Annotated in this window: 64 protein-coding genes, 2 tRNA genes and 3 pseudogenes (2 of these 69 running past the window's edge); 30 read left to right on the forward strand and 39 right to left on the reverse strand. The window is 47.9% G+C overall.

The window, feature by feature from the left end; all coding sequences use genetic code 11:
- From sppA to pncA, 3 genes are all read left to right on the forward strand, one after another.
- On the forward strand, positions 1-1,601 hold the 3' portion of the coding sequence (gene sppA / locus NAZ64_RS03110) for a signal peptide peptidase SppA (protein WP_001259874.1). It extends 256 nt beyond the left edge of the window; 1,601 of the gene's 1,857 nt are visible here — the last part of the coding sequence; the start codon falls outside the window, past its left edge; its stop codon occupies positions 1,599-1,601.
- A 95-nt stretch (positions 1,602-1,696) separates the two neighbouring features.
- The gene (ansA, locus tag NAZ64_RS03115) at positions 1,697-2,713 is read left to right on the forward strand and encodes an asparaginase (protein WP_001170136.1); all 1,017 of its coding nucleotides are present in this window, start codon (positions 1,697-1,699) and stop codon (positions 2,711-2,713) included.
- Between the two features lie 26 nt (positions 2,714-2,739).
- On the forward strand, positions 2,740-3,396 hold the full coding sequence (pncA, locus tag NAZ64_RS03120) for a bifunctional nicotinamidase/pyrazinamidase (RefSeq protein ID WP_000184705.1): 657 nt from the start codon (positions 2,740-2,742) through the stop codon (positions 3,394-3,396).
- A 350-nt stretch (positions 3,397-3,746) separates the two neighbouring features.
- Here the strand turns inward: pncA and NAZ64_RS03125 are convergent, their stop codons facing one another.
- Together NAZ64_RS03125 and msrB are read right to left on the reverse strand one after the other, a co-directional pair.
- A complete protein-coding gene (locus tag NAZ64_RS03125; protein ID WP_001046864.1) occupies positions 3,747-4,025 on the reverse strand; it encodes a YeaC family protein in 279 nt (92 codons plus the stop codon).
- A gap of 41 nt (positions 4,026-4,066) precedes the next feature.
- On the reverse strand, positions 4,067-4,480 hold the full coding sequence (gene msrB, locus NAZ64_RS03130; RefSeq protein ID WP_001519539.1) for a peptide-methionine (R)-S-oxide reductase MsrB: 414 nt from the start codon (positions 4,478-4,480) through the stop codon (positions 4,067-4,069).
- A gap of 341 nt (positions 4,481-4,821) precedes the next feature.
- On the opposite strand from msrB, the gene gapA reads away from it, so the two are divergent.
- Together gapA and NAZ64_RS03140 are read left to right on the forward strand one after the other, a co-directional pair.
- A complete protein-coding gene (gapA, locus tag NAZ64_RS03135) occupies positions 4,822-5,817 on the forward strand; it encodes a glyceraldehyde-3-phosphate dehydrogenase (RefSeq protein WP_000153505.1) in 996 nt (331 codons plus the stop codon).
- Positions 5,818-6,151: 334 nt separating this feature from the next.
- Positions 6,152-7,036 carry a D-hexose-6-phosphate mutarotase gene (locus NAZ64_RS03140; RefSeq protein WP_220569248.1) on the forward strand — a complete coding sequence of 295 codons (885 nt, stop codon included), beginning with the start codon at positions 6,152-6,154 and terminating at the stop codon, positions 7,034-7,036.
- Positions 7,037-7,134: 98 nt separating this feature from the next.
- On the opposite strand, the gene NAZ64_RS03145 is transcribed toward NAZ64_RS03140, so the two are convergent.
- From NAZ64_RS03145 to NAZ64_RS03155, 3 genes are all read right to left on the reverse strand, one after another.
- Positions 7,135-7,992 (reverse strand): aldo/keto reductase, encoded by an 858-nt coding sequence (locus tag NAZ64_RS03145; RefSeq protein ID WP_000843751.1) that lies wholly within the window; start codon positions 7,990-7,992, stop codon positions 7,135-7,137.
- A gap of 96 nt (positions 7,993-8,088) precedes the next feature.
- Entirely contained in the window at positions 8,089-9,285 is a 1,197-nt protein-coding gene (locus NAZ64_RS03150) for an anaerobic sulfatase maturase (RefSeq protein WP_000029247.1), read from the reverse strand.
- Between the two features lie 289 nt (positions 9,286-9,574).
- Positions 9,575-10,321: a MipA/OmpV family protein gene (locus NAZ64_RS03155; RefSeq protein ID WP_000163762.1), complete on the reverse strand. Its 747-nt coding sequence runs from the start codon at positions 10,319-10,321 to the stop codon at positions 9,575-9,577.
- 425 nt (positions 10,322-10,746) lie between these two features.
- On the opposite strand from NAZ64_RS03155, the gene yeaG reads away from it, so the two are divergent.
- Positions 10,747-12,681 (forward strand): protein kinase YeaG, encoded by a 1,935-nt coding sequence (gene yeaG / locus NAZ64_RS03160; protein ID WP_001518010.1) that lies wholly within the window; start codon positions 10,747-10,749, stop codon positions 12,679-12,681.
- Positions 12,682-12,803: 122 nt separating this feature from the next.
- Positions 12,804-14,090, forward strand: a complete 1,287-nt coding sequence (locus NAZ64_RS03165; RefSeq protein WP_220569250.1) for a YeaH/YhbH family protein — start codon at positions 12,804-12,806, stop codon at positions 14,088-14,090.
- A gap of 153 nt (positions 14,091-14,243) precedes the next feature.
- On the opposite strand, the gene NAZ64_RS03170 is transcribed toward NAZ64_RS03165, so the two are convergent.
- Positions 14,244-14,459 (reverse strand): hypothetical protein, encoded by a 216-nt coding sequence (locus tag NAZ64_RS03170; RefSeq protein WP_001542634.1) that lies wholly within the window; start codon positions 14,457-14,459, stop codon positions 14,244-14,246.
- A gap of 302 nt (positions 14,460-14,761) precedes the next feature.
- Between NAZ64_RS03170 and dgcJ the strand changes: the two genes are divergently transcribed.
- Together dgcJ and NAZ64_RS03180 are read left to right on the forward strand one after the other, a co-directional pair.
- Positions 14,762-16,255 (forward strand): diguanylate cyclase DgcJ, encoded by a 1,494-nt coding sequence (dgcJ, locus tag NAZ64_RS03175; RefSeq protein ID WP_001527766.1) that lies wholly within the window; start codon positions 14,762-14,764, stop codon positions 16,253-16,255.
- A 49-nt stretch (positions 16,256-16,304) separates the two neighbouring features.
- Positions 16,305-16,823 (forward strand): YbaK/prolyl-tRNA synthetase associated domain-containing protein, encoded by a 519-nt coding sequence (locus NAZ64_RS03180; RefSeq protein WP_023893413.1) that lies wholly within the window; start codon positions 16,305-16,307, stop codon positions 16,821-16,823.
- On the opposite strand, the gene yoaI is transcribed toward NAZ64_RS03180, so the two are convergent.
- On the reverse strand, positions 16,820-16,927 hold the full coding sequence (gene yoaI / locus NAZ64_RS03185; RefSeq protein ID WP_000272239.1) for a small membrane protein YoaI: 108 nt from the start codon (positions 16,925-16,927) through the stop codon (positions 16,820-16,822). The genes NAZ64_RS03180 and yoaI overlap by 4 nt on opposite strands.
- A 205-nt stretch (positions 16,928-17,132) precedes the next feature.
- Here yoaI and NAZ64_RS03190 point away from each other — a divergent pair, with 205 nt between their 5' ends.
- On the forward strand, positions 17,133-17,579 hold the full coding sequence (locus NAZ64_RS03190; protein WP_000460698.1) for a DUF441 domain-containing protein: 447 nt from the start codon (positions 17,133-17,135) through the stop codon (positions 17,577-17,579).
- Here the strand turns inward: NAZ64_RS03190 and NAZ64_RS03195 are convergent.
- A complete protein-coding gene (locus NAZ64_RS03195) occupies positions 17,559-18,353 on the reverse strand; it encodes an AraC family transcriptional regulator (protein ID WP_000579798.1) in 795 nt (264 codons plus the stop codon). The two genes, NAZ64_RS03190 and NAZ64_RS03195, sit on opposite strands and share 21 nt — an antisense overlap.
- Before the next feature lie 100 nt (positions 18,354-18,453).
- On the opposite strand from NAZ64_RS03195, the gene NAZ64_RS03200 reads away from it, so the two are divergent.
- The gene (locus NAZ64_RS03200; RefSeq protein WP_220569252.1) at positions 18,454-19,638 is read left to right on the forward strand and encodes a CynX/NimT family MFS transporter; all 1,185 of its coding nucleotides are present in this window, start codon (positions 18,454-18,456) and stop codon (positions 19,636-19,638) included.
- A gap of 118 nt (positions 19,639-19,756) precedes the next feature.
- On the forward strand, positions 19,757-20,104 hold the full coding sequence (locus NAZ64_RS03205; RefSeq protein ID WP_001222532.1) for a DUF488 domain-containing protein: 348 nt from the start codon (positions 19,757-19,759) through the stop codon (positions 20,102-20,104).
- Here the strand turns inward: NAZ64_RS03205 and NAZ64_RS03210 are convergent.
- Together NAZ64_RS03210 and NAZ64_RS03215 are read right to left on the reverse strand one after the other, a co-directional pair.
- Positions 20,090-20,401 (reverse strand): hypothetical protein, encoded by a 312-nt coding sequence (locus NAZ64_RS03210; protein ID WP_000487126.1) that lies wholly within the window; start codon positions 20,399-20,401, stop codon positions 20,090-20,092. The two genes, NAZ64_RS03205 and NAZ64_RS03210, sit on opposite strands and share 15 nt — an antisense overlap.
- 68 nt (positions 20,402-20,469) lie before the next feature.
- A complete protein-coding gene (locus tag NAZ64_RS03215; RefSeq protein ID WP_000673492.1) occupies positions 20,470-20,721 on the reverse strand; it encodes a putative hemolysin in 252 nt (83 codons plus the stop codon).
- 195 nt (positions 20,722-20,916) lie between these two features.
- Here NAZ64_RS03215 and NAZ64_RS03220 point away from each other — a divergent pair, with 195 nt between their 5' ends.
- Entirely contained in the window at positions 20,917-21,015 is a 99-nt protein-coding gene (locus tag NAZ64_RS03220) for a YoaK family small membrane protein (protein ID WP_001589065.1), read from the forward strand.
- A gap of 138 nt (positions 21,016-21,153) precedes the next feature.
- On the opposite strand, the gene NAZ64_RS03225 is transcribed toward NAZ64_RS03220, so the two are convergent.
- From NAZ64_RS03225 to NAZ64_RS03250, 6 genes are all read right to left on the reverse strand, one after another.
- A complete protein-coding gene (locus NAZ64_RS03225) occupies positions 21,154-21,402 on the reverse strand; it encodes a GlsB/YeaQ/YmgE family stress response membrane protein (RefSeq protein ID WP_000512149.1) in 249 nt (82 codons plus the stop codon).
- A gap of 313 nt (positions 21,403-21,715) precedes the next feature.
- Positions 21,716-22,357: a hypothetical protein gene (locus tag NAZ64_RS03230; protein WP_024798440.1), complete on the reverse strand. Its 642-nt coding sequence runs from the start codon at positions 22,355-22,357 to the stop codon at positions 21,716-21,718.
- Between the two features lie 229 nt (positions 22,358-22,586).
- Complete coding sequence (locus tag NAZ64_RS03235; protein WP_000513733.1) at positions 22,587-22,769, reverse strand: DUF1869 domain-containing protein; 183 nt, start codon at positions 22,767-22,769, stop codon at positions 22,587-22,589.
- Between the two features lie 2 nt (positions 22,770-22,771).
- On the reverse strand, positions 22,772-23,134 hold the full coding sequence (gene yeaR / locus NAZ64_RS03240; RefSeq protein WP_001248993.1) for a DUF1971 domain-containing protein YeaR: 363 nt from the start codon (positions 23,132-23,134) through the stop codon (positions 22,772-22,774).
- Between the two features lie 172 nt (positions 23,135-23,306).
- The gene (gene leuE, locus NAZ64_RS03245) at positions 23,307-23,945 is read right to left on the reverse strand and encodes a leucine efflux protein LeuE (RefSeq protein ID WP_000457190.1); all 639 of its coding nucleotides are present in this window, start codon (positions 23,943-23,945) and stop codon (positions 23,307-23,309) included.
- 196 nt (positions 23,946-24,141) lie between these two features.
- Entirely contained in the window at positions 24,142-24,687 is a 546-nt protein-coding gene (locus NAZ64_RS03250; protein WP_000617988.1) for a chorismate mutase, read from the reverse strand.
- Positions 24,688-24,769: 82 nt separating this feature from the next.
- On the opposite strand from NAZ64_RS03250, the pseudogene NAZ64_RS03255 reads away from it, so the two are divergent.
- Positions 24,770-24,924 (forward strand): annotated as a pseudogene (locus NAZ64_RS03255) (hypothetical protein).
- A gap of 78 nt (positions 24,925-25,002) precedes the next feature.
- Complete coding sequence (locus NAZ64_RS03260; RefSeq protein WP_000208086.1) at positions 25,003-25,251, forward strand: biofilm/acid-resistance regulator YmgB/AriR; 249 nt, start codon at positions 25,003-25,005, stop codon at positions 25,249-25,251.
- 254 nt (positions 25,252-25,505) lie between these two features.
- Here the strand turns inward: NAZ64_RS03260 and NAZ64_RS03265 are convergent, their stop codons facing one another.
- From NAZ64_RS03265 to NAZ64_RS03290, 6 genes are all read right to left on the reverse strand, one after another.
- Positions 25,506-26,354: a MerR family transcriptional regulator gene (locus NAZ64_RS03265; RefSeq protein WP_000190260.1), complete on the reverse strand. Its 849-nt coding sequence runs from the start codon at positions 26,352-26,354 to the stop codon at positions 25,506-25,508.
- A 68-nt stretch (positions 26,355-26,422) separates the two neighbouring features.
- Positions 26,423-27,016, reverse strand: a complete 594-nt coding sequence (locus NAZ64_RS03270; RefSeq protein ID WP_001534706.1) for a helix-turn-helix domain-containing protein — start codon at positions 27,014-27,016, stop codon at positions 26,423-26,425.
- A gap of 144 nt (positions 27,017-27,160) precedes the next feature.
- Positions 27,161-27,949: a cryptic aminoglycoside nucleotidyltransferase ANT(3'')/ANT(9) gene (aadA, locus tag NAZ64_RS03275; protein ID WP_079973460.1), complete on the reverse strand. Its 789-nt coding sequence runs from the start codon at positions 27,947-27,949 to the stop codon at positions 27,161-27,163.
- A gap of 108 nt (positions 27,950-28,057) precedes the next feature.
- Positions 28,058-28,705, reverse strand: coding sequence for a metal-binding protein ZinT (zinT, locus tag NAZ64_RS03280; RefSeq protein ID WP_171816095.1), 648 nt, complete (start codon positions 28,703-28,705; stop codon positions 28,058-28,060).
- A 111-nt stretch (positions 28,706-28,816) separates the two neighbouring features.
- Positions 28,817-28,893, reverse strand: a tRNA-Arg gene (locus NAZ64_RS03285).
- Between the two features lie 8 nt (positions 28,894-28,901).
- Positions 28,902-29,228 carry a four-helix bundle copper-binding protein gene (locus tag NAZ64_RS03290; RefSeq protein WP_220569254.1) on the reverse strand — a complete coding sequence of 109 codons (327 nt, stop codon included), beginning with the start codon at positions 29,226-29,228 and terminating at the stop codon, positions 28,902-28,904.
- A gap of 193 nt (positions 29,229-29,421) precedes the next feature.
- Here NAZ64_RS03290 and NAZ64_RS03295 point away from each other — a divergent pair, with 193 nt between their 5' ends.
- Entirely contained in the window at positions 29,422-30,555 is a 1,134-nt protein-coding gene (locus NAZ64_RS03295; protein WP_076935142.1) for a mechanosensitive ion channel family protein, read from the forward strand.
- A gap of 81 nt (positions 30,556-30,636) precedes the next feature.
- Here NAZ64_RS03295 and NAZ64_RS03300 read toward each other — a convergent pair whose 3' ends face one another.
- From NAZ64_RS03300 to NAZ64_RS03320, 5 genes are read right to left on the reverse strand one after another with little or no spacing between them, the layout of a single operon-like run.
- A complete protein-coding gene (locus tag NAZ64_RS03300) occupies positions 30,637-31,227 on the reverse strand; it encodes an ATP-binding cassette domain-containing protein (protein ID WP_000947460.1) in 591 nt (196 codons plus the stop codon).
- Entirely contained in the window at positions 31,221-32,018 is a 798-nt protein-coding gene (locus NAZ64_RS03305; RefSeq protein WP_061377377.1) for an ATP-binding cassette domain-containing protein, read from the reverse strand. The genes NAZ64_RS03300 and NAZ64_RS03305 overlap by 7 nt, the downstream gene beginning before the upstream one ends.
- Positions 32,012-32,824, reverse strand: coding sequence for an ABC transporter permease (locus tag NAZ64_RS03310; protein ID WP_000966647.1), 813 nt, complete (start codon positions 32,822-32,824; stop codon positions 32,012-32,014). The genes NAZ64_RS03305 and NAZ64_RS03310 overlap by 7 nt, the downstream gene beginning before the upstream one ends.
- Positions 32,814-33,788 carry an ABC transporter permease gene (locus tag NAZ64_RS03315; RefSeq protein WP_001529169.1) on the reverse strand — a complete coding sequence of 325 codons (975 nt, stop codon included), beginning with the start codon at positions 33,786-33,788 and terminating at the stop codon, positions 32,814-32,816. The genes NAZ64_RS03310 and NAZ64_RS03315 overlap by 11 nt, the downstream gene beginning before the upstream one ends.
- The gene (locus tag NAZ64_RS03320; RefSeq protein ID WP_079946272.1) at positions 33,788-35,422 is read right to left on the reverse strand and encodes an ABC transporter substrate-binding protein; all 1,635 of its coding nucleotides are present in this window, start codon (positions 35,420-35,422) and stop codon (positions 33,788-33,790) included. The genes NAZ64_RS03315 and NAZ64_RS03320 overlap by 1 nt, the downstream gene beginning before the upstream one ends.
- 681 nt (positions 35,423-36,103) lie before the next feature.
- Here NAZ64_RS03320 and NAZ64_RS03325 point away from each other — a divergent pair.
- Both NAZ64_RS03325 and NAZ64_RS03330 read left to right on the forward strand, forming a co-directional pair.
- Entirely contained in the window at positions 36,104-36,418 is a 315-nt protein-coding gene (locus NAZ64_RS03325; protein WP_000182479.1) for a TRL-like family protein, read from the forward strand.
- A 148-nt stretch (positions 36,419-36,566) separates the two neighbouring features.
- Positions 36,567-37,097: a cytochrome b gene (locus NAZ64_RS03330; RefSeq protein ID WP_000929974.1), complete on the forward strand. Its 531-nt coding sequence runs from the start codon at positions 36,567-36,569 to the stop codon at positions 37,095-37,097.
- A gap of 81 nt (positions 37,098-37,178) precedes the next feature.
- On the opposite strand, the gene NAZ64_RS03335 is transcribed toward NAZ64_RS03330, so the two are convergent.
- From NAZ64_RS03335 to NAZ64_RS03345, 3 genes are all read right to left on the reverse strand, one after another.
- Positions 37,179-38,222 carry a sialidase family protein gene (locus NAZ64_RS03335; RefSeq protein WP_131046388.1) on the reverse strand — a complete coding sequence of 348 codons (1,044 nt, stop codon included), beginning with the start codon at positions 38,220-38,222 and terminating at the stop codon, positions 37,179-37,181.
- 338 nt (positions 38,223-38,560) lie between these two features.
- Positions 38,561-39,028 (reverse strand): Hsp20 family protein, encoded by a 468-nt coding sequence (locus NAZ64_RS03340; RefSeq protein ID WP_001218118.1) that lies wholly within the window; start codon positions 39,026-39,028, stop codon positions 38,561-38,563.
- Positions 39,029-39,225: 197 nt separating this feature from the next.
- On the reverse strand, positions 39,226-39,453 hold the full coding sequence (locus NAZ64_RS03345) for a hypothetical protein (RefSeq protein WP_079841410.1): 228 nt from the start codon (positions 39,451-39,453) through the stop codon (positions 39,226-39,228).
- A gap of 702 nt (positions 39,454-40,155) precedes the next feature.
- On the opposite strand from NAZ64_RS03345, the gene NAZ64_RS03350 reads away from it, so the two are divergent.
- Positions 40,156-40,500 (forward strand): c-type lysozyme inhibitor, encoded by a 345-nt coding sequence (locus tag NAZ64_RS03350; protein ID WP_000977721.1) that lies wholly within the window; start codon positions 40,156-40,158, stop codon positions 40,498-40,500.
- 754 nt (positions 40,501-41,254) lie between these two features.
- Here the strand turns inward: NAZ64_RS03350 and NAZ64_RS03355 are convergent.
- Positions 41,255-41,331: transfer RNA gene (locus NAZ64_RS03355), tRNA-Arg, on the reverse strand.
- A gap of 405 nt (positions 41,332-41,736) precedes the next feature.
- On the reverse strand, positions 41,737-42,294 hold the full coding sequence (pagC, locus tag NAZ64_RS03360; RefSeq protein ID WP_131046389.1) for a virulence membrane protein PagC: 558 nt from the start codon (positions 42,292-42,294) through the stop codon (positions 41,737-41,739).
- Positions 42,295-43,097: 803 nt separating this feature from the next.
- On the opposite strand from pagC, the gene pagD reads away from it, so the two are divergent.
- The 4 genes from pagD (at position 43,098) to msgA (ending at position 45,062) form a co-directional block, all read left to right on the forward strand.
- Positions 43,098-43,361, forward strand: coding sequence for a virulence protein PagD (gene pagD, locus NAZ64_RS03365; protein WP_024146543.1), 264 nt, complete (start codon positions 43,098-43,100; stop codon positions 43,359-43,361).
- A gap of 131 nt (positions 43,362-43,492) precedes the next feature.
- Entirely contained in the window at positions 43,493-43,705 is a 213-nt protein-coding gene (gene cspF, locus NAZ64_RS03370) for a cold shock-like protein CspF (RefSeq protein WP_001537306.1), read from the forward strand.
- Between the two features lie 415 nt (positions 43,706-44,120).
- Positions 44,121-44,642 carry an RICIN domain-containing protein gene (locus NAZ64_RS03375; RefSeq protein ID WP_131046390.1) on the forward strand — a complete coding sequence of 174 codons (522 nt, stop codon included), beginning with the start codon at positions 44,121-44,123 and terminating at the stop codon, positions 44,640-44,642.
- 180 nt (positions 44,643-44,822) lie between these two features.
- Positions 44,823-45,062, forward strand: coding sequence for a virulence protein MsgA (gene msgA, locus NAZ64_RS03380; protein ID WP_483640872.1), 240 nt, complete (start codon positions 44,823-44,825; stop codon positions 45,060-45,062).
- A 144-nt stretch (positions 45,063-45,206) separates the two neighbouring features.
- Here the strand turns inward: msgA and NAZ64_RS03385 are convergent.
- Both NAZ64_RS03385 and NAZ64_RS03390 read right to left on the reverse strand, forming a co-directional pair.
- Positions 45,207-45,305 (reverse strand): annotated as a pseudogene (locus NAZ64_RS03385) (hypothetical protein); the annotation flags it as partial.
- Positions 45,280-45,444, reverse strand: a complete 165-nt coding sequence (locus NAZ64_RS03390; protein ID WP_220569927.1) for a hypothetical protein — start codon at positions 45,442-45,444, stop codon at positions 45,280-45,282. The pseudogene NAZ64_RS03385 and the gene NAZ64_RS03390, both read right to left, overlap by 26 nt.
- A 497-nt stretch (positions 45,445-45,941) precedes the next feature.
- On the opposite strand from NAZ64_RS03390, the gene cdtB reads away from it, so the two are divergent.
- Complete coding sequence (cdtB, locus tag NAZ64_RS03395) at positions 45,942-46,751, forward strand: cytolethal distending toxin S-CDT (RefSeq protein ID WP_220569255.1); 810 nt, start codon at positions 45,942-45,944, stop codon at positions 46,749-46,751.
- Between the two features lie 72 nt (positions 46,752-46,823).
- Entirely contained in the window at positions 46,824-47,201 is a 378-nt protein-coding gene (locus tag NAZ64_RS03400; RefSeq protein WP_001277616.1) for a DUF1353 domain-containing protein, read from the forward strand.
- A gap of 147 nt (positions 47,202-47,348) precedes the next feature.
- Here the strand turns inward: NAZ64_RS03400 and NAZ64_RS03405 are convergent, their stop codons facing one another.
- The 3 genes from NAZ64_RS03405 to pltB form a co-directional block, all read right to left on the reverse strand.
- Positions 47,349-47,891 carry a glycoside hydrolase family 108 protein gene (locus NAZ64_RS03405; RefSeq protein WP_000158843.1) on the reverse strand — a complete coding sequence of 181 codons (543 nt, stop codon included), beginning with the start codon at positions 47,889-47,891 and terminating at the stop codon, positions 47,349-47,351.
- A 190-nt stretch (positions 47,892-48,081) separates the two neighbouring features.
- Positions 48,082-48,810: a typhoid-like toxin S-CDT ADP-ribosylating subunit PltA gene (gene pltA / locus NAZ64_RS03410; protein WP_000733630.1), complete on the reverse strand. Its 729-nt coding sequence runs from the start codon at positions 48,808-48,810 to the stop codon at positions 48,082-48,084.
- Positions 48,811-48,826: 16 nt separating this feature from the next.
- Positions 48,827-49,240: a typhoid-like toxin S-CDT binding subunit PltB gene (gene pltB / locus NAZ64_RS03415; protein ID WP_000275700.1), complete on the reverse strand. Its 414-nt coding sequence runs from the start codon at positions 49,238-49,240 to the stop codon at positions 48,827-48,829.
- A gap of 612 nt (positions 49,241-49,852) precedes the next feature.
- On the opposite strand from pltB, the pseudogene NAZ64_RS03420 reads away from it, so the two are divergent.
- Positions 49,853-49,999: pseudogene (locus NAZ64_RS03420) on the forward strand (hypothetical protein); the annotation flags it as partial.
- Positions 50,000-50,190: 191 nt separating this feature from the next.
- Here NAZ64_RS03420 and sopF read toward each other — a convergent pair.
- The gene (gene sopF, locus NAZ64_RS03425) at positions 50,191-51,315 is read right to left on the reverse strand and encodes a type III secretion system effector SopF (RefSeq protein WP_220569256.1); all 1,125 of its coding nucleotides are present in this window, start codon (positions 51,313-51,315) and stop codon (positions 50,191-50,193) included.
- Between the two features lie 458 nt (positions 51,316-51,773).
- On the reverse strand, positions 51,774-53,024 hold the full coding sequence (gene icd, locus NAZ64_RS03430; protein ID WP_000444508.1) for an NADP-dependent isocitrate dehydrogenase: 1,251 nt from the start codon (positions 53,022-53,024) through the stop codon (positions 51,774-51,776).
- A gap of 171 nt (positions 53,025-53,195) precedes the next feature.
- On the opposite strand from icd, the gene rluE reads away from it, so the two are divergent.
- The 4 genes in view from rluE to mnmA are tightly spaced (at most 53 nt apart) and all read left to right on the forward strand, a layout consistent with a single transcriptional unit that may run on beyond the window.
- Positions 53,196-53,861, forward strand: a complete 666-nt coding sequence (rluE, locus tag NAZ64_RS03435; RefSeq protein ID WP_001249415.1) for a 23S rRNA pseudouridine(2457) synthase RluE — start codon at positions 53,196-53,198, stop codon at positions 53,859-53,861.
- On the forward strand, positions 53,858-54,187 hold the full coding sequence (locus tag NAZ64_RS03440) for a lysozyme inhibitor LprI family protein (protein WP_000825956.1): 330 nt from the start codon (positions 53,858-53,860) through the stop codon (positions 54,185-54,187). The genes rluE and NAZ64_RS03440 overlap by 4 nt, the downstream gene beginning before the upstream one ends.
- Before the next feature lie 11 nt (positions 54,188-54,198).
- Positions 54,199-54,660 carry an NUDIX hydrolase gene (locus NAZ64_RS03445; protein WP_000476070.1) on the forward strand — a complete coding sequence of 154 codons (462 nt, stop codon included), beginning with the start codon at positions 54,199-54,201 and terminating at the stop codon, positions 54,658-54,660.
- Positions 54,661-54,713: 53 nt separating this feature from the next.
- Positions 54,714-55,109, forward strand: partial view of a tRNA 2-thiouridine(34) synthase MnmA gene (gene mnmA, locus NAZ64_RS03450; protein WP_000004540.1) — the 5' end (the start) only. Its footprint extends 711 nt past the window's final position; only the first 396 of its 1,107 coding nucleotides appear in the window; the start codon lies at positions 54,714-54,716; the stop codon falls past the right edge of the window.

The raw sequence follows: 55,109 nt of genomic DNA on the forward strand, positions 1-55,109 counted from the left end.
GCGCCAGCTCCGACCGTCTGCAGGAAAACTCCCTGTTTGACATCGTCAACGCTATTCGTCAGGCGAAAGATGACCGTAACATCACTGGTATCGTTCTGGATCTGAAAAACTTCACCGGCGCCGATCAGCCGTCAATGCGCTATATTGGTAAAGCGCTGCGCGAATTCCGCGACAGCGGCAAACCGGTTTTCGCTGTGGGTGAAAACTACAGCCAGGGTCAGTATTACCTCGCCAGTTTCGCCAATAAAATTTGGCTTTCCCCACAGGGTCAGGTAGACCTTCACGGCTTCGCTACGAATGGCCTGTACTACAAAACGCTGCTGGATAAACTGAAAGTCTCTACCCACGTTTTCCGGGTCGGCACCTATAAATCCGCCGTCGAGCCGTTTATCCGCGACGATATGTCGCCCGCCGCCCGCGAGGCCGACAGCCGCTGGATAGGCGAACTGTGGCAGAACTACCTGCATACCGTTTCCGCCAATCGCCAGATTTCGCCGCAACAACTCTTCCCCGGCGCCCAGGCTATTATCGACGGGTTAACCAGCGTGGGCGGCGACACCGCCAAATATGCGCTCGACCATAAACTGGTGGACGCCCTCGCCTCCAGCGCAGATGTTGAAAAAGCGCTGACGAAGCAGTTTGGCTGGAGCAAAACCGAAAATAACTATCGCGCGATCAGCTATTACGATTATTCGCTGAAAACTCCTGCGGATACCGGCGGTACTATTGCGGTTATTTTCGCCAATGGCGCGATTATGGATGGCGAAGAAACGCCAGGGAATGTCGGCGGCGACACTACGGCATCGCAGATCCGCGACGCACGCCTTGATCCTAAAGTGAAAGCGATTGTGCTGCGCGTCAATAGCCCAGGCGGTAGCGTCAACGCCTCCGAAGTTATCCGCGCCGAACTGGCGGCAGCAAGAGCGGCTGGCAAACCGGTGGTGGTCTCAATGGGCGGTATGGCGGCCTCCGGCGGTTACTGGATCTCTACGCCGGCAAACTATATCGTGGCCAGCCCCAGCACGCTGACGGGTTCAATTGGCATCTTCGGCGTCATCAATACGGTAGAAAACAGCCTGTCGTCGATTGGCGTACACAGCGACGGCGTTTCCACCTCGCCACTGGCGGATATTTCGATGACCAAAGCGCTGTCACCGGAAGTGCAGCAGATGATGCAACTCAGTATTGAGTACGGCTACAAACGCTTTATCACACTGGTGGCAGACGCGCGTAAGCGTACGCCGGAGCAGATTGATAAAATCGCACAAGGCCATGTCTGGACCGGAGAAGACGCGAAAGCCAATGGTCTGGTGGACAGTCTCGGCGACTTTGACGACGCCGTCGCCAAAGCGGCGGAGCTGGCGAAACTGAAACAGTGGCATCTTGATTACTATCAGGACGAACCGACGGTCCTTGATATGGTCATGGACAGTATGACCGGATCAGTACGCGCCATGCTGCCGGAGGCCATTCAGGCGATGCTCCCGGCGCCGCTCGTTTCTGCCGCCAACACGGTGAAGGCCGAGGGGGATAAACTGGCGGCATTTAACGATCCGCAAAACCGTTATGCGTTCTGTTTGACTTGCGCGAACGTTCGCTAATGCTTCATCAATAGCCATACCGGATGGCGGCGTCTGCTCATAGCCGCCATCCGATAATCATTAATACGTCCTTCGCGACACGACTGAACATTATCATGCAAAAGAAATCAATTTACGTTGCCTATACCGGCGGCACTATCGGTATGCAGCGCTCAGATAAAGGGTATATCCCGGTGTCCGGGCACCTTCAGCGTCAGCTGGCGCTGATGCCGGAATTCCACCGCCCGGAGATGCCGGATTTTACCATCCATGAATATGCCCCGCTGATGGATTCATCAGATATGACGCCGGAAGACTGGCAGCATATCGCTGCAGATATCAAAGCGCACTACGATGAGTATGACGGTTTTGTTATTCTGCACGGCACCGACACGATGGCGTTTACCGCATCGGCGCTCTCTTTCATGCTGGAAAATCTGGGTAAACCAGTTATTGTGACAGGGTCACAAATTCCGCTGGCTGAGCTGCGCTCCGACGGGCAAATTAATTTGCTGAATGCGCTTTATGTCGCCGCCAACTATCCTGTTAATGAAGTAACGCTGTTTTTTAATAATCGTCTGTTCCGCGGCAATCGCACGACCAAAGCCCATGCGGATGGGTTTGACGCTTTTGCCTCTCCTAATCTGCCGCCCTTGCTGGAAGCAGGAATTCACATTCGCCGTTTAAATACGCCTCCCGCGCCCTACGGTTCTGGTGAATTAATCGTTCACCCTATTACACCGCAACCGATAGGCGTAGTGACCATTTATCCGGGGATTTCCGCCGAGGTAGTACGTAACTTTCTGCGTCAGCCGGTAAAAGCGCTGATTCTGCGCTCTTATGGCGTAGGCAACGCGCCGCAAAATAAAGCGTTTTTACAGGAGCTGAAAGAGGCCAGTTCGCGCGGCATCGTGGTGGTTAACCTGACGCAATGCATGTCAGGGCGAGTCAATATGGGCGGGTACGCTACCGGTAATGCACTGGCGCACGCTGGCGTGATTGGCGGTGCCGATATGACCGTCGAAGCCACCTTAACCAAACTGCATTATTTGTTAAGCCAGGGTCTGGACACTCAGGCGATTCGTAGCGCGATGGCGCAAAACTTGCGTGGTGAATTGACGCCGGATGATTAAAAAATCCCGACGACAAGGAGAAGATAATGACAAACCGGGCCTTATTACTGGTCGACTTGCAAAATGACTTTTGCGCCGGCGGCGCGCTGGCTGTAGCGGAAGGCGACAGCACCATCGACATCGCCAACGCTCTTATTGACTGGTGCCAGCCCCGGCAGATTCCGGTGCTGGCCAGCCAGGACTGGCATCCCGCGCAGCATGGCAGCTTCGCCAGCCAGCATCAGGCGGAACCCTATAGTCAGGGAAAGCTGGATGGGCTGCCGCAAACGCTCTGGCCGGATCACTGCGTTCAACATACCGACGGCGCGGCGTTACATCCCCTGCTTAACCAACATGCGATTGACGCCTGCATCTTTAAGGGTGAAAACCCGCTGATTGATAGCTACAGCGCGTTTTTTGACAACGAACATCGGCAGAAAACTACCCTTGATACCTGGCTTCGCGAGCATGACGTTACCGAGCTTATCGTGATGGGGTTGGCGACCGATTACTGCGTAAAATTTACGGTGCTGGATGCGCTAGAGTTGGGCTATGCCGTTAACGTTATCACCGATGGCTGTCGCGGCGTGAATATTCACCCGCAGGATAGCGCACACGCGTTTATGGAGATGGCGGCGGCAGGCGCGACGCTGTATACGCTGGCAGACTGGGAAGAGACGCAGGGCCAGGCTGTCGCCAGGTAGCGGAGCAGGTATCGTATCCGGTCAATACATCACGCAACGGTGAGACCATTGCATAGATCTTTGGGCCGGATACGTCACGCCAGCATCGCTACCAGGCAAAGCTCAACGCAGGCTGGAGAGCGCTTCTAACGAAACAGATTACAAAGCGCGGGCTGGCCGGCGCAATGTTCTGGGAATAAGGCACCGATGACAATAACCAGTTAGCAACACAGTTGGCGGACTCGCTGGACATTAAGCGTTATTCGTAAAAATATGGCGGGCCTGTATCTGGCAGCAATGAGCAGGCCCGGTAAGCACAACGCATTGGCAATTAAACCACCGGATGGCGACTACCTCTTATCCGGCTGCCGTTACTGCATTTTCAATGTCGCAATCGGCTTTGACGTAATACCGAAATCCGCTTTGAGCTGCTGCTTGCTTTTCATCACCATCTGACCGTGAGTATCGATCGTCATATGTTGCGCTTCGGTATTGTGCCGCGCCTGCCATAGCATCACCAGCTGTAGGCTGTTTTCTTTCTGTTCCGGCGTCAACGCCACGCCATCCGGCCATTTACCCAGCTCAACGGCGGTGGATAAACGTTGATACACTTCCGGCGTCATGCTGTTAATGATCTCATCAAGATTCATGATGTGTCCGCTCCTGTGGAATAATTTGCTGAATCGTTTTTTCAGCCTTTCAGTTGATCGCCGTTTTTCTCGTCAGAAAAGGCCAGCGAGGCCGAGTTAACGCAATAGCGCTCACCGGTTGGCTGCGGACCATCCGGGAAAACGTGTCCGAGATGCGCATCACAGTTTCCGCAACGAATTTCGACACGCTGCATGCCATGAGAAAAATCGTCTATGTAACGAATCGCCTCTTCGCTGACAGGCTGGTAAAAGCTAGGCCAGCCGCAGCCTGAATCGTATTTGGTGTGGGAGTGAAAAAGCGGCGTATCACAGACCAGGCAGTGATAAACCCCATCGCGTTTATTATGTAGCAGGCGTCCGGTAAATGGCGGTTCTGTGCCACGATCCTGCGTCACATAGAATTGCATTTCGGACAATTTTTTCTTGAGTTCTTCTGCTGAAGGTTGGTTAGCCATTTGCTCACATCTCACTTTAAACGTGCTCACATTGCCTGACCGATTCTAACAAAACATTAACACCTCAGTACCAACTTTTGTTCTAAACTTGATCATTGCGAAATGGCGGCTCACGAATCGTGACTGATGTCACATTATTATCTCGGTTGCCCTTTAAAATTCGGGGCGGCGCCCCCATGTGGTTTCAAGCCGAAAGGAAGAGTGAGGCGAATCAGCCGCGCAAAGGTTGTGCAGAGGATTGATTTGTCGCAATGATTGACACGATTCCGCTTGACGCTGCGTAAGGTTTTTGTAATTTTACAGGCAACCTTTTATTCACTAACAAATAGCTGGTGGAATATATGACTATCAAAGTAGGTATCAACGGTTTTGGCCGTATCGGTCGCATTGTTTTCCGTGCTGCTCAGAAACGTTCTGACATCGAGATCGTTGCAATCAACGACCTGTTAGACGCAGAGTACATGGCATACATGCTGAAATATGACTCCACTCACGGCCGTTTCGACGGTACTGTTGAAGTGAAAGACGGTCATCTGATCGTTAACGGTAAAAAAATCCGTGTTACCGCTGAACGCGATCCGGCTAACCTGAAATGGGACGAAGTTGGTGTTGACGTAGTGGCTGAAGCTACCGGTATCTTCCTGACTGACGAAACCGCGCGTAAACACATCACCGCTGGCGCGAAAAAAGTGGTTCTGACGGGTCCGTCTAAAGACAACACCCCAATGTTTGTTAAAGGCGCTAACTTTGACAAATACGAAGGCCAGGACATCGTTTCCAACGCTTCCTGCACCACCAACTGCCTGGCGCCGCTGGCTAAAGTTATCAACGACAACTTCGGCATCATCGAAGGTCTGATGACTACTGTTCACGCGACTACCGCAACCCAGAAAACCGTTGACGGCCCGTCTCACAAAGACTGGCGCGGCGGCCGCGGTGCATCTCAGAACATCATCCCGTCCTCTACTGGCGCTGCTAAAGCGGTAGGTAAAGTACTGCCAGAACTGAATGGCAAACTGACTGGTATGGCGTTCCGCGTTCCGACTCCGAACGTATCCGTTGTTGACCTGACCGTTCGTCTGGAAAAAGCGGCTACCTACGAGCAGATCAAAGCTGCTGTTAAAGCTGCTGCCGAAGGCGAAATGAAAGGCGTTCTGGGTTACACCGAAGACGACGTTGTATCTACCGATTTCAACGGCGAAGTATGCACTTCCGTGTTCGATGCTAAAGCAGGCATCGCGCTGAACGACAACTTCGTGAAACTGGTCTCCTGGTACGATAACGAAACCGGTTACTCCAACAAAGTACTGGACCTGATTGCTCACATCTCCAAATAAGTTGAGATGACACAGTCATTGGTAAGAGCGACTCAGGTCGCTCTTTTTTTTGCTTAAAGATATACCCGTCATACTTCAAGTTGCAGGTGTGTTGGCTATGCTTTCTCACCCGAATCACTGACGGAAGTCGAACTTATCGGGATGAATCAGGGATGTCCATGTCCCTGGCCGGAGATGACCTACGGTTGTTCAAATTCGTTCCCGATGAATTTGTCGTTCACTTGCTGCGTTACTCGGCCTGCGGCCTCGCTTCTACGGGCCAGCGCAAGCACTGATCAAGGCACAAGCGCCTTGTCATGCAACTCGAATTATTTAGGGTTAAGAGGATTGCGTAATGATTAATAAAATTTTTGCCCTCCCGGTTATCGAACAGCTTACCCCTGTCCTTTCCCGTCGTCAGCTTGATGACCTGGATCTGATCGTCGTTGACCATCCGCAGGTTAAAGCCTCTTTTGCATTACAGGGCGCGCACCTTCTCTCCTGGAAACCCGTTGGCGAGGAAGAGGTATTGTGGCTCAGTAATAATACGCCTTTCAAAACCGGCGTGGCGCTACGCGGCGGCGTACCGATCTGCTGGCCCTGGTTTGGACCTGCGGCTCAACAGGGTCTACCGTCACACGGCTTTGCGCGTAATCTACCGTGGGCGCTAAAAGCGCATAATGAAGATGATAATGGCGTAATGCTGACATTTGAGCTGAAAAGCAGTGAGGCCACCCGGAAATACTGGCCGCACGATTTCACGCTGCTGGCACGTTTTAAAGTGGGCAAAACCTGTGAAATTGAACTGGAAGCGCATGGCGAGTTTGCAACCACATCCGCGCTCCACAGCTATTTTAACGTTGGCGACATCGCCAACGTTAAGGTCAGCGGACTCGGCGATCGGTTTATTGATAAAGTTAACGACGCTAAAGAAGGTGTCCTGACCGACGGTATGCAAACCTTTCCGGACCGTACCGATCGCGTTTACCTCAATCCTGAAGCATGTAGCGTGATCCACGATGCGACATTAAACCGCACGATTGATGTGGTCCACCACCATCATCTTAACGTCGTAGGCTGGAACCCTGGCCCGGCGTTATCCGTCAGCATGGGCGACATGCCGGATGACGGCTATAAAACGTTTGTCTGCGTTGAAACGGCTTATGCTACTGCGCCGCAACAAGCCACAGAAGAAAACCCCTCTCGTCTGGCGCAGACTATATGCGTCGCAAAACGCTAAAAGTGAATGGATAACGGCGTTGCTATAGGCTCTGGAAGGCGTCAGCCGCCATCAGGCATGACCTGCCGGATGGCGGCGCTTACACATTTTATCCGGCGTCACACCATATCCAACGCGGTTTTCCCTTTTGGCGCAGGCCAGGCGTTGTCCAGTAAGGCAAGTTCGTTTGCTGACAAGGCGATCTCAAGCGCCGCCGCATTTTGCTTCACGTGTTCTGTACTTCCGGCTTTCGGGATCGCCATCACGCCCGGATGCGCAATCACCCACGTCAGTAAGATTTGCGCCGCCGTAGCGTTATGCGCTTGCGCAATTTCATTCACCACCGGATGATTCAGTAAACCGCTACGTAACCGGCCAGCCTGCGCCAGCGGGCTATAGGCCATCACTGGCATTCGCTGTTGTTGACACCACGGCAATAAATCATACTCAATACCGCGTGACGCCAGATGATAGAGCACCTGATTTGTCGCGCATTGCTGTCCCCCAGGGATGCGCCACAGCGCCTGCATATCGTCATAATCAAGATTAGAGACTCCCCAACGGCGAATTTTTCCCTGCGCGATTAGCCGCTCCATACCTTCAACGGTCTCTTCGAATGAAAAGCTTCCGGCCCAGTGCAATAGATAGAGATCGAGATAATCTGTTTTCAGACGACGCAGGCTTTCCTCACAGGCGGCAACTATCTTCTGGCCGCCAGCGTTCCACGGGTACACTTTTGACACCAGAAATGCCTCATCGCGTCGCCCTGCTAACGCCTCGCCCACGACCTTTTCCGCCCCGCCGTCGGCATACATTTCCGCCGTATCAATAAGGCGTAACCCCAAATCCAGCCCCGCGCGCAGCGCCGAAACCTCGCGCTGACGTTGATCCGCGCGCTCGCCCATATACCATGTTCCCTGTCCGATGGCAGGAAGCGTCACCTGCCCGCAAAACGTTACGTTTTTCACTGATTTCATTTCCTTTTCAATGTCACTCGACGGTAAAACAATACCGGACTCTTAGCCCCTACGGTAATGTCCGGCATCATACCGCGCAAGGGGGCGATTTTCTTGTCACTGACGAACGTCATCCGCAATCATGTCGACGATGCGGGTAATATGCGCGGCGGGTCGCTGATTCAGTAATAATTGACGCATCACATTCATATAGGGCGTCACATGTTGAAAGAACTCCAGATATCCTTTACAGAGATAATTTTGCCGTTCGCCGCCGTCCATGCAAATTCGATGTTTCGGACAACCGCCGTGACAGGCAAAGCGCCACGTACAGTTCTGGCAGCGTGAGGAAAGGTTTGCTTTAGCCGCGCCAAACTGCTGCTGAAAAGGAGAAGCCGCCATTTCTTCTAAAGAGTGTTGCTGCAGATTGCCCAGTTTATAGGCGGGAAAAACAAAATGGTCGCAGCTAAACACGTCGCCATTCTGCTCCACCAGCAAACTTTGCCCGCAGGTCGACTGCATCGTACAAAGCGTGGCGGGCTCCCCCATCCAGACGCCAAGTAAGTTGTCAAAAAGCTGTACGAATATGCGTCCGACATCGTGACGTATCCATTGATCAAAAACATCGCACATAAAGGCGCCCCACCCTTCAGGCGTGACGGAAAAGGGCATCAGCGAAGGTGAATCCTCATTGTCAGATAACGTCAAAGAACGCTGTGCTTTTTGCGCGAGCGGCTCAACAATGGGAATAAATTGCAGGTGTTTACTTTCCAGTTCCTGGGTCAAAAAATGATAAATAGCATTGCCATGACGGCATGATGCATCATTCACGACAGTGAGCGTATTGAACTCGACATCATTTGCCTGCAGAAGGCGGATAGCATTCACGACCCGGGAAAAAGACGCCCGCCCTGACGGCGTTTTCCGGTAATTATCATGAACGACTTGCGGCCCATCAATCGATATACCAATCAGGAACTGATGCTGCGCAAAGAATGCCGCCCACTCTTCATTGATTAATACGCCATTGGTTTGCAGACTGTTGTAGATAGTTTTGCCGTTGGCATAGCGTTGCTGCAAGCGCACCACTTTTTGGTAAAAAGAAAGACCGCATAGCGTCGGCTCTCCCCCCTGCCAACAAAACGAGACCTCTGAGGATGGCGTATCATCAATTACCCGGCGGATATACGTCTCCAGCACATCGTCAGACATGACGCGCTGTCCCCGGGGTTTATCAAGATAGAAACAGTACTTGCAGGATAAGTTACACAGACTGCCGCTGGGCTTGGCTACGGTATTGAATACTATGCTCATTCGTCTTACTCGCTGTGAAGAATGGGTATAGCATAAGCGGGACGTGACAGGGCGATATCAGCCAGCATTGCAACAATTATTACGCTAATTGTTAGCGCAGTTGTAATCACCTGGATTTTTCATATAAAAGGCTAGTTTTTTAAATTGATGTAACAAAGTATAAATCACATAAGGCTGCGCCATACCCGGTCAACAGCGCATTTATGCAAGCCGCCATGTTCGCGTTTCAGTCAGCACAAAGCCTGCATAACGCAGGCTTTGTCATGGTTTTTCCGGCAAATTCAATCAATCAGAATCTATAGGTCACGCCAGTAGAAAGGATACCGGTCCAGGATTTATCCACCATCGGGCTATCAGTAATTTCATCCGACAGACGGGTGTAGCGCGCAGTACCATATACGCTCCAGTTACCGGCGAAATTATAGTTAGCGCTCAGTTCAAGATACGGGTTCCAGCTATCGTTCGGATTATAGCCGCGCAGGCCGCTACGCGAAGATTCTTTACGTGATACGCCGTAATAGTAATCGTTCTGGTTCTCGCTATTCCATTCAACCCCGATACCTGGCGTTAAGGTCAGCCCGCCATTGGTATACCGATACAGCCAGGCCAGATCCCAGACAATACCGTTACTGTTATCCAACGTATCCCCTGCCAGTGAGGTACGCAGGAATCCATACTGGGTGTGATGCGCGTAAGAAACGCCCGCCATCATAGTACTTTTACGCCTGTCCAGACGACGCAACTGATGATCATCGCTGTCGCCCGGTTTGAAGTACATCGGGGACCAGTATGCCATGATTGACAACTTATCGGCATTGTCATTCCACAAGTAATACCCGCCGCCCAGACCACGGAACCAGAAGTTTTCGCTTTCATAAGCGATGACCGGTATCGGATAAACATCGCTATCGTAATCTTTATAAGGGTGTTCAACCACACCAACGCCTGCGCCCAACGTCAGGTTGCTTTCAGCGTGCGCGACGCTGGCGGATGTTGCAATAAACACGCCAAGAGCCAGAAGTTTAAGTTTGGTCACAATCCATAATTCCTTATTCAAATGTTCTGCGGCAAAAGTGTAACCGCCAATACCTGTAAGCCCAACTATTTTACACAATGTAACCGTTTAATATCACCATCACCGATTATTTTCAGATGATCGGCTGATGATCGTTATGTGACCGGGAACGCTTTTTCTGATATCCACCAGCCTTTTCTACCTGATGAGTTATTGATATGTCATCGAAATCCACTGACGCGTACAGGCAAGTTTTGCAAATGCCATCTACGCTTAATGTTAAGAAGGTGTATCACCGGACACGTTGATCTTCTGACCAATAAAATGGCATGAGAGTTGCTTTTTTTCCTTAGCAGAGACGGCGTTCAGTCTACCTCTTCCGGGAGCCTCTACTATTCATATGAACGGCTCTTAACATGTGCGAAAAAACGAAAGGATGGCATATCATGAATATATTCGATCACTATCGCCAGCGTTACGAAGCTGCCAAGGACGAAGAGTTCACACTGCAGGATTTTCTTACCATTTGTCGGCAAGATCGCAGTGCTTATGCCAACGCGGCAGAGCGGCTATTAATGGCTATCGGCGAGCCTAATATGGTCGACACTGCCCAGGAACCCCGACTTTCCCGACTCTTCTCCAACCGGGTTATTGCTCGCTATCCTGCGTTTGAAGAGTTTTACGGCATGGAAGACGCGATTGAACAGATTGTCTCTTATCTGAAACATGCGGCGCAAGGGCTGGAAGAGAAGAAGCAAATTCTCTATTTGCTGGGACCTGTGGGGGGTGGCAAATCATCGCTCGCTGAACGGCTGAAATCGCTAATGCAGCGCGTGCCAATTTATGTTTTAAGCGCCAACGGCGAGCGTAGTCCGGTCAACGATCATCCGTTATGCCTGTTTAATCCGCAGGAAGACGCGCAGATTCTGGAAAAAGAGTACGGTATTCCGCGCCGCTATCTCGGTACGATTATGTCCCCGTGGGCGGCCAAACGCCTGCATGAGTTTGGCGGCGATATTACTAAATTCCGCGTGGTGAAAGTCTGGCCCTCCATTCTGGAGCAGATTGCCATTGCCAAAACGGAACCCGGCGATGAAAACAACCAGGATATTTCGGCGCTGGTCGGCAAGGTGGATATTCGTAAACTCGAACATCACGCCCAGAACGATCCGGATGCGTATGGTTACTCTGGCGCGCTATGCCGCGCTAACCAGGGGATCATGGAGTTCGTCGAGATGTTTAAAGCGCCTATTAAGGTGCTGCACCCCTTGCTGACCGCAACCCAGGAAGGTAACTACAATGGTACGGAAGGTATTTCCGCCCTGCCCTTTAATGGCATCATACTTGCCCACTCAAACGAATCTGAATGGGTGACTTTCCGTAACAATAAAAATAACGAAGCGTTCCTCGACCGTGTCTATATCGTGAAGGTGCCTTATTGCCTGCGAATCTCCGAAGAGATCAAAATCTACGAGAAACTACTTAATCATAGCGAGCTGGCTCATGCGCCCTGCGCGCCGGGCACGTTGGAAACGCTTTCGCGCTTCTCGATTCTTTCCCGCCTGAAAGAGCCGGAAAATTCCAGTATTTACTCGAAAATGCGCGTTTATGACGGTGAAAGCCTGAAAGATACCGACCCCAAAGCCAAATCGTACCAGGAGTATCGCGACTATGCGGGCGTGGATGAAGGGATGAACGGTCTCTCCACCCGATTCGCCTTTAAGATCCTCTCCCGCGTATTCAACTTCGACCATGCGGAAGTGGCGGCAAACCCGGTACATCTGTTCTACGTTCTGGAACAACAAATCGAGCGTGAGCAGTTCCCGCAGGAGCAGGCTGAACGTTATCTGGAGTTCCTGAAAGGCTATCTGATCCCGAAATACGCCGAATTTATCGGCAAGGAGATCCAGACGGCCTATCTCGAATCTTATTCTGAGTACGGGCAGAACATTTTTGATCGTTACGTGACTTATGCAGATTTCTGGATTCAGGATCAGGAGTATCGCGACCCGGATACCGGTCAACTGTTCGATCGCGAGTCGCTGAACGCCGAACTGGAAAAAATTGAAAAACCAGCGGGTATCAGTAACCCGAAAGATTTCCGTAATGAGATAGTAAACTTTGTCCTGCGCGCCAGAGCCAACAATAGCGGCCGTAATCCAAACTGGACCAGTTACGAGAAGCTGCGCACGGTGATTGAGAAAAAAATGTTCTCTAATACTGAAGAGCTGTTGCCGGTCATTTCTTTTAACGCCAAAACGTCGACTGACGAGCAGAAAAAGCATGACGACTTTGTCGATCGGATGATGGAGAAAGGGTATACCCGTAAGCAGGTTCGTTTGCTGTGCGAGTGGTACCTGCGCGTGCGTAAATCGTCGTGATGTTAATGCCCGGTGGCGCTTGCGCTTACCGGGCCTACAAAGTAATGTTCTGTAGACTGGCTAAGCGTTAGCGCTATCCGGCACTGACAGAACAGGCGCTCAGTTGGCAGTACGGGGGGCATATGACCTGGTTCATAGACCGACGTCTTAACGGCAAAAATAAAAGCACGGTGAATCGCCAGCGCTTTTTGCGTCGTTATAAAGCACAAATTAAGCAGTCGATTTCCGAAGCGATTAATAAACGCTCTGTGACCGATGTCGACAGCGGAGAGTCCGTCTCTATTCCAACCGATGATATTAGCGAACCGATGTTTCATCAGGGGCGCGGCGGTCTGCGCCATCGCGTCCATCCGGGTAACGATCACTTTATCCAGAATGATCGCATTGAGCGTCCGCAAGGCGGTGGCGGCGGCGGTTCCGGCAGCAGTCAAGGTCAGGCCGGCCAGGACGGCGAAGGCCAGGATGAGTTTGTTTTTCAGATTTCAAAAGATGAGTATCTGGATCTGCTCTTTGAAGATTTAGCGCTGCCTAATCTGAAAAAAAACCAGCATCGCCAGCTTAACGAGTATAAAACTCACCGCGCCGGTTTCACCTCAAACGGCGTGCCGGCTAATATCAGCGTGGTACGTTCGCTACAAAACTCTCTGGCGCGCCGTACAGCAATGACGGCAGGAAAACGCCGCGAACTGCACGCGCTGGAAACGGAACTGGAGACCATCAGCAAAAGCGAACCAGCGCAACTGCTTGAAGAGGAGCGGTTACGTCGGGAGATTGCCGAACTGCGGGCTAAAATCGAGCGGGTGCCGTTTATCGACACCTTTGATTTACGCTATAAAAATTATGAAAAACGGCCTGAACCCTCCAGCCAGGCGGTAATGTTCTGTCTGATGGACGTCTCGGGTTCGATGGACCAAGCAACCAAAGATATGGCCAAGCGTTTTTACATTCTGCTCTATCTGTTTTTGAGCCGAACGTATAAGAACGTAGAAGTGGTTTATATCCGCCACCATACCCAGGCGAAGGAAGTGGACGAACATGAGTTCTTTTATTCGCAAGAGACCGGGGGGACGATTGTCTCCAGCGCGCTTAAACTCATGGATGAAGTGGTTAAAGAGCGCTACGATCCGGGACAGTGGAACATCTATGCGGCGCAAGCGTCAGACGGTGATAACTGGGCCGACGATTCACCGCTGTGTCATGAGATTCTGGCGAAAAAGCTGCTGCCGGTAGTGCGCTATTACAGCTATATCGAGATTACCCGCCGCGCCCACCAGACCTTATGGCGCGAGTATGAACATCTGCAGGCGACGTTCGATAACTTCGCCATGCAGCATATTCGCGATCAGGAGGATATTTATCCGGTATTCCGCGAATTGTTTCAGAAACAGAGCGCCAATCAAAGTGCATAACCCTAAACCTGCCCGTTGTTATTACGGGCAGGTTTATTAGCAACTTAACGTTCACCCTTCGCGACTGATATCATTATTCGCGTATAGCGTGAATGAAGCTGTTCTGACCTATGTTACAAATTGATTCGTTAGCGCTATGCCTTTGCGTTAATATTACAAACACCACGGCCATTCCATGCCTGGCAACGGCGGCAACTCCATACCATCTGGATCAAAGAGAGTACACCAGTGTACATGTTCACCAACGGGCTTAACTTCAGCTGCTGGAACTCTTTCAGGCGCCTGGTCGTCTGCCATAACCGATGCGGAAAAACCCGCCGCCAATAATGTAAAAAGCGAGATAGCAGCCATTTCTTTCAACTTTTTCATCATTCCCCCTACAGGAATAAGAGAATAACTAAATTATCCTTACCGCTCGACGCTCCTTTCACTGTAATAATAATGGTTTTCCTATTTTTAAAAGAAATAACGTAACATCGTTACCTGAAAATTTACTTTCGCTACCATTAATAACCATTGAAAATATCAACACATCGAATTATTGCCGCAATTAAACCGAGAATGATTTTTATTCCATAACATCAACACGTTTTATTTTTAAACAGTCTATTAGAGGAATTCTCATCGCTATGGTAAACTAACGCATCCGACTTTCAGGGCTGTAGTTCATCATGAATTTGCATCATAAAGCGCTCAGGCACTTTATCTCGGCAAGCGTCATCGTTTTGACATCGTCCTTCCTGATTTACGAACTTATTGCCAGCGACAGGGCAATGAATGCCTATATGCGTTATATCATGGAGAGAGCCGATTCGTCGTTTTTGTACGATAAGTACCAGAATCAGAGCATCGCCGCACATTTGATGCGAACTTTTGAAGCGCCGGGAGACCCCGTCACCGCAGAAAAACGCCGCGCGTTTTGCGACGCCTTTGAGGCTATTAACGGTACGCACGGCGTCAACCTGACCCGGCATAATTACCCGGCGCTACATGGTACCCTGCAAACCGCCGCTACACAGTGTACCGATAATCTTGATGACGCCCTTTTACTGCCTGCATTTGATCAGGCGGTAAGCATCAACCGTTCGCAGGACGACCACAGTCACGGGCTGGGTACACTGGAGCTTAAATTCCGTTATTACGTTGATTTAAATAAACATTATGTCTATTTCTATGATTTAATCAACTCACGGCGCTTCGCCATGCATCGTTGGACTTTTTTACAAAAAGGCACAATGGGTATTAACAGAAAAGATATAGATAAACTTTTTACCGGCCGTACAGTTATTTCAAGTATTTACATGGATGATATTACCCAGGAAAACGTCATGAGCTTTTTAACGCCAGTCTATCTGGCGGGAACGTTAAAAGGTATCGTGATGGTGGATGTTAACCAGGATAATTTAAAAAATATTTTTTATACCCAGGACCGTCCGCTGGTTTGGCGTTATCTTAACGTAACACTAAAGGATATGGACTCCGGAAAAGAAATTATTATTAATCAAAGCAAAAATAATCTGTTTCAATATGTGAATTATAGCCATGATATCCCTGGTGGGCTGCGCGTTTCGTTGTCCCTTGATTTTACCTATTTCCTTGTCTCGTCCTGGAAGGCGCTGGCCTTTTACTTACTGGCAACGGCGCTCCTGCTTAATATGGTACGGATGCACTTTCGGCTTTATCGCAACGTCACACGCGAAAATATTAGCGATGCCATGACCGGGCTTTACAACCGTAAAATATTAACACCGGAGCTGGAACAGCGATTGCAACGCCTGGTCAATACTGGGACGCCGGTGACATTTGTCGCTATTGATTGCGATAGATTAAAACTGATCAACGATACCCAGGGGCACCAGGAAGGCGACCGAATTATTACCCTGTTGGCGAAAGCGATTAAAACATCGATTCGTAAAAGCGATTACGCCATCCGCCTCGGCGGCGATGAGTTCTGTATTATTCTTGTTGATTACGCGGCGGATTTGGCTATCCATCTGCCGGAGCGTATTATTCGTAACCTGCAAATTATCGCACCGGATAAGACAGTCCATTTTTCCGCCGGGATTTATAATATGCAGCCCAATGATACGATTAATGATGCCTACCAGGCTTCCGATGCGCAGCTCTATCTGAACAAACAACAAAAACAACATCGTTCATCATAGTGCTTCGCAGTAAATGTTCATATTGCACCAGGAGTAAGAAATGGCCGAAATGACTGAAGTCGCGAAGGGTGTCGCTACACACCAACGTTTAGTGGCTTTATTAACGCAGGAGAACGCGCGCTATCGTGTGGTTAGCCATGAAGCGGTAGGGAAATGCGAAGCGGTATCTGAAATACGCGGTACTGCGCTGGGCCAGGGCGCAAAAGCGCTGGTCTGTAAAGTCAAAGGCAACGGCGTCAACCAGCACGTTCTTGCTATTCTGGCGGCCGATCAGCAAGCCGACCTCTCTCAGCTTGCTTCACATCTGGGCGGCTTACGCGCTTCCCTTGCCAGCCCGGCGGAAGTCGATATGCTGACCGGCTGCGTTTTTGGCGCGATCCCGCCTTTCAGTTTTCACCCCAATCTGAAACTGGTCGCCGATCCGCTCCTGTTTGAGCGTTTCGATGAAATTGCCTTTAATGCCGGCCTGCTGGAAAAATCAGTCATTATGAATACACAGGACTATCTGCGCATCGCCCGACCAGAACTGGCAGTCTTCCGCCGCTTTCAGTCATCGCCAACGGCTTAGTCCCCTTCCCCTTCAAGGAGCAATACCGACACAACGATGATGATAAAAATGGCGAAAAACGACGCCGTTATCATCAGCGCTTCAAGAAACGGTGGATCGTACATAATTGTATCCTCAGGAAGACAACAATGACGGTTCACCTGTTAGCAATACGCGGCGTTGATGGCAATTTAATGACAACGCCGTTTTTCACGTAGAGATTGTCTTTCAGGCAGTTGCCTGAAATTCGCATCAATCGTTAAAAAGGCCTGTGCGCTTTGCCGTTTGGGCGTAAAGTAGTCAGGCTTACTTTTTGGCAAGGAAACCATAATGTTTGATGTCACTCTGCTGATCCTGCTCGGACTGGCAGCTCTGGGATTTATCAGCCACAACACCACTGTCGCCGTCTCAATTCTGGTGCTGATTATTGTCCGCGTAACCCCGTTGAATACCTTTTTTCCCTGGATTGAAAAACAGGGACTCACCGTCGGGATTATCATTCTGACCATCGGCGTGATGGCCCCCATCGCCAGCGGAACCCTACCGCCCTCCACATTGATCCACTCTTTTGTGAACTGGAAATCGCTGGTCGCGATTGCCGTCGGCGTTTTCGTCTCCTGGCTGGGTGGTCGCGGCATTACGCTGATGGGAAACCAACCGCAGCTCGTCGCCGGGCTGCTGGTCGGTACGGTACTTGGCGTCGCGCTGTTTCGCGGCGTGCCGGTCGGCCCACTGATTGCGGCAGGGCTGGTCTCTTTAATTGTGGGGAAGCAGTAACTCGCCCGTCAAATACTGGCCTGGCGTCTGCCCCAGGCCTTTTTTAAACATGGTAATGAATGCCGTGGTGGAATCATAACCCAGCATTTGCGCCGTCTGCTGTACATTACGTCCCGCGATTAGCGCTTGTAGCGCCAGAATTAATTGCAACTGATGACGCCAGCGACGAAAGCTTAGCCCCGTCTCTTTGACAACCAGCCGGGCAAGGTTACGCTCGCTCATCGCGAATACGCTGGCCCACTGCCCTAACGTATTCCATCGCGCGGGCTCCTGCGCCATTGTCTCAACCATTTGGCGAATTTTTGGATGCCCCGATACCGGTAATTGCAATTGTTCCTGCGGCTGCTGCGGCAGTTCATCAAACAACACCTGAATAAGGCGCTGCGTTGGCATTTGCGCTCTTTCGGAATCGGTTCTGCGCGCCAGCGACAAAATCAACTCCCGGCATAACGGCGAAATTTTCAGCGTACAGCAACGCTCCGGCATGACGACCGCTGCAGGTTCAATAAATAAAAAGCACAGTTCCGCCCCTGCGGTCACATGATTACTGTGCGGCAGCGAGCCGGGGAGCCAGACGGCATACTGGGGCGGAACCATCCACATCGCATTTTCCACCTCGCAGGTAATCGCGCCGTGCAGAGCGAGGATCAACTGTCCCTTGCGATGCTGATGGCGAGGGCTAAACAGTTCATCATCCCTGGCGCGAATACAAAAGGCCACAGCGGCATCGTGGTGAAGGTCGGGATCGTAACCGTCCAGTCTCAGGCCAATCATTATATTGTCCGATTTTAGCGATAAATTGTCATTTTAGCTTGATTCATCCAAACAGTAAAAACTGTTAAGGTATCGCCTCGCCTGACGAGATGAGAAAACGATGACGACAGCCCTTTCACCACGCGGCAAACAGGGCGCTTTACTGATTGCCGGTATTTTGATGATAGCCACTACGCTGCGCGTAACATTTACCGGCGCTGCACCGTTGCTGGAGACAATCCGTTCGGATTACGGTCTTTCCACCGCCCAGACGGGCCTGCTAACAACCTTGCCGCTTCTGGCGTTTGCACTGGTTTCGCCGCTGGCGGCCGGTATTGCGCGCCGGTTTGGGATGGAACGCAGTCTGTTTGCCGCAATGCTGCTGATTTGCGCGGGTATTGCCCTCCGCTCCCTACCCTCCGCTGCATTGTTGTTTGCCGGAACTGCCATTATTGGGTGCGGGATAGCGCTGGGTAATGTGCTGCTACCAGGATTGATTAAGCGCGATTTTTCACAACATGTCGCCAGGCTGACGGGCGCGTACTCATTGACGATGGGCGCCGCCGCCGCGTTGGGGTCTGCGCTGGTGGTTCCGCTGGCGTTGCACGGTTTTGGCTGGCGCGGCGCGCTGTTAATGCTAATGCTGTTTCCGCTGTTGGCGTTTCTTATCTGGTTGCCGCAGTGGCGCACTACCCGCTCAGCTAACCTGAGTAGCTCCCGGGCATTACATGAACGCGGTATCTGGCGTTCGCCTTTAGCCTGGCAAGTTACGTTGTTTCTTGGGCTTAACTCACTGATTTATTATGTGATTATCGGCTGGTTACCAACAATACTCATCAGCCACGGTTACAGCGAAGCACAGGCAGGATCGCTACATGGCCTGCTGCAACTGGCGACCGCAGCGCCTGGGTTAGCTATTCCGCTTATTTTGCATCGCTTTAACGATCAACGCTGGATTGCCGCGCTGGTCTCACTATTGTGCGCAGTGGGCGCGGCGGGGCTTTGGTTTGTGCCGGGCCAGGCGATCATCTGGACGCTACTGTTCGGCTTCGGTTCAGGCGCGACGATGATCCTCGGCCTGACGTTTATCGGCCTGCGCGCCAGTTCGGCGCATCAGGCGGCGGCGCTTTCCGGCATGGCGCAGTCGGTCGGGTATTTACTGGCGGCATGTGGGCCGCCCGTCATGGGAAAACTTCATGATGACAGCGGTAGCTGGTATCTACCGCTGTCAGGCGTGACGGTTCTGGCTATCATCATGGCGATTTTCGGCCTCTACGCTGGACGCGATCGAGAGATAGCGTCATAAATAAACCTGATACCCACTTGAATGCCTGATGACGCTTCGTTTATCAGGCCTGATCCATTAAAATCATTACCGCTATCCGACAAAAGTACCGTAAGCGACACCATCACAGGAGGGAAAAATGCGAATCCAGTGTAAGCGCGTCTATTTCCCGGCGGAAAAAGACGATGGTTATCGGGTATTGGTTGACAGGCTATGGCCGCGAGGCATTAAAAAATCGGCGCTGGTCTATGATGAATGGAATAAGGCCATTACGCCCTCCACCGAATTGCGCAAAGCCTTTCATAGCGAACTGATTGATTTTAACCACTTCGCGCAGCAATACCGGGCAGAACTTGCGCAACAGCATCAAGAAGGCAAACGTCTGGCGGATATTGCCCGACACCAGCCGCTAACGTTGCTATACGCCGCTAAAGATACTCGCCAGAACCATGCCATTGTGCTGGCAGAGTGGCTACGAGAGCTGTGATTGTCGTGCCGCCGCCTGGCCTGGTTGTCTGTCCGGGGACAACGGCATCAAATGTTCTGCCCGCACCCAGGCAAAACCGTGCTGGCCATCGGCGGAGGCTACATCGCCCGTGACCAGCCACAGCGCCCGAGGCGCTTCTTTCGGCAGTAAGGTGACGTGTCCATTTACCGGGTTAATGAATTCATCTCCGGGTTGACACAGGCAAAATAGCTCAACCGATTTACCAATATTCTGCCGTCCGGCGGGTGTTTTAGCGCCAATAACTATTGCCAACGCGCCCGGCTTTAACTGAAACATATTTTCTTGCGCCGCATGAAACTCATTATCAGATTGTTCTTAATCATATCCCGTCGGACCGCAGGTTGTCACTTTTTCGTATCAGGGTGCTCTCTGCGCCATAATGTCCACTCATCAATGATTTCGCCATTGGGCAATTTGCAATCGGAACGCACGCCTTGTGGGGTCTGCACCGGCATCAGCGTACCGCCCTGTTGCTCACAGTAGACGGCTGCCGGATTAGGCATCCCAATACGCGGCGGCCTGGGGGCGTTGGGTTGCGACGATGAACAAGCGCTCAGCAGCAATACGCCTGGCAACGCAATCCACGTAAATTTCATAACGACTCCTTAAAGCGATATTTTGTCCAGGATAACCTGGCGGGTACGCTATTTCCATACTTTCTGTCAGCGCTTTAGTGGGTGTTTATCCCGGGTTAAGTCAGTAATAACCACGCTCTGTCACAAAGCAACCGACCTTTTGTCGCTGAGAAAACCCTGCTATTCTGGCGCCCCCTGAACAGTGAAGGTAATAGCATGAGAGTGGGTATCCTCTTCCCTGTCGTCATTTTCATTACGGCAATATTATTTTTGGCATGGTTTTTTATTGGCGGTTACGCCGCGCCGGGAGCATAACCATGAGGAAAACAACGATGGTGTTGATGGGCATCGCGCTAATTGCGGCGGCGGGTACCGAACTGGGCTGGTGGTAAATTCATTTTGAATAATAAAGGCTACCTGTCGTAGCCTTTATTATCTCTGAAAGTTCTGCGTTTAGCTTTTGATTTTTCTGTAGATTAACAGCACGACAATCGCGCCGATCACCGCGACTGCAAAGCTGCCGAAGTTGAAACCATCCACTTTGCCAAAGCCAAAGAACGTACTGATCCATCCTCCGACTACCGCACCAACGATCCCCAGAATGATCGTCATAAAGAATCCGCCGCCATCTTTACCTGGCATGATCCACTTAGCCAAAATACCCGCAATAAGTCCAAAAATAATCCATGAAAGAATGCCCATTTTTTCCTCACTTATGTCTTAACGTTAGCGGTTTATTTGCCGTTAAAAAGAATAGCACATCGTCAGGAAAGTGAAGTTTGTGATATCCATCACCTTTTAGCGTCGTGGATAAAAGCGCATAAATATCAGGGTTGCAATCATTAATGATAACGATTATCTTTATCAATACCGAGTGGTTGAGTTTATAACCCACCTGTTCGGTACGACATTGCTCACATTGCTTCCAGTATTATTTGCCCGCCTCACCGAGTGCGGGCTTTTTTTGCTAACCGCTATCTATCCCATGTCGAATTCATGGTCTTTTTCAGCCGCGCTATTTTGCGTGATACGGGGTCATCTCCAGCGCCGTACATTCATCCTGCTTGTCCTGCTGCATAAACACCACGGTCACCATAAACAAACCGATCATAAATGGCACTTCATAAAGCTCTTCAATCAAATCTGTGTAACGAGCGTTATGCAGGAATATCGGCGACAACCACCGATGATGCTCGACAGTGTCGGAAATCAGATATGAACATGCCGTCACGGCAAACAGCCACAATGGCAGAGGAACGTCCCGCAGACGACGAACAATCTCCTTACGTAGCCCGGCAGAAAACAGGACTGGCAATACCAACGCAGCAATTAATAGCACTGAAATCGTTCTGAACAGCATACGCGGCTCGTCAGGGAAATAGTCACGCCCCCAACTGGTGCTTCTACCCAACAGTACCACCCACCAGACAACAGCCCATAGCCAAAACTGCTTTGCCCCTTCGGGACGGGAAAGTGGCCGTATATACCAGGTGGTAAATAGCGCCCCAAACAGTAACCATAACGCTTGTCCGTTTTCAATCCATCGGACCACCACGCCGTTAAGCAAAGGCAATTGCCAGTCCGCCGTAAACGGGATGACCACAGCGGCAAGCGCAAGAGTAAGTGCTGACGAAGTTAATCGGGTATCGAGTTTCATGATTATAAGACTCTTCTGGTTTTTAATACCCAATCATAAGTTTTATGAATACGCTCTCATTAGCAAACAATGCGATATTCTTAATGTTTTCTTAATGTTTCTTTTCAACCCATGTCTGATGTAAATAAACAGCGCTTTTCAATACGCAAAAACCGCATCACGCTGGCGACGCGCGATGCGGCTTCTGATTTAAAAAATCACTTTATATCAAATAGATACTACAAGATCCTTACCAACCGCAAACGTCGTGTTCGTTTTCGGTATCGTAGGAACGCACGGTATTGACCAAATCCTTCACAACTTCTGCTGCAACTTCAGGTACCAGCAACGTCATCGGTGCTTCCGTTTCATAGTCCACAGAGACGCCGTTGCTATTATTCGTGACCGTGACGGTATAAGTAGCTTTTCCCATTATTATTCTCTCCCGGCATGAATGACTTTTCGTGAGGTCGCCCCTTCCATCAGTACTTCCGGCGCGACAAAAAAGTCGATGTTAAAATAGGTATCATCCGTCATGACCTCAATATTGTGCCACTTTTCCGGAGGAAACACGCCAAACTCGCCGGCATTGATCACCATGATTTCTTCCGGCTCAGAGCAATGTTCATCAGCGTATCCGAGATATTTGACCGCCCCCTGCATCACCGAGAGGCGAGGATAAACGCCGGGTCGCGTTCCCTTATCAAGGTGGCGTTCGAAAATTCCGGCAGGCGCCGTCTCTTTGTTCCAGAATGGCGTGGAACGTGTATGGATATGATTTTGTGGAATTTGCCGCATTTGCTTCCCTCTTCCCGCAGGTTACTCAGCGATAATCTCATCGCTGTCGTAAAAAGGTTACGCTCCAAAAACAGCATTTTAAATACCATTTATTGGTTACTATTTTGCTGTTTTCCACGCAATAAAACCGAAAGGAGAGCAATGACCCGCCGTTGTCGACGGGTCCAGGGGGTTAAGACTGGAGCGTTGCCAGGCGGGCGGCAAATCCGACGAAAAGAAGGCCAATCAAAGAATTGCCCACTTTTGCCAGTTTCTTTTTGGTACCAATATAGTGGGTTACAAAAGCGCCAGAAAGAATTAAAAAGCTCAGATAGCAAAAACTGACGATTTCAAGGGTGGTGGCCAAAATAAAAAATGACACCCCAGTATGCGGCGCAGTAACGTCAATAAATTGCACAAAAAAGGAAACATAAAAAAGTATGGCTTTAGGATTCGTCAGGCTAAGAATTAAAGCACGCTTAAAAATAGCGCCAAAAGGAACTACCGTTTCCGTCGCCGCACGCCCTTTTGAGGTCAGCGTGGCGTAAAGGATTTTTGCGCCAAGGTAGAGCAGATAAAACGCGCCGAGATAGCGAACAATGTTAAACAGAACCGGCGTTGTTTTGATCAGCGTCGCCACGCCCGCATACGCCAGAAACATTAATATCGCATCGCCGATAAACACGCCGCATGCGGCAAGATATCCTCCTTTAACCCCGCGTCCCACGCTGTTTTTAAGCACAAAAAGCGTATTCGGCCCCGGCACCAGAACGATAAAAATCGCCCCGACCAGGTACGTCCAATAATTCAGAACACCATACTCCGCGAACACATTAACCTCTTCCTGAAAACATTTACGCTTAGCTGCGAAACAGTATGCTAACGAATGCACCGGAAGATGGGAAGCGAAACCACGTCTCTCCAGCCGCTATTCCGCCACGCTTATATCCACATCACCCAAAAACGTTCTTGTATCGCGCCCCCCGCAGGCAATCACCAGGTATTGGCCCACGTTTCCTCATGGGGAATTAACGCGCGCGTCGTACCAAAGACAGGGCTGCCAACACATCACTGATATCGCTCTCATTCAGATTCGGCGCATTAAACTTCGCTCTCAGCCACACCATATCCTCGTGGCTGAAAGCGCCGACCATCAAACGCTGGCTGATGATGATCAACATTTGATTATCAAGTTGTCGAATACGTTGCCGGGTGACCGACAAGGTTTGTATCGGAAAGGAGGGTTCTGAGCCGGTTCGCCACTGTGCTAAATAGCGGTACTGTATCGCTTTACTGGCATCCATTAGCGAACGAATAAAAGGGGTTATCGAATGCGGGTCCAGACCGTTATTTTTCGCTTCTTCTTCAGCCTCGGCGAAAACATTTTGTTCACGCGTGAAATCCTCTATCGGCAGATGGTGCTTCATTTTATAAGCAGCCACATCTTTCATTAATAACATGCGTTCATTGAGCGCGGTTAAGAGCGCGCCAAGCGATACCGACGTTACCGAATCGGCAAAAGTGGTGCTGCACATCAATAAAGAACAAAGAAAAATGGCGATATGACGAATCATTAATCAACCTCCTTTTACGGAGGCCTGACAGTAATTTACCTTTATTAAGATAACATTAAGTAATTATTACAGATGGGTATTAATGCTTATTCGTTTAAACTGGAGTGATAAAAAGAACAGGCCGTTGATTCTACGGAATCTTCACCTTCACTTAAAGTGTATAAAATATACAACAAATCACACAAATGTGATGCACATCACGTTTTTATGATTTTTTATTACGGTTTTATGATATAGGTCTAATTTTAATAGGTCACTAATTTCTCTCCCCCGCTCAGGGAGATCGGCTTCAATTTACATCGAATATGGTGAAATATGACTACCATTACACTAGTCAACGAACAAAATAGTACTGGCAATCCTTTTTCTGCACATATGTTATGTGAACAGCGAGCTATTCAGGAAATTACTTACGAACTATTGCAATCGCAGCAGCATGTCTCAAATAAGGATATCATCGCCAAACTTATTGAAAAACTGGAAACAGAAAAAGACGTAGTGCAGCTTGATATTTACCGTAATGCCTTAGAAGCCGTTTTGTTTCAGACACCTGACGACATCTAATATATACCCAAAATAATTCGAGTTGCTTAAAGGCGGCAAGGGAGTCAGTCCCCAGGAGCATAGATAACTATGTGACTGGGGTGAACAACAAATCTGCCGGGAGCAGATTTGAACGTCGCGTGCGACGGCCCGTCAGGGCGAGGCCCATGGATGGGCCGAGTAATCCGTAGCCAACACATAAGCAACTTGAAGTATGAAGGGTATAAACAAGGGAGGGGGTTACTCCTCCCCTGTTCGTTAATAATGCAGATGCCTCAACGTGCGGTGCCTGATTTTTCGTAGCCGTTTGCATGGATTTGCGGTGCAACATGCTGCATGCTTTCTGGCATCTCATGCTGCCGATATACGGCTGGCAGTAATGTTAAGCATGAGCCATTTTTCACATGAAGACTAAATTTACCCGATTCTTTTAAAGCCTGAATAAGATTTTCCTGCGCGGGAGTTAATGTCTCATCATGCCACAGAACAATATGCTCGAAAGACGTTGATAAAAGATCGGGCATCGGCGCCTGCCAGGGGATGACTTCAACTCGCATACCTTCACTACAATATTTAATCGTTTCCAGCCATAGCTCAATGGGGTCGTTCAGCGAAAACGCAGCAATAAGCATTGTGCCTGCTGGCGCCTTTCGTACGCTACTTAGCTGGAACGTGGCGTATTCAATAATCGCAGTATCCAGTAATGCCTTTTCAAATCGGCGTGCATCATCATCGCCTGCGGACAACCACAGCCGTAAAGGACGCAGTATTGACTCAATTACGATACACGGCGGAATTTCCCGACCATAACGCCAGAGTAATTTTCGCAATTTGGCGGGTTCGAATTTTCTACACTGCGCTAAAATCTCTTCCTGGTAGAATAACCATCCCGAGCGGCAATGCGTTTCTTCACCATAGAGGGCAGGTTTAATCTCTTTTAATGAAAAGCCTTTGCTTAACGCGTCGATAATATGCTGTATTCTGATAGCATCTTCTATGCAATAAAAACGATTGCCAGCTTCATCTTTGGTAGGTTGAAGCAGGCCATAGCGTTCCCAGGACCTGATATTTGCTGTTGTGACACCACACTGCGCCGCCATTGCGCTAATACTAAAAGTAGCCATGCCTGTCTGGCCTCATGATGATGTAAGAAAGCATAGTGAACCTAAACGCCATCAGAAGCAAATCATTATTAAGCAATGACCTTACTATTTACACGTGAAATTACATTATCAACATTATTTATTGTAAGCCAGTGCATAAAGGCTTTAGAGACGGACAGTATTTGATAATCCAGAACTGTTCTACAACCTAATTTAGTCAGAACATGGTAGCGTACTGAGTAAATAGTTTTTAAATGTACATTCAGTTCACAGCTTATTTGTCGGATATCCATTCCTTTAACAAGCATCGCCAAAACATTTCTTTCATTCGCCGTTAATCTGACTTTCTCTGACCTGGGGAAAAATTGACCAGCAGCGGCCAAAATCAGTAACTCACGCCACTCAGCAATAGAGGCATCGACCTTTATTCGATATATAGCATGATGTTCATCAATAAAGTTATATTCATTATGGGTAACAATTCCAATGAGTACCGTTTTAAATGTGGAAGTAATATACTGCTGTACGGTGTAGTAATCGTCGATATCAAAAATAATATAATTTACGTTGCCAGCTATTATTGCGACGTCCTTAAATAAGGACTCCAGACCATAATTAAGAAACAGGTTTTCGCTCAATAGTCTTGTATCTGTCTTTAAAACAGATGATGCGGAACCAGTCATATCCACCTCAACAAAACGAGAGCCATGTGGAAATATCCATTCGATGGCCCGCATAAGATCATCTGCTTACTTCAGCGATGAGAACCTATTAAGTAGTAGTTGAGGAACGCCGTTTGCGCAACCTGACAGACGTCCTGGGGCATCTTATGTGAACTGCGTGGGGATGTGCGCTTTGGCAAAATCCACAAAGCGTACGACCGCAGGCAGCAAAATATGCCAGTCCTGTTGCTCCAGACCTAAATATTCACGCTGCGCCGCACGCAACGTGGCAGCATAATCTTCTGGCAACTGAGGTAACAGCCAGTCAGCCGCCGCATCCTTAGAGGTAAATCTCCCGGTAGAAAGGGTATACCAGATACGCGCCAGGGTTAAAACGATATGATACTCATCTCCCTGCACATCTGCCGTGGATTGCCAAAGGTCGAGGGGATAACGCAAGGCCTTCAGCAACTGCGCCGCAGGGGCTGGCGTGAACAGCCGTTCCGCGCGTTCGCCCTTTAGCGGTATACTGGTTTCCAGAATTTGGGTTATCAGTAACACCATGTCCCAGTCCTGTTGCGCTGGTTCATAAATCCCCTGACAAATGTCCTCTCTTAGCCACTCGCCAAATTGCATTTCCCGGGAAGGTGGAAAACACCAGGGAACCAGCTGCGAATAAAGCACGACAGTGACCTCCAGAGCGCGTTTTTCTGCCGACGCCCCCGGCGGCGATGAAAGCGCCAGCAATTCCTGCATCAGCATTGCGCGTTGGGCCTCCGTCAGCGGCTGACATATTGTCACCAGCAGATCAATGTCGCTGTTTGGCTTCAGACCGCCCGCGACAGCGGAACCATATAAATGAATAGCACGCAACGTATCGCCTGTGACACGAGTAATCAGGCGACATGCCGCTTCCGTTTGGCATTGAATCGAGGGCGGTATGGACAGCGTCATCATCGCTCCGGGGGCGCAGGTATTTTTTATATTGATTGCCAGAAATATGGCATAACGGCAGAAAAAAAGCTCGCTATTCATAGCGAGCTTTTAACATTGCAATCAGACTTAATGATGTAGCATTTCGTCAACGACCTCATTCGCCTTTAACTGATAAGGATAATAGGTAGGCCAGTTTTCCATCTCTTGCAGCAATGCCTGCTGCGAGGTATTTCCCATAAAGATATGGAAGTGCGCCGATTTTCGCGGGGCAATAATATGATCGCTAAACTGAACATATTTAGGCGCTTTGCTATTCGCATCTTTACATTCGAACAGGTAGCGCACCCCTTTTTTACCCGATGCGTAAGTCAGAATTTTATAGCCGGCATAATTGTATTTACAGGATGCAACGTTATTGTCGCGATGGAATTCTATAACGCCATTTTCAATGCCAATAGTCTCAACATTCGTCGCGTATCCTTTGCGATAATACGCTTTAATATCCTCAAACGTTTTCTCCGGGTCTTTCTTCGCCTTTTGTCTGAAGACAGGGTCCAGCTCGCCGCTGACCAGATAAGGATAGACGGATTGCCACATACCATCCCAGTCGGTGAGCGCGCGATTGCGTACATTAGCGTCATCAAACACGCCCGCTGCCGCTTTTTGCTCAACCTCCGTCATCGGCGCGCCATGAGCATGATGACCATGCGCGAAGGCAGGACTATTTACCAACAGCATTCCCAGAAGCATTGTCAGTTTTTTTAAATGAATCACCAAAACGTTACCCTCATCTTTCTTAGAAAGATGATTGTTATATTATAACATTGCATTTATTTCAACAGAAACTCAGCGGCCACCGCGCAGGTGGCCTTTTTTGATATCAACTGGTCCGCCATCGAGGAATTGAACCCCGAACCTTAGAGGTAGAAGCTCTATGCTCTATCCGGTTGAGCTAATGGCGGAAGAAAAATTACGCGGCCATTTTAAGGCAGGCGTCTGCGCATTGGCTGCATGCCCGCGCGCAATTCTGGCAATGGTCGTGATCGTGCCTTGCACACTCTTCGGCGCAGGCTTTGCAGATATCCGCGCACAGGCGGCATAATTTTTGTGAGTACTCGCTTTCCAACGCCATAAATTGCGCCGCCAGGCGACAAATGGCCGCGCATTGCATATCTAACTGGATGCAGTGCTTCATCATTTCGACGTTATCTTCACGCAGACAAGAATAGGCGCAGATATCACACGCCGCCGCGCATTCATAACACTGCTCAATACACTCACGATGTTCTTGTTGCATAAATGACTCCTTATTTTATTAAGAGGAGTAGATAAGTCTGCACAGAAACGCCGGGATAGCCAAACGGCTACCCCTCTTTTTCATACTTTTTGAACAAAAGTGCTGAATAAAACAGCAATAGTAAAGCCGGAAATCGGCCTCCGTGATGTGACGTCTATACTGTAATGTTCATCTGCTTTTCATCGGAGGTAAAATGGAGTATTTAGCACGACTAAATATCGTTGCGATGCTGATGTCAACGACGTTCTGGATCAATCTGGCGGTCGTTTTTTTCGTCACCCTCATTACTTACTGGTTCATCAACTGGCTACTTAATGTGGTCTATAAAGCGCTACAACGCCCGGATAAAAAGGATGACGCTCATGGGCGGCTGCGGCCTATTGTTTTCGAGATGCTGAAAAAGACCAGTAAAATGCTAATCTTTTTTGCCGCATTTCTCTTTAGTCTGCGCTTTGTCGCCCTGCCCGACCGGTTATTCTCTACCCTCTCTCACGCCTGGTTTTTAGTGGTTGCGATTCAAATGGCGATTTGGCTTGATCAGGGCGTACAGTCATGGATGCGTCATTTACTGTATGCCCCAGGCTCCAATAAAAACCCGGTGACGTTAGTCATTCTTGGTATGATTTTGCGCGTGCTCGTCTGGTCTATGATGCTGCTCTCCATCCTGGCGAACGTCGGCGTGGATATTACTGCACTGGTAGCAAGCCTCGGCGTGGGCGGTATTGCTATTGCCCTGGCGGTACAAACCGTTCTGAGCGATGTCTTCGCTTCGCTGTCGATTGGTTTCGATAAGCCCTTCGAGATCGGCGATTTCGTCGTCTTTAATGATGTAGCCGGTACGATTGAACATATCGGTTTGAAAACCACCCGCATCCGTAGCCTCAGCGGCGAACAGATCGTTTGTGCGAACGCGCAGTTGTTGCAGCAAACCATACACAACTATAAGCGGATGCAAACGCGTCGTATCGTGTTTACTTTTGGCGTCGCCACTGCGACACCACCGGAAAAGTTACGCCTCATCGGCGATATGGTGAAAAAAATTATTACCGATGTCGGCGAAACACAATTCGACCGCGCCCATCTACTGGCCTTTAGTCAGGATCGGCTGACCTATGAGGTGGTGCATATCGTCAATACCGCGGATTACAATAAATACATGGATATTCAGCAAGAGATAAATATCCGTATTATTGAAAAACTCATTGAGAATGATATCGAACTGGCGCTGCCTAGTCTGGTCGTCAGAGCCCCTGTACAGGTTGAAGAGACCAGGGACTACAGTAATACCGCTGATGCAAAAAACGCAGATAAACGCGTCATGCAGTAAAATCTCTACCGACAATACCGGGAACCCATGGGTTCCCGGTGCGTTAACGGCGACACGGCAATGCGGAGAAACGACTTGCGGCTATTCCACCTGTAAATGGCGGGTACAGACTTGATCAAGTAGCGCAGACTGATGACTAATCACCAACATCCCTAATGAACGGCTGCGGCACACCTCAAGCACGTATACCCATATCGCTTTTTGAATAGACGGATCGAGTTGCGCCGTCATTTCGTCGGCAATCAGAAAACGCGTTCGCGGGTCAAGCGCGCGCAGTATCGCAATACGCGCCAACTCCCCGCCTGAGAGCTGCATTGGCCGACGCGTCAGCCACTCGGGCTGCACATGCAAACGCCTCATCGTTTCCGGGTCAGGCTGCCAGGCATCACGCACAGCGTCTCCGGCGCTTCGCCAGGGATTAAACGTCAGTTCAGGATGCTGGGGGACCAGCTGTACCGGACAATACTGATGCAGGGGTAACGGGCTACCGTCCAGCAGAACGTCGCCCGCCGTCGGCTTTTGCCATCCGGCCAGGACGCGCCCCAACGTTGTTTTCCCCGTTCCGCTTGGCGCATGAATTCCTACCCGTTCACCGGCAGAAATCGTAAACGTCAGGTTCTGCCATAAGACTTTCCCACCCTGACGAATAACGAGGTCGCGGCAGCTTAGCATTCTATTCCCTCTCCGGTCGGCATAAATAACGGGTTTAGTTCAGGCAATGCTTGCCATTGCCGTTTTAACGGTTCACTCATCTCTTCCGGCTGTAATCGTTCACGGCGAATATTGTCCGTGATATAACCCTGATGCAGCGCCACAATGCGATCGGCATACCGCGCCGCCAGCAGCAGGTCATGAGTCACCCACAGCACGCCGCATCCCCGCTCGCAGAGACCTCGCAAGTGCTCAAGCAACTGGTTTGCCAGTGCCGTATCAAGCCAGGCGGTGATCTCATCCGCGAGGATATAACGAGCCTGGCTGAGCGAGGCGTGGCACGCCAGAATTCGTTTAGCCATCCCGCCGGAGAGCTGGCGAGGAAAGCGTTCCAGGACTGTCGGTTCGAGATCGCTTTGCTGCAATAGCTGTACCATCTGCGTCTCATCCCAGGCGTGTCCGGTCAGATGACATGCTCTGTTCAAATGTTTTCTGATATTCAGCATGGGATTAAGCGCCTGTACCCCCTGCGGCACGTAGCTAAACGTATTGCCCCTAAGCTGCCTGATGGTATGTCTGTCCAGCCGGTTGCCATCAAGCGTAATTTCCCCCCGAAAGCGTAAATTTTCCGGCAGCAGATCGAGCAGGCATTGCAGCAGCAGACTTTTGCCCTCCCCGCTGCCGCCAACCAATGCCACCATTTCGCCGGGCGCGATATCAAAAGAGACATTCTGTAATAACGGCGACCAGCGTCTCGCGCCATACCAGCGATAACGCGCGCTTTCCAGCGTAACCTGTTGTAAACTCAGCATACGTCACTCCTTAGCCACAGCCGCTGAATGGCGCGCGCAAACTGATCGAAGAGCATCACCAGCGTGAATAACATTAAGCCGGGAAACAGCACCAGCCACCAGTTTCCATGGCTAATAAACCGTAACGCATCCGCCAGCAACAGCCCCAGCGAAGGCTCATGCGGCGCCAGCCCAAACCCCAGAAAACTTAACGCCGCGCTGTGCAATACCGCATGAGGAAACATCAATAACGTTCCCGTCAACCATTGCGGCAATAGCGCCGGAAAATAGTGATATCGCCAGCAATAAAGGTGTCCATGCCCCAGACGATAGGTCAATGTCAGGTAGTCACTCTGCGCTACCCGCTCCGCGTCGGCGCGCAGAATCAGCGCCAGACGGGGCCAGTGCGTTAACGCCACGGCCGCAATGACGCCGCTTTTACCGCCGCCGAGCGTAAAACAGATAAGGATCAGCAAAAGTAAATGCGGCATGGCGAGCATGGCATCGGTTATCAGCCGCATCAGGAGGTCCAGCCGGGGATGAATGCGCGCCGCTGCCGCCATCACTAGCGCGATAACGCCGCTGCACAGCGCGGCGCCAACGCCAATTTGTAAACTGGTGAAGGCCCCCTGAAAGCAACGCAGCCATACATCACGCCCCAGATTATCGGTGCCAAACCAGTGCTGGATATCAGGCGACAGATGCCGGGCAAGCAGATTAACCTCTGGCGGCTGGCTCAACGTGGCATAACCGTATCCAGCAATAAACAGCAGACAGGTAACGGAGAGGATCAGACGAAGCAACGTTGGGGCAGGATTATAGAGCATCGGGACGCTCCAGCGATCGATTAAGCACCACCACAAGCCAGGCTGAAATCGTATTTCCGGCAAACACTAATAGCGTACAGAATAAAACGATCCCCATGAGTAGCGGGACATCGCCACGCAGGCCGGCATCGATAGTAGCCTGTCCCAACCCCGGATACGCAAAGACTTTTTCTGCCAGTAACGCCCCCCCCATCAGTTCGCCCAGAGAAGCAAATTGTAAGCAGAGCGCTGGGGTAATCGCATGACGTAACACCTGGTGACGTAACAGCGACCATCCTTTATCCCCCTGAGCGCGCGCAAAACGAATAAATTCGCTCTTCATTACGCTGGCTATTTTTTCTCGCGTATGCAGCGCAATTTGCCCCATGCCCAACAGACTTAACGCACATACCGGCAACACAAGATGGCGTAAACGTTCCGATAAAAGAGCTGTTCCTGCATTATTTCCGGGGTCCCAGGCGCAACAAACAGGTAATATCGGCCAGCGGACGGCAAACAGCGCCAGCAACAGCATTGCTATCCAGAAAGTGGGCAACGATGACAATAAGTAGCTGATACGGCAAATCATCTTATCCGGCCAGCGGTGGAGAAAACGTCCGGCCAGAAAACCCAATGTCACGCCCAGCACACCAGACAATAGCCAGGCGCCTGCCAGCAGCGCGAATGACGTCGCAAAACGTTCCCGGATCACGCTGGCGACAGGCATGTTGAACAGCATGGAATACCCCATGTCTCCCTGGAGCAGACGCCAAAACCAGTGACCGAAACGCTCCCACAGCGGCTGGTCAAGCCCCCAGCGCGCCGCAATCCGCGCATATTGTTCTGGCGGAACATGGAGCAGATCGTTGCCAATATAAGCGCGGATAGGATCAACGGGCGAAAAGCTAAGCAAAATGAAGGTGCCGGCAGCCACCAGCACCAACAGAATAATCAGCCGCAAAAAATGACTGAAGAACAATTTCATCACCGACAGGTCCAGGTCCAGTCATCAAGATTGTTTAACACCGACCAGCTACCGTGGATTTCTGGCGCGCCTTTTCCCAGATCAATACAGGGGTTGGCCAGATAGGTATGCTGAATATTAAGCAGCCATGCCCATGCCGCATCGCCCTGGACGCCCGCGCCCTGCTTCCCATCCCACTCAACCTGCTGCCAGAAAGGAATCGCCTTTTGCCAGTCAGGCGCATCTATAGCCTGTTTCAGATGTGCTTCTACCGCAGGGTTGCTGTAATAGCCCGGGTTATAATATTCCACACCAGCGGCTTTCCCGCTGTAGTGATGGAAGAGTTCCATCGGGTCCAGACTTCCCCAGCCAAACAGCGTAGGGTTAGCGTGCATATGGCGCTCTACGGTTTCCCAGCTTCCCGATTGCAACGAGACGACAATGCCTAAAGGCTGCAACATGGCGCGCACCGCCTCGGCCAGATCCCGCCGGGTGCTGTCGCCACTGGCATACCATAAGGTCAGACGCGCTTCTTTACCTGCTTTTTCACGCACGCCCGCACTGTTTATCTTCCAGCCAGCCTCTTCCAGGATGGCGCGCGCTTTTGCAATATCGCCATCGCTGAATACCACTGAAGGATTTTGCCACGGTAATCCCTGCACCGCGCTATAGGCGGGTATCGCATGGCCTTCCATCACCTGTTCCGCCAGTTGCTTACGATTAATGCCATAGTTAATTGCGCGTCTGATAGCGACATCAGCGGTCACATCGTTGCCGACAGGATAACCGTTAGCATCCTTTTTACCGGCTGGCACCATCGGGAAGACAATGCCCCGGTTTTCAACGCTATCGCGTACCCAGAGTTTAAGATTATCCTGCTGCGGGGCCACCGCCATAGAAGGGGCAATGCGCACCAGTCCCAACTGTCCGCTGCGCGCGGCGGCATAAGCATTATCTTCATCCAGGAAGACAAAAACCAGCCGGTTAAAGTCATTCTTTTTACCTGCATACCAGGGGTTGGCTTCAACAATCAGTTGCTGACCAGGCTGGAAACTGACCAGTCGGTACGGACCGGCGCCTATCGGTTCGCGGGCAAACGTTTTTTCATCATAACGGCTGGCCGGAACAATCCCTAACGACCCGAGTACATTCACAAAGGTACTCTGCGGATGGCTCAGCGTCATCTCAATTCGGCGCGCATCCAGCGCTCGCGCATGACTAAAGTTGCCCATGTCAATTTTACCGCCGCTCTTCGCCGCTTTGTTGTATGTAAAAACGACATCTTCGGCAGTTAATGGCGAGCCATCGGAGAATTTCAGATCGGGTTTTAAGGTCAGTATCCAGGTTTTACCATCGGGGCTGGTATCCACTTTTTCCGTCAGTAAATTACCCCAACTCATATCGGCGTTTTGCTTGAGCAACGGCGCATGAAGCAATAAGTAACTGCCGTGGCTCCAGCCCAGCATAGGATCAAAGCCTTCCGTTGGCTCAGGGCCAATGGCCAGCTTTAAGGTATGGCCATCTGCCGTGTCCGACGCAGCGAAAAGCGGCGAGGTGAATGCCAGAGCCATCGCGCACGTTATGAGCGCCAGTTTGCCTTTAATCATCAGTTTACCCCAGATTATACGTTGTTTTTGTTCCTCCCGGCGCAGCATAAACGTCGGGAGGCCTCCTGAGGACGGCATTATGGCGAGCATTTGTAATGAAAAAATTGATGCAGAACAGAAAGTATGACGATCTTTTAAAAACATCATACGCACAAACGCCGGGAGCGCCAACGTGGGCTAAAGGCCGCTTTTGATGGGGATAAAACGCAAGAGAAATGATGCCAAGAATAGCGGGTTAATTAACGCCATCTTATTCTCTTATTTCCTTTCTATTCTGTATTACGTCTTCCCATCCGACGCTGTTCATTTTCTCAACGTTATTAGTCAGTGCTGAAACGTAAGAAGGTATCGTAATTAGCGCCTCCTGGCTTTAAACCTAAACCAATATTAAACGAACCGGGTGTTAATGAAACTTACCGGCAGAACGCCAGTCATATGGCAACCCGATGAAATGACATGCTATGGAGTCCAACCGAAAAATGTTAACGCCGCCAGGGCTCGTGATGATTTTTTTAGCCGTACTGTTCTCATTACTGACAGGATGCGCAAGTTATAAAAACACGGCGTGGGGAATATATCCGGCTTCAACGGATATTTGTCCATCAGGTACGACATCAACAGGAGGGTGCAAAGAGTAATATCGCATATTTAATATACACCACTTTTTAAATGACTGTCCGGACATTTTCGGACGGTAAGTTTTCTATTAATTTATAATGGACTAATCCCATGACAAATAAAAAACACATTTTTTCAATTATCTTTATTGGTTCTCTTTTAACGGGGTGTGCTACAGGACCATCACCGACAGGGATTGGCTTATATACGGATGTTAAAGGGCCAATTACTGCCACGAGTCTCCCGGCAACCAAAACCGGTAAAGCGTGTGCGCAAACGGTATTGGGTATTGTAAATACCGGCGACGCATCTATTGATTCAGCGAAAAAAGCGGGCGATATTTCTTTAGTGTCGAGTGTTGATTATGAAACTACAGGCTCATATCCGTTTTATGGTAAAACCTGTGTTGTCGTAAGAGGACAATAACAACAGTAAGCCGGCGATGCCGCCGGCTTTTTATCCCATTTTACGTGCCGCTATCTCTGTCTGTTCCTTGCGACTCAGCCCCCGCTTTAAGGTTCTGTTAAGATTTTACGCATACCCTACAAGCAGTTGTTAATAAAGGATAATAATAATGGCACATTTCTCAAGACTGCAAATAACGCTTCACTGGTTAACACTGCTCCTGACAGGCATCGCATATGCGGCTATTGAGTTACGGGGGTGGGCGCCAAAAGGCTCCAGCGTTTACCTGTTTATGAAAGACATGCACTATGATATGGGCGTTCTGGTCTGGGCGCTGATGTTTTTACGGTTATATCTTAAACACAAATACCCGGATCCGGTCATTACGCCTCCCCCTCCTCACTGGCAGCACGTAGCCGCTAAATTAATGCATATCGCGCTTTATCTCACTTTTCTCGCCTTACCGCTGCTGGGCGTCGCGATGATGGCGTCAGGCGGGAAAAGCTGGAGCTTTTTTGGTTTTACTGTACCGGTATTTTTGACGCCAGATAGCACCCTAAAATCGGATATAAAGCGTATTCATGAAATGCTGGCCAATATCGGCTATTTCCTGATTGCCATGCATGCAGCAGCGGCGTTGTTTCACCATTACATACAAAAAGATGATACATTTTCAAGGATGTTACCCGGTAAATCATGACTATTCGGCCATCCCGGCGTAGCGGAGCACGCCGGGCAAGGCATTATTATTCCAGCGCTATCGGTTTCGACTTATAGCGCCTTACACCGTTTGTAATCGACAATATACGATATTTTTCCGGTTCCACGTGTAGGTGATATGTACGACGCCCCCCTCGCTAATAATAGCAGGATAAGAATACTCACCGCGGTCACTTTCCAGGTCCAGTAGTGGTAGCCATGATTCGCCATTATCCTGGGAAGCAATCAGTGAAAGCGGATAGCGCTTCCCCCAGTTGCCGTTGACCGGATTTAACGCAAGAATCAGCGTACCGTCCTGCATACTAACCAGATCGATACCACTATTATTATTCGGTAAAGATGTCGCGCGGGCAACAGACCAGGTAGCGCCATAGTCGATTGAATCACTGCGAAAAATTGCCCCGCGTGTGCTTCGTAACAACATATGGATATGCCCCGGAGAAGACTCCCACAGCGTAGGCTGAATAACGCCATCCCAGCGCAGGAGGTTTTCCAGACAACATTCCCACAACATCCCCTTTTTTACACCATCCCACAACGCTACGTTTATCCCGGAAATAGCGTTATCAGGCTCCAGCGGTACAAAAGAGATATTCCAGTGTTTTCCTTCGTCAGAGGATCGATCCACAAATGCCCTCCACCGTTCAGGACTTTCAATCGACCCTGGCGCAATCCAGGCACCATTTGATGCCAGCAGGAGTTTATTTTTCACGGGACCGCGCGGCAAAATATCATCGTTCACCAACGGAGCTGGCGTACTCCAGGTAAATCCTCTATCGCTGGAGGTGATAAACCAGGTTTTCCACACGTGTACGTCGCTGCCTACTTTATAAAATAACCACAATTTATCCGACGGGTAAAATAACACCGGATTCCAGTGCGCTTCCCCCTCGCGTGCCGCCACTCGCTGCGGTGTTGTCCAGATATTATGTTCATAGCGAGATAGCCAGATGGCTGTATCTTCGCTTCCTTCGCGCAACCCCGCGAACCATGCGGCCACGAGCGTACCGCACGGTAAGCGAACAAGCGTAGAGGCATGGCACTGGAAGAACTCGGTTCTGCTTTCCGGTAAAATGACCTGCCGATTGACGAGCGCTAATTTCATACCTGCCTCTATTAAATAAGGTAAAAAGCATCAGCTTTTTTATGTATGAAAGTAGTGTTAGCAGAAATAGCATCAACGCGGTGAAAACGATGAACCGCTATACGAATTTATGTTCAGATATCGCGCCCATAACAGGCAGAATGTCGAGAGTGGACAAAAATTGGACTGACCTCGCGGATAATTCCAACTTACCGCCGTCCAATGGCGACGAGGTCAGTGGCACGGGATAATATAGAGGTCAGGGCTATAATATTTAGCGATCTGTGCCTACAAGCATGACGGGATACTTTTCGCTACAGGCAATGAAGGCCCGTCTAAACGGGCCTCTATTAACGCGATTATGATTTGTGTTCAATCGCTTTTGGTTTGCTTTCTATGGCAATTTTTTTCGGTTTCTCGCTTTCAGGGATCTCCTGGTAAATCTCGACCAACAAGAGGCCCTGTTCCAGTTTCGCATTATTCACCTTAGCATGTTCAGGCAAAGAAAAACTCAACTGGAAATCCGCCTTACGAATACCACGATAAATCCAGTGCGTCTGATCCTCTACCGTCTCTTCAGTGTGTTTACCCGTAATATTCAGGTTGCCGCCAACCGTTTCAATTTCAAGCTCTTCCTCTTTCCAGCCAGGAACGCTCACGGTAAGCAGATAGTTATTCGCATCGCGCTTTTGCAGATCGTAAGCTGGCGTCGCAGCGACTGGCGTATCTCCTGTTAATTGACTGAAAAGTCTATCAATACGGTTGAAACGGTCAGAGAAAAGAGAATCAGCAAACACGGGAAGTGCTGACAAGGTTCTGAGTGCCATCATTAACCTCCTGAATCACTATTCAAAAGTTCAACATCAAGGCAAGCATTGCTTGTCCACTGACTACATAGGGACGGAAAAAACATTTTCAAGCCTATAAAAGCCTTTTTTTAGTCACAAATTTAAGTGGTTAACGAAAAATCTCATCCCGTTCATTGCCATTTCCGTTGTCCCTTCATCTTTACAATTTTTCTTCATCAGCACAATTGATAATGATTATCAATTGCATTAATGTATACAGGTTGGTTATGGCAGTGACCAACGCCCTTCTCCATTATCAAACCCAGCGCCGCCTTCGGGCGGCCTTTTGGGAGGAAATATGGTCGCCAAAAATAAAATTCACGGTCGTCGTATTCATCAGTCTCTGCAACAGTTACATCATCGTTGTCTTTTTCAGCAACTGGCGGTAAGTCCACCAGGAGCAAAATATGTTTCAGTCACCGCTGAAACAAAAAACTGGCTTATTCATCTTGTGACTTCAGAGGGTCGCTAGCACGCGGTAGTGACTGTCCATGTTGTCGCTAAAATTTTAATGAAATGACATTTATACACCTACAATTTGCGCCCGGCTACTCCGGGCGCCATACCTGAAGATATGACACCCGTTGCCAACTCACAGGAATTTTAGCTATCGTCTCCGACGTAGAAAAATTCGATATCTTTATTAAACCATTTATCAATGTTGTGCCACATCAGACAACCGGTCAGAAAACTTGCGATCAATATCCCTCCTATAAGCCACTTTTTCACATATACTCCTGAATAACCCCTGTTGATGCCATTATCTGATCGATAATAAAAAGACCATCATTTGAAGAAATAGTTTCACTGACAGATACCGTATGAAACGAGACAGTGAACAGTACCGTTTTCTTCGGTTTTTATGCCATAGTATTGAGCAGTGGTGACAATCATTTTCTATCGCGCCATAATGATTTGCAGCCTATAGTTTATGATTTTAAGATTTGTCTACTCATCACATATGTCAGTGATGGATAAATTATAATACGCTTTTCTGGCGCACTTTTCGTCAGTAAACAGGAATACTACAGCATTCATCGTATTGATGCCGCTTTATCTCCCGTTCTTCAGGGAATTAACGACAATTTTATGCACAAAGGATACTAATGATGAAACGTAAATTGATCCCATTTGCCCTCTTTCTCGCTGCGCTTAGCGCCAGTACCACCTCTCTAGCAGCTTCGCAGGAGATTTCTAAATCTATATACACCTGTAATGATAACCAGGTTATGGAGGTGATTTACGTCAACACTGAGGCTGGAAACGCCTATGCGATTATCAGCCAGGTAAACGAGATGATCCCGATGCGGTTAATGAAAATGGCCTCCGGAGCAAATTACGAAGCCATAGACAAAAATTATACTTATAAACTTTATACCAAAGGCAAAACGGCTGAACTGGTGGAAGGTGATGATAAACCTGTTCTCAGTAACTGTTCCTTAGCTAACTAACCTTCAGAAATGCCTGAAGGCTCATCAGGCATTTCCACTTCCACCTTCCTGTAACGTAACGTTAAAAAATATGTGAATCACTACAATAAAATAATGGCTAATTAGTAACCACTTTTAAACATGGCTAATCCTATTTTTAAAGAAAAGTTCGAACTGTCTTAATTTTCGTTGTTTAGTGTTTAAATGTTTTGCTTTATTAAGTGGCCCAGGTAGAATTCACAGCGGCTGGTAACCATTCATATTCGCACTATTGAACGATTACCAGCCAACCGCGCCAGGGTCTTGCATACGCTCTGGCGCGGTTAAATCCCCAGGCCATAAACGAAATCACAGGTTTCTGCTTTTTCTCATATCTTTCACGTTAACCTGCATTATCCTTGCCCACCTGATGTAGAAAAACACCGCTCTGAACCATAGGGTGTGAATTTCATTTTATAAAAAATTGCGGTGCCGGGTGCCTCCCGGTGAACCATACCACAGTCAATATGGTTCGCGAGGAACATTAACTATTTGACTGGACGCCCCGCCGCAAAGGGGGATTCACCGCATAAGAAAAATCTACAACTCACAAGTAATAAAAGACAATAACATTTTTGTGCATTTTTTATAAATGACTATCTTGTCACGTAATAAATGAAATTATTCTGTAACAGGGGTGCAAGACAATACTTATTCAAAACTGAAGTGGTCAGTGGGAGTCGAACCCACATCATCAGCCTGGCACTGAGGTAATAACATTATACGATAACCACATTGGACCGCCACCGAGGCCTCGAACCTCGCACCATCAACTTAGGAGGTTGATGCTCTATCCAGCTGAGCTAGTGGCGGCTGGGGACTTCTGCCAGGCGCAAAAAAGGTGCTCTCCTGGATAAGATACATACCTTACTACTTTTCAGTAGTCGTTCAACGGCAGGTACAATATGCGAAGGCGGTCACAAAATCTTGATGACATTGTGATTAATTACAGGAAAATTTTTCAGAGTGAATCTTGTGAGATCTGGCGTTATTTACACCAGATTTTCCTTCCTGCTTATCACCTACCTGAGCAACCTTGATTGCTTACCACAATCACTTAACTGTGCTAATGCTGGTGAGATGTTATGTACAGCGTCACTATGACGAAGAGAGTATGACGAAGAGAGAAAAGACAGGCAGGTACGTGTCACTGGTAAAGAAGCCCTGTTTTATTGACTGGCGGTGCGGAAGGCGAACCTTCCGCATAGCTTATGCTTTTCAGAAACGGTATCCAACCCCGACGTTGAAGCCGTTTATTTTTGTAGAGGAGATGTTGCTTCCTTCATACCCAACATCGACGACGATATTCTCCAGCGGATTCATCTGTACACCCGCGCCCCAGGCAAATCCCGTTTTCCTTGAGGAAATTTTGTTAGAAAAAGAATCGCCATCCTGAGTGGAATGTTCTTTAAACGTCGCCTTTACCGTGCCGACACCTGCCAGCGCGTATAACGAAAAATTGTCAGACAATCGATAGGCTGGTCCAACCATAAAAGAACCGTACTTCACCTCAAACTTGTCATGGTAATGAATACCTTCAGACTCAACAGACCCGGAAGCCTGGCTGTCTCCATATAAGTAACTTAGCGAGGAAATAAAACTTATCGGAGAGTCATCCTCATAACGGTATTTCACATTAACCCCTCGGATATTTTTGAAATCCTGAACTTTACTTTGTGCATACCCCACAGAAAAGGCGTTAGTATCGGCCTGTGCAACATTTACAACCAAAACGCTTGTAGTAATAACTAAAGTGGATAAAATAATATTTTTCATAACAACTCCTTAATACTACTTATTATTTACGGTGTGTTTAAACACCTGCAGTACCGATCCGGCATTCAGTTATCGCCACTATGCCGAATCGACAAAACCACGAATAATTCACCGCTATCGCTCCTGATGCGTTTACTTTCTGAAAGATATTTTTACTACGAAGTTCTCTATCGCTCCTTAAGGTAACCGGTTCTACGATGTCATCTAACTTTTATAGATTTGAATGCTAATTTTTCTCACGCATATATATTTAACAGAAACCATAAAGTGTTAAGCCACTATAGAACAACAAACTCGCCATACAACTATTTGATATTTAAAGAAAAAACCTCACAACCACATTAAGAAACCTGACGCCGAACGGCTAAAACATGTCATTAAGCACACTCGCCATATAACCAGAACATATCGCATTGTGCTTCACAGTCCTCACGTGACGCTCCAGCCGCAATACCGTATATGCCATCGCAGGCGCTGTAATCATATTCACGATGATGCTTAGCACGATTTATTCCCGCTCCGATTTAATCTTTTAATATGTCTATCAGTTACAACATTTCTTGTTATAAGAATAGAATCAACACCACAATTCCAACATAAATATCACCTGTGTTGAGAGAAAATTTACATTCCAGAAAAATAATAACGGACGCAAATATTGAACACGCGATAAAAAAGTCTATTTCGCTATAAAACCCATTATTATTAAGAGTGGTTAACTCTTCGTTGAATAAAAAATGCCAATGACGTTCCATAATTCATTAGATGAACTTCACAAGTCATTACATATAACAGGAGGTGCTATGAAACATCATGCTTTTATGCTTTGGACATTACTTATTTTTTCATTCCATGTTTTGGCCAGTTCAGACCATTGTTCTGGTTTACAACAGACATCATGGGAAATTTTTATCTACGATTTTGGTAGTAAAACCCCGCAACCACCTACAAATACCGATAAAAAGCAAGCCAGGCAGATTAGTTCACCATCCTGCCCGACGGCAAAACCCATGATGTCCGCACCAACCAACGACGCCAGGAAAGGGAATACTTTCTCCAGAACATAATGTTATTTATCTACAATGGTGCCGAGCGACTACTTTTAGCCATCCGGAAATCTTGATTGTCATCAAATATAGCTGGCATTATTTTTCCTGACGTGTATAGTGCGCCTCGTTATCCCCATTAAGGAATTTGTTTGTCTCGTAAAATGACAGGAATTGTCAAAACCTTTGATTGTAAGAGCGGTAAAGGTCTCATCACCCCCTCCGATGGACGCAAAGATGTTCAGGTCCACATTTCAGCATGTCGCCAACACGAAACAGAAGCGCTTATCCCCGGTATACGCGTTGAGTTTTGTCGTATTAATGGCCTCCGCGGACCTACCGCCGCCAACGTTTATCTTTCATAATTCGTCACTCGGCATTTTTTCAGAAAAATTTAGCGAGCCCGTATACCTCCGCAGTCTGCTATGAGGCTTTGCCTGAAAGGCTGCAGAATGTTTTCAGTGGCGAAAATCTAAAGGATTTATTTTGCTAATGACTCCTGTGACCTCTTTTATCATATATCGTGTGTCCCCCCCTTCTCACTTTGTTTAACGTGAAGAAATGTACAGCCGTTTTTCACTGTGATAGCATCTAATATTGCAAAAGTATTTAACGCTATATACCCATCGTCACAGGAGTGGCTGGCTGCGCGCATTTAACCGAAGTATTTATGTGATTCTATCGGAATTATCTCTATTGTCGCTCAATGCTACGTCATATTCAGTGGGTATAAATCGCCAATATAGTTGTAACGCTATTTATTTTTAGGGTAATAATTGAATGACTTTGCTTTCAGGAAAAACCACACTGGTTCTCTGCCTCTCCTCTATTTTATGTGGATGTACGACGAACGGCTTACCCGCACCTTATAGTATTAATTTGTCGTTCCCGGTCATTACACAAAACCAAATTAATTCCGGTGGTTATTACATAAATGACGCGGAACAAATTCGGACAACTGATGGTCTGTGCCTTGATACAGGTTCAGAACAACAGAATCGTTTGACGCTGCGGGAGTGTAAGCATGTGAAATCTCAGCTTTTCTCATTTCACCGAGACAGAATCACGCAGGGTGAGAAATGTCTGGATGCCGCAGGACAAGGTACAAAAGAAGGCACACCAATCATTCTTTATTCATGCACGGGTAATGATAACCAGCGCTGGCTCACTGATGATAACAAAATTAAGGGGAAACAGAGCCGAAAATGCCTAGGCACAAATAGCATTATTGTCAGAAAAGGCGACCCTGTTGTGTTGGCCGATTGCGATTTTAGTCGCGCCCTGGAATTTACCATCAGGTAGCAGGACATCGCTGTGAAGAGAGGGCCGCTAACCTCATGACACAACAACAGGTTAGCGACCTTTACTTCCACGTGCGGTCACGTCCGCAACGTCAGGATGACAAAACGGCGGCTAAACCTTGACACCAGTTATATACCCAGCTTAAATACTGGTCATCCAACCAGTAAAAAGGAAATGGCGATGTTCGTCGAACTCGTTTATGACAAGCGAAATGTTGAAGGTTTGCCAGGCGCACGCGAAATCATCCTCAATGAACTCACAAAACGCGTACATCAACTTTTTCCCGATGCGCAAGTGAAAGTTAAGCCAATGCAGGCGAACGCATTAAACAGTGACTGTACAAAAACCGAGAAAGAACGACTGCACCGTATGCTGGAAGAGATGTTTGAAGAGGCTGATATGTGGCCGGTCGCCGAATAACGTCCCCTCCTGCGAAAGCGACATGTCCGATCGAAAACAGCGCCCTGAGGCGCTGTCTGTGACGATATAACGCAAACGCCACCACTCAAAACATGTAGCGGAAGTTGGCGTTTATCGCATGGTCAACATGCTATTTGCCAGATGCCGACTGCTCCAGCGCCAGTCCTTGCCACTGAACGTTTTGCCCAGTGCCACACCTGTACGCCCTATCAACGGATTATACGTTTTGCTGCGCATCGACACTATTGGTCACGGTTTTACAGTAAAAATGGTACCTGTTCTCAGGTTTTTCCGGCGTCAGTGTACCGTTATAATGGTGAGGTCTGACGCTGTTGTAGTCGTTCAAGATGTAACCATTAATTTGTCCGGTTTTCTTGTTCATTAAGTCACCTGTTTTGTGTTGAGGTGAGAAGATCACCTTTAATCAGGTGACTAAATTTACTGTGTCACTACAAGAATGAGAATAGATGAAATGTTACCTTCCACACAGGGATATAATAATCCTGGTAATGAAAAATTTATGTTTACTTATAAAGTACTAATGATATCGAATCTGTATTTCCGCATATAAATCAACCCAATACAGTTACAATGAGATAAGTGAATGTAGTTTTAAATTCAGTTAGTTGTTTATCTATAGTTGTCTCTTTGGTATTAACAATAATTAATTGATTGTACTGAATAAACTATTATTTTACCTCTGTAATAGACATCTATTTTAGTTTTATTGACGTTAGACTATGTATCTTACTACCTGCACAAGACATAGAACCAGAAACAAGTCAGGCATTGCCAGAATAAAATCAACGTCATGAAACAATGGGTTATGAACACATATATCATTCAGATAAAGAAGTAATCATGGGGAGAGTAGATATCATGAAAAAACCTGTTTTTTTCCTTCTGACCATGCTCATCTGCAGCTATATTTCTTTTGCCTGCGCTAATATCAGTGACTACAAAGTTATGACCTGGAATCTTCAGGGCTCATCAGCCTCCACTGAAAGTAAATGGAACATCAATGTCAGTCGGCTTCTCAGAGGTAGTGACGGGGTAGATATTCTCATGGTTCAGGAGGCCGGTGCTGTTCCCACCTCAGCGGTTCCTACCGGACGACATATTCAGCCTTTTGGAGTGGGTATTCCCATTGATGAATACACCTGGAATCTCGGAACCACCAGCCGTCAGGATATAAGATATATCTACCACTCGGCTATTGATGTTGGAGCACGCCGTGTTAATCTGGCAATTGTTTCCAGACAAAGAGCGGATAATGTTTATGTCTTGCGTCCGACAACTGTCGCATCTCGCCCCGTCATTGGCATCGGACTGGGTAATGATGTTTTTCTGACAGCGCACGCACTGGCTAGTGGAGGTCCGGATGCTGCAGCTATTGTCAGGGTTACCATTAATTTTTTTAGACAACCTCAGATGCGGCATTTATCCTGGTTTCTTGCCGGGGATTTTAATCGCAGCCCAGACAGACTTGAAAATGACCTGATGACTGAGCATCTGGAACGAGTTGTAGCCGTACTCGCACCTACAGAACCCACGCAAATTGGCGGTGGTATTTTAGATTATGGGGTCATTGTCGATCGAGCACCTTATTCACAAAGGGTTGAAGCATTACGTAATCCACAACTCGCTTCTGATCATTATCCCGTAGCCTTTTTGGCACGAAGCTGTTAATGAGTAAATAGCGTTGACGACATGTACTTTGAGCGTAAGGTGCAGAATATATATTTATTATAAGGTAAAATTATGAGTTGTTTTACCAGTCCAGCAATTATGGAAATGTTAGGTCATTATAAATGGCGTGTTTATGAGCCATTCAGGTTTTATCTCAGTGAAGATAAAAATGATGTTATTGAAGTACCGGTAGGATTCGTTACCGACCTTGCCACTGTTCCGCGTATTTTCTGGTCATTATTACCACCGGATGGTGAATATGCCAAAGCGGCAATCATTCATGACTACCTGTATCATTATCCATTACGTAACAGAAAAGAGTCCGATCTCATATTCCTGGATGGGATGAAAGTTCTGGGCGTGCCAAAATGGAAAAGGATAATAATGTATTTAGCCGTAAGAATATTTGGCTGGAAATACTATCATTCTCATACCATACAACATAATTAATTTCTCGTTTTTAACACACAAAGAACTATAGAAAAACCTGACGCCTTAATATAGTAATAATAAGACTTAGTGGCTTTCACCAGTTCTCTGTGTGAATATATCATTATATGCTATCATCACAAACCGCCATAGTGGTAAGTAAGGGAATTACAACCTTACCCGTTCCTTTATCCATCCATAAACAAATGACTCATTCGCCTGGCGCTTTTCTGCTAACTCCAGATAGCGTTGTCCCTGACTACAATTCAATGCCCGGATAAGTATCATTTCGCCCTCATCTCTCCGGTGAGAGAGAAAAAATGTTAGTGCCGAAAGCGTCCGTGGCCCAATCTGACCATCTGCTATCAAATCCGGATAAATTTTTTGCTGATCATTAAAAACATTAAGCCAACGCTGGAAGTACTTAATCGGGATTGAGGGTCCCATGTTCACACCAGTATCACAAAGCTCAGCTGCGATAGAATGAGAGATAATGGCAACCTGATCAAGTCGTGGACCATACCAATAATCTGCCTCAAGGATTTTTAATGCTTGATTACGGGTAAGATTCCGCATATCCCCCATATAGCCATTAGCCCGGGCCGTCGTCAGGGTTATACCCCAATGCGTTGGTCCCCCCCTGTCGTCAGGGTGATCAACATAACCGCCTTCTCTACTAAGGATAGCTGCAAAGATTTCATCTTTAGTCATAATGACTCCTTCTAATATTAATAAAATACGTACCTGAATGCCATGATTGATAATGCAATGAATCTGATAAAAACTTATTGAAGTATATAAACATTTATATTTAAGTGGATAGCCAACTTAATAAACAATATTAACCAGGCCACTAATAAACGGTCTGTTTAATTTAATAGGCAACATAGGTAAGTTTCATTTATTTAGAAAGTATAAGTTCTATTACAGGTCTTGCATCATAAAAAGACATGTTGTATACGTCAGCTCTTTGCCCTCGATGTGATTGACATACGCTACCTATTGAAAAGCATGAACTTATTAATGGGCCGAATGCATCAATTCGTTGTTGGGTATACGTCTGCGGTTCCGGAAGAAAAGGTATCACGCCAGGATTAGACGTAGTGCTTAAACCTAAATAACTGGAATTCATTGTGCTTACACCATCCTTTACCAGACCTGTTGCGCTATCATAAACAAGCGCCACGGCCTTTTGAATATTCTCGGGTAAAATAGATAATGTGGAAACATACTCTCTTTGCAATCGCATCATCGTTTTTTCATAAGCATTAAAGTGACCACCTTGCGTTTCCAGATAGGTGATGGATGGGAGCAAGCTGTAGAAATTATTATCTGCACGAATCTGATATCTGTATAAATTACCTTTGAATGTTGAGCGAGAATAGTACGCCCTGGCTATAGCATATGTTTGATTAACACTTGAGGTTGTTGCAATATAGCGACTGTCACTACTTCCACCACTACATGACCTTCCACTGATAAATTGCTGAAAGTTACGGTTATACCCAAGTAGTGAAAACCCATCGCGAAAAATAACGTCCGGCGGGGTTGAGTCCACACGATACACAAAATCTACTGCATAGTTATTAAAGCTAACTATAGATAAGGTTAAGAGTATTAACTTTTTCATTATTTCTTCCCCCCTCTTACTTGGGTCCAAAGCATTGTGTCGCACTGCACGATGATAGTCCCACAAGAGCATTTGCTGAAAAGGTATTTACAAAAAGCGGATAGGTCCAGATATTTTTTTGAACATGAATCCTTACGGATTGCCCTGTACTATAAAAATATCTTGCCTGGTCAAGAAGTTCTTTAAAGGAGGGTGCCCATATGCTCTGCTTTGATACCGCACATGCAACAACTGGTGTACCACTACCGTTAGCTTTAACCGTTTTTATGCAAAAATAAGGACTAGTATCTATCTGACCAACATGTATTTCACTGATAACTTCGTCTGAGTAATAGGCGTTCGTTTTATCTCCTGTCCACTCAGCGCTGGCATTAAAAGAATAAAGGAGAATTAATAATGTATAAACAGGCACAAACTTATTTATATACATGCTACTCTCCTGTACATTTAAAATAATTAACAAAGCACAAATTTATTATATCTCATCACATCTAAATCCAGTCTATCATGATTTACTTCAACACAATGTTACCAACCACAACAAACACTCAAATTACTTGTGAATAGCAATTAATACATATATAAAAAATTTCATCACTGATAATAAGCACACCTGTTTTATCAGTTACAGAATTCCTGCCACGGTAATAACACAGGTACTTCCGGCTCATATTGATCGCCGTCGTCTGTCTACTGGTTTTCATTTTCAGCAAAGCAGGACATAACTCATTAAGAAATTGACGATAATTTAACAAGTCCGCTCTTTGCAAGAACGTTCTGGATAACTATCAGATCACTATTATAGGATCAAAGAGTGGGGAATAAATCATTATCATCCAACTGAATCATGGACGACATCTTATTAACTGGCAATCTTTTTCCAGTGTAGTGATCCTACCCGTGTAATCTATCTGTACCCTCCTGGTAAAGTGTCAGGCAATTTAGTCAGCCTATTGTTGATAACCGCCAGAAAAGTAATATGTTCAGGAAGATGATCTAATAAAATTGTGAGCTGTAGGTCGCTGAGATCTAGTATAAGGCAATGATATTTCAAACATTCCCGCATCCAAGTTTGTTGAACGAAAATTTACTTAAAGAAAAAATAATAAGCCTTAATATTTTTTGCAGTATTTCAACTTATAGCAGAATAAATGTGCGTAGATGGCGTAAAAACCTGATGAGCAGGAATATCGATAGCCAGCAGACGCTTCTGCTGGTCCATATTCCTCCATTTTGCCAGGCCATACTGGAGCGCCATCAGGTATCTGCCAGATTGATCCTAAGCTAATAAATATAAACAGATAGCAGTTACTGCCTACCTCAAGAAGTATGTGCTCATGATCATTTAAAGCTCTTTTAAAGAGACTGATAATAAGCTTGTCAATATAATATTATGCAGTCTCTATTAAGCGCCTGGTTTATTTGTTTTGCATAATCATATAGTTGACTTTTCGAGTAAGAATTTTCTTGCAAAGACAAATAAACATGTTTTATATCTCTAAATAAGCATACATCACCATGAATATGAGCCTCTATATAATTCCCTTCATAGCCTTTACCATAATTAGAATGAGCTAAAAATTTTTCGCCCTTAGCCATTTTAACCAAACTCTTAAAGCAATTATAACCAAAAAAATCATTTTGACAGGATGCAATCAGGTTCTCCATATGGCAAAATGTAGATAATTTACTAGTATCCAGGCCAAATCTGTGGCCGTAGATATCAAAAGGTGAGAATGTACAATTTGTTTTTACATTATCATTTAATTCAAAAAATGATTTCCCATAGGCGCTGGCACCTCCATTTTCACCGTTCAGAAAGTCCAGTGCAGCATAAATTGGTCTGCTTGTAGGGCTAAAAGTTTTACTGTTGGGAGTATATGCTACGGAAAAACCGCCTGTCTGACCATATGGGGCATAAGGTGAATCTGCAAGCTTCTCCAGTTCAAATGCTTTAGTTTCAACTGAATCACGCCCGACATTATAAGCAGGTAAATCTCCTGGTCTGCAACCTAATGCATAAGAGTTCAGATATTCTTTATTTTTTAAGAGAGAGACAAAGTCAATTTTGGCTGCATTAAAATTTATTGTCAGCCGGGCATTTTGTAAAACATCCACCATCTTATTTAGCAAGAGAGCGCAATCTATTTCGGCACCACACTCACGGCTTATCCGCCTGAGCGCTTTTTCTCTTATTATGTCAGCGTCGCGCTGACACCTGGAATGAATATGCGCAAGTACTTGTTTTCCAAAAAGGCGACCATACACCTTTTTACGCTCTTCATTGCTGAGACCGCAAAACACTTCGTCAAAAGAAAGCCTGTACGCTGCGCTTACAGAACCTCTCGCCGCTCTGCTTTCTGGAAATGGCGGAACATCTTCAACAAAATTTTTAATTTGCTGAATGTCTGAAGACAGAGGAGTACGTCCGACATTTTTTTCCTTATCTGTTTCCAGATATTCCGGAACCTTCACACTTCCACTGTAGAAGATAGGTTTGAGCATATGTCTCCTGAATTTTTATGACTAATATAGCATTCACTTTCGCTGACGTATTCTTTACCAGGCTGATATTTCAACACCTCTTAACAGCCTTATAGAAGTGCAAATAAAGACACTAATAATTTCATAAAATGCTTAATCTACCCACTATTGCAGGCAATAAATCATCACCTTTTATTGAAATAATCCCCTGATAATAACAATAAATCTGGTAAGGCACTTTCAAAAAATAGCCAAACCACACATCATAAAGAAAACCACCACAATCAAAATCGGTAACTATCAGCTTTCAGGGGGTCTCAGGTTATCATGACGATCGGCGTAAAGGATGGATTACTATTGCGGTCAGAATTGAGGGAGTTTTGATAAATTTTTTTGATAAAATTTTGATAACCGTTCGAATGCTAATAATAAAAACGGGGACGTTAAGTCCCCGTTTTTGTTTTTAACAATTATCGTTATTACATATTTGCGATAATCGCGTCGCCAAACTCACTACATTTCAGCAGTTTAGCGCCTTCCATCAGGCGTTCAAAGTCATAGGTCACGGTCTTCGCGGCAATCGCGCCTTCCATACCTTTAACAATCAGATCCGCCGCTTCGAACCACTGCATGTGACGCAGCATCATCTCCGCAGACAGAATAATGGAGCCTGGGTTGACTTTATCCTGGCCCGCATATTTCGGCGCAGTCCCGTGAGTCGCTTCAAACAACGCGCATTCGTCGCCGATATTCGCACCCGGTGCAATACCGATACCGCCAACCTGAGCCGCCAGGGCATCGGAAATATAGTCACCGTTCAGGTTCATACAGGCGATAACGTCGTATTCCGCCGGACGCAACAGGATCTGTTGCAGGAACGCATCGGCGATAACGTCTTTAACCACGATCTCTTTACCCGTGTTCGGGTTCTTAATTTTCAGCCACGGACCGCCGTCAATAAGCTCACCGCCGAACTCGTCGCGCGCCAACTGGTAGCCCCAGTCTTTAAACGCGCCTTCGGTGAACTTCATGATATTGCCTTTATGTACCAGCGTAACGGAATCGCGATCGTTGGTAATAGCGTATTCAATCGCCGCGCGAACCAGACGTTTAGTGCCTTCTTCAGAACACGGTTTGATACCGATACCGCAGTGCTCCGGGAAGCGAATTTTCTTCACGCCCATCTCTTCGCGCAGGAACTTGATCACTTTCTCAGCGTCTGCAGAGTCAGCTTTCCATTCAATTCCGGCGTAGATGTCTTCAGAGTTTTCACGGAAGATGACCATATCGGTCAGCTCCGGATGTTTCACCGGACTTGGCGTGCCCTGATAGTAACGAACGGGACGCAGACAAACGTACAGGTCAAGCTCCTGACGCAGGGCAACGTTCAGAGAGCGGATACCGCCGCCAACCGGCGTGGTCAACGGACCTTTAATCGCTACGCGGTAATCACGAATTAAATCAAGGGTTTCAGCGGGAAGCCAGACATCCTGGCCGTAAACCTGTGTGGATTTTTCTCCGGTGTAAATTTCCATCCAGGAAATTTTACGCTCGCCTTTATAGGCTTTCTCGACGGCGGCATCGACCACTTTAAGCATGGCTGGAGTAACATCAACACCGATACCATCGCCTTCAATAAACGGGATAATCGGATTCTCAGGAACGTTGAGTTTGCCGTTTTGCAGGGTGATCTTCTTACCTTCCACCGGAACAACTACTTTGCTTTCCATTCACCTCTCCTTCGAGCGCTTCTGGTTTGCTCGTCTGTCATCGCGCTGCATGTGCAATGGCGTCCTGCTGCACGACTGCGTTAGAGCAATTTTTTGTTAATGTTTTGTAATGAGCATGTCAATACTACCCTATTGTTTGCCGCCATGAAAGACACTCATTATTGCGCTATAATGCGGCAATTAATAAGTTCTGAAAACACCATGCAAAAAACTTCTTTTAGAAATCACTACGTTAAGCGATTCAGCTCACGACAAGCATCTAAATCACGGAAAGAAAACCAGCCAAAACGCGTGGTTTTGTTCAATAAACCTTACGATGTGTTGCCGCAGTTCACGGATGAAGCAGGTCGCCGCACGTTAAAAGATTTTATTCCTGTGCAAGGCGTTTATGCCGCAGGCCGCCTGGACCGCGACAGCGAAGGGCTTTTGGTGCTGACTAATGACGGCGCGCTGCAGGCGCGCCTCACGCAACCGGGCAAGCGCACCGGCAAGATTTACTATGTTCAGGTAGAAGGCATCCCGGATAATGAAGCGCTGCAGGCGCTTCGTACTGGCGTCACGCTCAACGATGGCCCTACCCTGCCCGCCGGTATTGAGATTGTCGCGGAACCTGACTGGCTGTGGCCGCGCACCCCGCCGATTCGCGAGCGGAAGAATATTCCCACCAGTTGGCTAAAAGTTACCTTATATGAAGGCCGCAACCGCCAGGTAAGACGCATGACTGCGCATGTCGGTCATCCCACTCTACGATTAATTCGTTACAGCATGGGCGACTACACGCTCAACGGCCTCGATAATGGACAGTGGCGCGAGATCGCACAGGAGAAAGACAGATGAAACGGCTTCTCATTGCTTTTGCTTTATTAACACCGTTATCCGTTAATGCGGCCAGCTTCGACTGCCAGAAAGCGCAGGCTGCGGATGAAAAGGCTATCTGCGCGCACCTGACGCTGAATGATAAAGACGTGGAAATGCACACCAAATATCAGTTTCTGAAAGGGTTGTTCGCGATGGGCAGTCGCGGCGCCCTGCAGGACGCCCAGCAGAGCTGGCTTAAACAGCGTCAGCAGTGCAAGGCCGACGTCACCTGCCTGACAAAAGCTTATAACGAGCGTCTGAAACAGCTTGACGCGATCTATGACCACATTGATAAACCGCTTTAATAAGGATGCCTATGTTCAAGCCGCACGTGACCGTTGCCTGCATCGTACATGCCGAAGATAAATTTCTGGTGGTGGAAGAGACCATCAACGGTAAATCGTTATGGAATCAACCTGCCGGACACCTGGAGGCAGATGAAACGCTGGCGCAGGCCGCCGCGCGTGAACTGTGGGAAGAGACTGGCATCACGGCGCAACCACAGTATTTTATCCGTATGCATCAGTGGATTGCGCCGGATAAAACCCCGTTCCTGCGCTTTTTATTCGCTATCAAGCTTGATCATATTTGCGCGACCGAACCCCATGACAATGACATCGATTGCTGCCGTTGGGTGAGCGCCGACGAGATTCTGAACGCGCCGAATTTACGTTCTCCGCTGGTGGCTGAAAGCATTCGCAGTTATCAAACGGGACAACGTTACCCCTTATCTATAGTGGGCGAATTTAACTGGCCGTTTACAGAGGGTGTCAAGTAAAGGGCTGCGTGGTAGAATACGCCGCCTTGAAGTTCAATGTCGCGAGTATTCCAATGTCAGAAAGCCCAAAAAAAGTGATCGTCGGCATGTCCGGCGGTGTCGATTCCTCCGTTTCCGCCTGGCTGTTGCAACAACAGGGTTATCAGGTAGAAGGCCTGTTCATGAAGAACTGGGAAGAGGACGATGGTGAGGAATACTGTACCGCGGCAGCCGATCTGGCTGACGCGCAGGCCGTGTGCGACAAGCTTGGCATTGAACTGCATACCGTCAATTTTGCCGCAGAATATTGGGATAACGTCTTTGAACTGTTCCTTGAAGAGTACAAAGCGGGCCGTACGCCGAACCCGGATATTCTGTGCAATAAAGAGATCAAATTTAAAGCCTTCCTTGAATTTGCCGCAGAAGATTTAGGCGCCGACTATATCGCCACCGGTCACTACGTTCGCCGC

This window comes from Salmonella sp. A1325, from assembly GCF_056991255.1.

Coding starts and splice junctions, on each gene's coding strand:
- NAZ64_RS03265 (WP_000190260.1), bottom strand. CDS start 26,354: ATGGCTACTTTTAGTATTAGCGCAATGGCGGCGCAGTGTGGTGTCACA.
- NAZ64_RS03195 (WP_000579798.1), bottom strand. CDS start 18,353: ATGATTGGCCTGAGACTGGACGGTTACGATCCCGACCTTCACCACGAT.
- pagD (WP_024146543.1), top strand. CDS start 43,098: ATGAAACATCATGCTTTTATGCTTTGGACATTACTTATTTTTTCATTC.
- NAZ64_RS03390 (WP_220569927.1), bottom strand. CDS start 45,444: ATGAACAAGAAAACCGGACAAATTAATGGTTACATCTTGAACGACTAC.
- NAZ64_RS03400 (WP_001277616.1), top strand. CDS start 46,824: ATGAGTTGTTTTACCAGTCCAGCAATTATGGAAATGTTAGGTCATTAT.
- sopF (WP_220569256.1), bottom strand. CDS start 51,315: ATGCTCAAACCTATCTTCTACAGTGGAAGTGTGAAGGTTCCGGAATAT.
- NAZ64_RS03225 (WP_000512149.1), bottom strand. CDS start 21,402: ATGGGCATTCTTTCATGGATTATTTTTGGACTTATTGCGGGTATTTTG.
- yoaI (WP_000272239.1), bottom strand. CDS start 16,927: ATGTACGATCCACCGTTTCTTGAAGCGCTGATGATAACGGCGTCGTTT.
- dgcJ (WP_001527766.1), top strand. CDS start 14,762: ATGAATTTGCATCATAAAGCGCTCAGGCACTTTATCTCGGCAAGCGTC.
- NAZ64_RS03335 (WP_131046388.1), bottom strand. CDS start 38,222: ATGAAATTAGCGCTCGTCAATCGGCAGGTCATTTTACCGGAAAGCAGA.
- icd (WP_000444508.1), bottom strand. CDS start 53,024: ATGGAAAGCAAAGTAGTTGTTCCGGTGGAAGGTAAGAAGATCACCCTG.
- msrB (WP_001519539.1), bottom strand. CDS start 4,480: ATGGCTAACCAACCTTCAGCAGAAGAACTCAAGAAAAAATTGTCCGAA.
- NAZ64_RS03305 (WP_061377377.1), bottom strand. CDS start 32,018: ATGCTGAGTTTACAACAGGTTACGCTGGAAAGCGCGCGTTATCGCTGG.
- NAZ64_RS03315 (WP_001529169.1), bottom strand. CDS start 33,788: ATGAAATTGTTCTTCAGTCATTTTTTGCGGCTGATTATTCTGTTGGTG.
- rluE (WP_001249415.1), top strand. CDS start 53,196: ATGCGGCAATTAATAAGTTCTGAAAACACCATGCAAAAAACTTCTTTT.
- NAZ64_RS03330 (WP_000929974.1), top strand. CDS start 36,567: ATGGCACATTTCTCAAGACTGCAAATAACGCTTCACTGGTTAACACTG.
- pltA (WP_000733630.1), bottom strand. CDS start 48,810: ATGAAAAAGTTAATACTCTTAACCTTATCTATAGTTAGCTTTAATAAC.
- cdtB (WP_220569255.1), top strand. CDS start 45,942: ATGAAAAAACCTGTTTTTTTCCTTCTGACCATGCTCATCTGCAGCTAT.
- NAZ64_RS03220 (WP_001589065.1), top strand. CDS start 20,917: ATGAGAGTGGGTATCCTCTTCCCTGTCGTCATTTTCATTACGGCAATA.
- NAZ64_RS03140 (WP_220569248.1), top strand. CDS start 6,152: ATGATTAATAAAATTTTTGCCCTCCCGGTTATCGAACAGCTTACCCCT.
- aadA (WP_079973460.1), bottom strand. CDS start 27,949: ATGACGCTGTCCATACCGCCCTCGATTCAATGCCAAACGGAAGCGGCA.
- NAZ64_RS03440 (WP_000825956.1), top strand. CDS start 53,858: ATGAAACGGCTTCTCATTGCTTTTGCTTTATTAACACCGTTATCCGTT.
- NAZ64_RS03310 (WP_000966647.1), bottom strand. CDS start 32,824: ATGCTCTATAATCCTGCCCCAACGTTGCTTCGTCTGATCCTCTCCGTT.
- yeaG (WP_001518010.1), top strand. CDS start 10,747: ATGAATATATTCGATCACTATCGCCAGCGTTACGAAGCTGCCAAGGAC.
- NAZ64_RS03290 (WP_220569254.1), bottom strand. CDS start 29,228: ATGCAACAAGAACATCGTGAGTGTATTGAGCAGTGTTATGAATGCGCG.
- NAZ64_RS03350 (WP_000977721.1), top strand. CDS start 40,156: ATGATGAAACGTAAATTGATCCCATTTGCCCTCTTTCTCGCTGCGCTT.
- NAZ64_RS03230 (WP_024798440.1), bottom strand. CDS start 22,357: ATGAAACTCGATACCCGATTAACTTCGTCAGCACTTACTCTTGCGCTT.
- NAZ64_RS03200 (WP_220569252.1), top strand. CDS start 18,454: ATGACGACAGCCCTTTCACCACGCGGCAAACAGGGCGCTTTACTGATT.
- NAZ64_RS03405 (WP_000158843.1), bottom strand. CDS start 47,891: ATGACTAAAGATGAAATCTTTGCAGCTATCCTTAGTAGAGAAGGCGGT.
- NAZ64_RS03190 (WP_000460698.1), top strand. CDS start 17,133: ATGTTTGATGTCACTCTGCTGATCCTGCTCGGACTGGCAGCTCTGGGA.
- yeaR (WP_001248993.1), bottom strand. CDS start 23,134: ATGCGGCAAATTCCACAAAATCATATCCATACACGTTCCACGCCATTC.
- NAZ64_RS03180 (WP_023893413.1), top strand. CDS start 16,305: ATGACTGAAGTCGCGAAGGGTGTCGCTACACACCAACGTTTAGTGGCT.
- NAZ64_RS03300 (WP_000947460.1), bottom strand. CDS start 31,227: ATGCTAAGCTGCCGCGACCTCGTTATTCGTCAGGGTGGGAAAGTCTTA.
- NAZ64_RS03145 (WP_000843751.1), bottom strand. CDS start 7,992: ATGAAATCAGTGAAAAACGTAACGTTTTGCGGGCAGGTGACGCTTCCT.
- NAZ64_RS03320 (WP_079946272.1), bottom strand. CDS start 35,422: ATGCTGCGCCGGGAGGAACAAAAACAACGTATAATCTGGGGTAAACTG.
- pagC (WP_131046389.1), bottom strand. CDS start 42,294: ATGAAAAATATTATTTTATCCACTTTAGTTATTACTACAAGCGTTTTG.
- ansA (WP_001170136.1), top strand. CDS start 1,697: ATGCAAAAGAAATCAATTTACGTTGCCTATACCGGCGGCACTATCGGT.
- NAZ64_RS03125 (WP_001046864.1), bottom strand. CDS start 4,025: ATGAATCTTGATGAGATCATTAACAGCATGACGCCGGAAGTGTATCAA.
- NAZ64_RS03295 (WP_076935142.1), top strand. CDS start 29,422: ATGGAGTATTTAGCACGACTAAATATCGTTGCGATGCTGATGTCAACG.
- NAZ64_RS03205 (WP_001222532.1), top strand. CDS start 19,757: ATGCGAATCCAGTGTAAGCGCGTCTATTTCCCGGCGGAAAAAGACGAT.
- NAZ64_RS03325 (WP_000182479.1), top strand. CDS start 36,104: ATGACAAATAAAAAACACATTTTTTCAATTATCTTTATTGGTTCTCTT.
- NAZ64_RS03210 (WP_000487126.1), bottom strand. CDS start 20,401: ATGTTTCAGTTAAAGCCGGGCGCGTTGGCAATAGTTATTGGCGCTAAA.
- NAZ64_RS03340 (WP_001218118.1), bottom strand. CDS start 39,028: ATGGCACTCAGAACCTTGTCAGCACTTCCCGTGTTTGCTGATTCTCTT.
- pncA (WP_000184705.1), top strand. CDS start 2,740: ATGACAAACCGGGCCTTATTACTGGTCGACTTGCAAAATGACTTTTGC.
- msgA (WP_483640872.1), top strand. CDS start 44,823: ATGTTCGTCGAACTCGTTTATGACAAGCGAAATGTTGAAGGTTTGCCA.
- NAZ64_RS03375 (WP_131046390.1), top strand. CDS start 44,121: ATGACTTTGCTTTCAGGAAAAACCACACTGGTTCTCTGCCTCTCCTCT.
- NAZ64_RS03270 (WP_001534706.1), bottom strand. CDS start 27,016: ATGACTGGTTCCGCATCATCTGTTTTAAAGACAGATACAAGACTATTG.
- NAZ64_RS03165 (WP_220569250.1), top strand. CDS start 12,804: ATGACCTGGTTCATAGACCGACGTCTTAACGGCAAAAATAAAAGCACG.
- NAZ64_RS03170 (WP_001542634.1), bottom strand. CDS start 14,459: ATGAAAAAGTTGAAAGAAATGGCTGCTATCTCGCTTTTTACATTATTG.
- NAZ64_RS03250 (WP_000617988.1), bottom strand. CDS start 24,687: ATGATTCGTCATATCGCCATTTTTCTTTGTTCTTTATTGATGTGCAGC.
- NAZ64_RS03260 (WP_000208086.1), top strand. CDS start 25,003: ATGACTACCATTACACTAGTCAACGAACAAAATAGTACTGGCAATCCT.
- NAZ64_RS03235 (WP_000513733.1), bottom strand. CDS start 22,769: ATGGGAAAAGCTACTTATACCGTCACGGTCACGAATAATAGCAACGGC.
- pltB (WP_000275700.1), bottom strand. CDS start 49,240: ATGTATATAAATAAGTTTGTGCCTGTTTATACATTATTAATTCTCCTT.
- gapA (WP_000153505.1), top strand. CDS start 4,822: ATGACTATCAAAGTAGGTATCAACGGTTTTGGCCGTATCGGTCGCATT.
- NAZ64_RS03445 (WP_000476070.1), top strand. CDS start 54,199: ATGTTCAAGCCGCACGTGACCGTTGCCTGCATCGTACATGCCGAAGAT.
- NAZ64_RS03215 (WP_000673492.1), bottom strand. CDS start 20,721: ATGAAATTTACGTGGATTGCGTTGCCAGGCGTATTGCTGCTGAGCGCT.
- NAZ64_RS03150 (WP_000029247.1), bottom strand. CDS start 9,285: ATGAGCATAGTATTCAATACCGTAGCCAAGCCCAGCGGCAGTCTGTGT.